We start from the raw sequence: 50,945 nt of genomic DNA, 5'->3' as shown, positions 1-50,945 counted from the left end.
CGAATAATTAAGATTTAAAATAATAAATTATTTATTATCCTGAAAAGGAAATGTGCACAATAAAACCTAGGTAAAAAGAGAGATGGGGACGCCTATCTCTCTTTTTTTTATATCTAAATAACTTCTCCTACAATATATACAACAATAAAATATAGATTGCATATATAAATATGGAGAAAAATCTATTTTTATAGATTCAGCATAATTTTACCTATTGAATTTATATGCTATATGATGTACTATACATAAATATAACTTATATAGTATATTTAATTAAATATAAAAAAAGATTACTAATAACTTTATATATTCTGAATTTTAGGCAATTATATAAACAAATAGTTAGTAAAGTTACATATTAAATATATAATATTTTTATTAAAGAAAATTAAAGATATTAAAAATTTACAGGAGTAAAAAATGAATAAAAACTCTTGTCAAAGCTAACAAAATAATGTATACTATAGAAGTTGCAATATGGTAACAGCGATGAGGTAAGAGGTTGCCGGGCTTCCGGGGGAATTCTTAACCGAGCATGCTCAATCACGAATTGGGCGACGGGGTCTGTAGTGCTGTTGTGTTTCTTAAAATAAGAAACGCCAGGAGCAGTTTACAGAACTTCCGCTGTTGCGCGTAAGAAGTAATAGCGTGCGATGAAAAGGAGGGAATGAAATGTCAAAACAAAAAATCAGAATCAGATTAAAAGCGTTTGATCACACAATACTAGATCAATCAGCAGAGAAGATTGTTGAGACTGCTAAAAACACAGGAGCTAAAGTAGCCGGTCCAGTACCACTACCAACTGAGAAAGATGTAATAACTGTTCTAAGAGCTCCACACAAATACAAAGATTCAAGAGAGCAGTTCGAAATCAGAACTCATAAAAGACTAATCGATATATTAAGTCCATCACCAAAAACTGTTGATGCATTAATGAGATTAGACTTACCAGCAGGTGTAGATATCGAAATAAAATTATAATCGTACATAGTACATGAAATTGAACTATGATGTACGGGTAATAGAAAAACTATTACTAACTATTATGATCACAATGTGGTCCGCTAATAAGTAGGAGGTGTATTTAAATGAAAAAAGCTATAATGGGTAAAAAATTAGGAATGACTCAAATATTTGATGAAAATAGAAGAGTAGTACCTGTAACAGTTGTAGAAGCTGGTCCATGTGTAGTAATCCAAAAGAAAACAGTAGAAAATGATGGATATGAAGCCATAAAAGTTGGATTTGGAGATATAAGAGAAAAGTTAGTGAATAAACCTAAGAAAGGTGAATTCGCAAAAGCTGGTGTTGTTGTAAGAAGACACATAAAAGAATTTAGATTAGAGGATACAAGTGCTTACGAAGTAGGTTCTGAAATAAAAGCAGAAATCTTCGCAGCCGGAGATAAAATTGACGTATCTGGAATATCTAAAGGAAAAGGATTCGCTGGCGTTATAAAAAGATGGAACTTCCACAGAGGACCAATGAGCCACGGTTCTAAATTCCATAGAGCAGTAGGTTCAATGGGAGCATCATCAGACCCATCAAGAACATTTAAGAATAAAAAAATGCCTGGTCATATGGGAAATGTTAATACTACAGTGTTAAATCTAGAAGTAGTAAGAGTAATACCTGAAAAGAATATTATTCTTATTAAAGGCGGAATACCAGGACCAAACAAAGGTTTAGTAGTAATAAGAAACGCTGTTAAAGCATAAGGAAAGGAGGATGCAGAATGCCTACAGTAAAAGTGTATAACACTGAGAAAAAAGAAGTTGGAGAAATTCAATTAAATGATAGCATTTTCGGAGTAGAAGTTAGTGTTGAAGCAATGCACCAAGTTGTATTAGCTCAATTAGCTAATAAAAGACAAGGAACTCAAAGTGCTAAGACAAGAGCTGAAGTAAGAGGCGGAGGAATTAAGCCTTGGAGACAAAAAGGAACAGGAAGAGCAAGACAAGGTTCTATAAGAGCTCCACAATGGATTCACGGGGGTATCGTATTTGCACCAAAACCACGTGATTACAGAGTTTCCGTTCCAAAGAGTATGAGAAGAGTAGCTATGAAATCAGCTTTAACTTCAAAAGTACAAGATAATGAAATGATAGTATTAGAAAGCTTGGCTTTCGATGCACCAAAAACTAAAGATATGGTAAAAGTTCTTAATGCTTTTGAAACTAAAAAAACATTAATAGTTGTAGCTGAGTCTAATGAGAATGTTTATAAATCAGCAAGAAACATTCCTGGAGTAGCTGTAGTGCCTGTAAACAACATAAATGTTTACGACATATTAAAGTATGAAAACTTAATGATTACTAGAGACGCTGTATCAAAAATTGAGGAGGTGTATGCATAATGAAAATGACTAGTTATGATATAATAAGAAAACCTGTTATAACTGAAAAAAGTATGGCTGCTATGGCAGAAAGAAAATACACTTTCATCGTTGACATACACGCAAACAAAGTTCAAATAAAAAAAGCTGTTGAAGAAGTTTTCGGAGTAAAAGTTGAAGATGTTAAAACTCTAAGAAATTTAGGTAAAACTAAAAGAGTTGGAGTTCACATTGGAAAAAGAGCTGACTTCAAAAAAGCAGTTATTAAATTAGCAGCTGACAGCAAAACAATTGAATTCTTTGAAGGAATGCAATAATATAACGCATTTATTGGCTAGAGCCAGATAAGCGAAAAGGGAGGGAAACCTAATGGCAGTTAAAAAATTTAACCCTACCACTCCTTCAAGAAGAAATATGACTATGGCTTCATTTGAGGAAATAACAACAGATGTACCTGAAAAGTCACTTCTTGTAAGTAAGAAAAAAACTGGTGGTAGAAATGCTCAAGGTAAAATTACTGTTCGTCACCACGGTGGTGGAGCGAAACAAAAATATAGATTAATAGATTTTAAAAGAACTAAAGATGGTATACCAGCTAAAGTTGCAACTATCGAGTACGATCCTAATAGATCAGCTTACATCGCATTAGTTGTATATGCAGATGGTGAAAAGAGATACATAATAGCTCCAGTTGGATTAAAGGTTGGAGATGTTGTAGTATCTGGATCAGATGCAGACATTAAAGTTGGAAATACACTTCCAATAACTAACATACCAGTAGGTACAATAATTCATAACATTGAATTACAAGTAGGAAAAGGTGCTCAACTTGTTAGATCAGCAGGTTCTTCAGCTCAATTAATGGCTAAAGAAGGAGCTTACGCTCAAGTAAGACTACCAAGCGGAGAAGTTAGATATGTAAGAGTAAACTGTAGAGCTACAATAGGAACAGTTTCAAACTTAACTCACGAAATTGTTAATATAGGTAAAGCAGGAAGAAAGAGACATATGGGTATCAGACCAACAGTAAGAGGATCTGTAATGAACCCTAATGACCACCCACACGGAGGTGGAGAAGGTAAATCTCCAGTAGGTCATGCTAGTCCACGTACTCCATGGGGTAAACCAGCTCTTGGATACAAAACTAGAAAAACTAAGAAATACTCTGACAAATTTATTGTTAAGAAAAGAAATAGTAAATAGTTAGAAGAGAAATAAATTCTCTTCTGATTATAACTACTTTACATGAAGGGAGGCCACTAATAGTGAGTAGATCAATTAAAAAAGGACCTTTTGTAAAAGAGTCTCTTCTAAATAAAATAGAAGAAATGAACAAAGCTGGCGAGAAGAAAGTTATAAAGACTTGGTCAAGAAGCTCTACAATTTTTCCTCAAATGATAGGACACACAATTGCTGTACATGATGGAAGAAAACATGTTCCAGTATATGTCCAAGAAGACATGGTAGGACATAAACTTGGAGAGTTCGCTTTGACTAGAACTTTTAAAGGTCATATCGCGAAGGAAAAATCAAGTAGAATGAGATAGTACGGGAAGGAGGAAATTACCAATGGAAGCTAAAGCTATAGCTAAATATGTAAGAATGTCTCCTATGAAAGTTGGGATTGTTCTTGACCTTATAAGAGATAAGAATGTAAATGAAGCTTTCGCTATATTACAATATACTCCAAAAGATGCAGCTGTTGTTGTTAATAAATTATTAAAATCAGCTGTTGCGAATGCAGAAAACAATTTTAATTTAGACAGAAATAGATTATATGTTGCAGAGGCTCATACAGGTGCAGGTCCAACATTAAAGAGATTTAGACCACACGCTCAAGGTAGAGCATTCAGAATTTTAAAAAGAACTAGCCATATAACTATAGTAGTTAAAGAAAGAGCATAAGAAGGAGGGATATAGAGTGGGTCAAAAAGTACATCCACACGGCCTAAGAGTTGGTGTTATCAAGGATTGGGACGCTAAATGGTATGCAGACAAGAAAAATTTTGCAGATAACTTAGTTGAAGATAATGCTATCAGAGAATATATAAAGAAAAGATTATTCACTGCTGGAATATCTAAAATTGAGATAGAAAGAGCAGCTAAAAGAGTTAAAATAAATATACATACCGCAAAACCTGGAATGGTTATAGGAAAAGGCGGTCAAAGTATAGAAGAGCTTAAAGTTGCATTAAAAGAAGTTGTTAAAGATAAATTTGTTTTAATTAACATAGTAGAAGTTAAAACACCAGAAAACAATGCACAATTAATGGCTGAAAACATAGCAGCTCAATTAGAAAAGAGAATATCTTTTAGAAGAGCTATGAAACAAACGATTCAAAGAGCTATGAGAACAGGTGTTAAAGGAGTTAAGACTGCATGTTCAGGAAGATTAGGCGGAGCTGAAATCGCAAGAACAGAGCAGTATCATGAGGGAACAATCCCACTACAAACTTTAAGAGCTGATATCGACTATGGATTTACAGAAGCTAATACAATCTATGGTAAAATTGGTGTAAAAGTTTGGGTGTATAAAGGTGAGGTTCTTCCAACTAAGAAAGTTCAGAAGGAAGAAAGTAACTCATAATAACGTGTAAGGAAGGAGGAATTTGACATGTTAATGCCTAAAAGAGTTAAACATCGTAAGGTACAACGTGGTAGAATGAGAGGTAAAGCTACAAGAGGTAACTTCATTGCTTATGGAGATTATGCTTTACAAGCAACAGAGTGCGGTTGGATTACAAGCAACCAAATCGAATCTGCCAGAATAGCTATAAATAGATACGTTAAAAGAGGAGGAAAGGTTTGGATAAAAATCTTCCCTGATAAGCCAGTAACTGAAAAACCAGCTGAAACACGTATGGGATCTGGTAAAGGTTCACCAGAGTACTGGGTAGCAGTAATTAAACCAGGTAGAGTATTATTTGAAATATCTGGAGTATCTGAAGAAGCTGCTAGAGAAGCTATGAGACTTGCGTCTCACAAATTACCAGTAACAACCAAATTTGTTACTAGAAGAGATTTTGAGGAAATGGGTGGTGAAATCAATGAAGGCTAATGAATTGAAAGAGTTGAGACAAAGTACTCCTCAAGATTTAAATGTAAAACTATCTGATCTTAAATCAGAATTATTTAACCTTAGATTTCAGTTAGCTACAGGACAGTTAGAAAACCCAATGAGAATTAAACAGGTTAAGAAGTCTATAGCCCAAATTAAAACCATCCTTAGAGAAGAAGAATTAAGGGCTTGTGAGCAGTAATACTGAAAGGAGGTTCATCTTGTGGAAAGAGGAAATAGAAAAAGTAGAATCGGAAGAGTAGTTTCTGACAAAATGGATAAGACAATTGTTGTTGCTGTTGAAACTAAAGTTAGACATCCATTATATGGAAAAACAGTTAATAGAACAACTAAATTTAAGGCTCATGATGAAAATAATGAAGCAAAAGTTAACGATAGAGTATTAATAATGGAAACAAGACCATTATCTAAGGATAAGAGATGGAGACTTGTTGAAATCATGGAAAGAGCTAAATAGTTAACTGAAGGGAGGGTATTTACATGATACAACAACAAACATTATTAAAAGTAGCGGATAACTCTGGTGCTAAAGAAATAATGTGTATTAGAGTACTCGGTGGTTCCAAAAGAAAATGGGGAAACATCGGAGACGTAATTGTTGCTAGCGTTAAAAGTGCAACACCAGGTGGAGTTGTTAAAAAAGGTGACGTAGTAAAAGCAGTTATTGTTAGATCAGTTAAAGGTTTGAGAAGAGCAGACGGGACTTATATCAGATTTGATGAGAACGCAGCTGTTATTATAAAAGACGATAAGAATCCAAAAGGAACTCGTATCTTCGGACCTGTTGCTAGGGAGCTAAGAGATAAAGAATATAATAAAATATTGTCACTAGCACCTGAAGTACTATAGGATAGGGGGTAGCAAAGATGAAAGTTCATGTTAGAAAGAAAGACACTGTTATGGTTATCTCTGGAAAAGATAAAGGTAAAACTGGAGAAGTTTTAGCTGTTTATCCTAAGACTGGAAAAGTTGTAGTTGCTGGCGTTAACGTAGTAACTAAACATCAAAAACCAAACAGACAAAATATGCAAGGTGGAATAGTTAACTTTGAAGCAGCTATTAACAGCTCAAAGGTTATGCTATATTGCGATAAATGTAAGAGCGTAACTAGAATAAGCAATAAAGTACTTGATGATGGTACAAAAGTTAGAGTTTGCAAAAAGTGCGGAGAAACATTTTAATTCGCGAAAGGAGGTTTAACAAATGGTTACAAGACTACAAGAGAAATACAATAGTGAAGTAATACCAGCTATGATGGATAAGTTCGGATACAAAAATATAATGCAAGTACCTAGACTTGAAAAAATAGTTATAAATATGGGAGTTGGCGAAGCTAAAGATAACTCTAAAGTTTTAGATGCTGCTGTAAGTGATATGCAATTAATCACTGGACAAAAAGCTGTATTAACTAGAGCAAAGAAATCAGTTGCCAACTTTAAAATAAGAGATAACATGGCAATTGGATGTAAAGTTACATTAAGAAAAGATAAGATGTTCCAATTTGCGGACAAATTAATGAATATAGCATTACCAAGAGTTAGAGACTTCAGAGGCGTTCCTACTAAGTCATTTGATGGAAGAGGAAATTATGCTTTAGGAATAAAAGAACAATTAATATTCCCTGAAATAGAATATGATAAAATTGATAAAGTAAGAGGAATGGATATAATATTTGTAACTACTGCAAAGACAGACGAGGAAGCAAGAGAATTATTAAGATTCCTTGGAATGCCATTTGCTCAATAAAAGGAGGGAATGACTTGGCACGTAAAGCTTTAATAGAAAAGTGGAAAAAAGAACCAAAATATTCAACTAGAGAATACTCTAGATGCAGATTATGTGGAAGACCACATTCTGTCTTAAAAAAATTTGGTATTTGCCGTATATGTTTCAGAGAACTTGCTTATAAAGGACAAATTCCTGGATGCAAAAAGGCAAGCTGGTAATATACAGATCATAGCGAAAGGAGGCACAATTAATGAATATGACTGATCCGATAGCAGATTTGCTAACACGTGTAAGAAATGCAAATATTGTTAGACATGAAATAGTAGAAGTTCCTTCTTCAACAATAAAGAAAGGCATAGCAAATATTATGCTTCAAGAAGGATATATTAAAAATATAGAAGAATATCAAGATGGAACTGTTTCAATGTTAAGACTTAGCATGAAATATGGCCAAAATAAAGAGAGAGTTATAACAGGACTTAAGAGAATATCTAAACCAGGACTAAGAGTTTATAGTGGTAAGGATGATATCCCTAAAGTTTTAAATGGATTAGGAGTTGCAATAATATCAACTTCTAAAGGATTAGTTTCTGATAGAGAAGCTAGAAAATTAGGATTAGGCGGAGAAGTTATCTGCTACATCTGGTAGTTTATGAACAAGGAGGTGCGATTATGTCAAGAGTAGGAAGACTTCCAATAGCTATACCAGCTGGTGTATCTGTTACAGTAACGCCAGACAACGTTGTTACAGTTAAAGGACCTAAAGGGGAATTAACTAGAACAATGGTGAAGAATATAAACATAGCTATAGAGGATAATCAAGTGGTCGTTACAAGACCAAGCGATATAAAAGAACATAGAGCTCTACACGGATTAACTAGAGCATTATTAAATAATATGGTAATTGGAGTAACTAATGGTTTCGCTAAGACATTACAATTAGTTGGTGTTGGATATAGAGCAACAGCAAAAGGTAAGGGATTAACTTTAAACCTAGGATTCTCACACCCAGTTGAAATAGCTGCTGTAGATGGAATTACATTTGAATTAACAGATGCTAATACTATAGTAGTAAAAGGAATCGACAAGGAATTAGTTGGTAAAGTTGCAGCTGATATAAGAACTTGGAGAAAACCTGAGCCTTACAAAGGAAAGGGTATTAAGTACTCTGATGAAGTTATCAGACGTAAGGAAGGTAAGACTGGTAAATAATAGCTATTAGAAAGGAGAGAATTTCATGTTCAATAAAGCTGATAGAAAGCTATCAAGAGAAAGACGTCATTTAAGAGTACGTAAGAAAATTCATGGAACAGCTGAAAGACCAAGACTTGCAGTGTTCAGAAGTGAAAAGAACATATACGCTCAAATTATAGATGATGTTGCTGGAAGAACATTAGTTGCTGCATCTAGTTTAGATAAAGACTTTTCTCTAAAAGTTGGTAGCAATAAGGAAGCTGCTAAACTAGTTGGTGAAGTAGTAGCTAAAAAAGCAATAGAAGCAGGAATTACTGAAGTTGTATTCGATAGAGGTGGATATGTATACCACGGAAGAGTACAAATGCTTGCAGAAGGTGCAAGAGAAGCAGGACTTAAATTCTAAAAAAAGGAGGTACACACATGAAAATAGATCCTAGCACACTTGATCTTAAAGAGAAAGTTGTACACATAAACAGAGTTGCTAAGGTTGTTAAAGGTGGTAGAAACTTCAGATTCAGCGCACTAGTAGTTGTTGGTGATGAGAACGGACACGTTGGTGTTGGAATGGGAAAATCTATCGAAATACCAGAAGCAATTAGAAAAGGTATCGAAGATGCTAAAAAGAACATCGTTAAAGTTGAATTAGATGGAACTACAGTTCCTCATACTATAGATGGTAAATTTGGAACTGGTACAGTTCACATAATGCCAGCTTCAGAAGGAACAGGTGTTATCGCTGGAGGTCCAGCAAGAGCAGTACTTGAGCTTGCAGGATTAAAAGACGTTAGAGCTAAATCATTAGGTTCAAATAACCCAAGAAATATGGTTAGCGCAACTATAGATGGATTATCAAAATTAAGAACAGCAGAGCAAGTTGCAAAACTTAGAGGCAAAACTGTTGAAGAAATTCTAGGATAGGAGGGGAAAACCTTGGCTAAAGTTAAATTAACATTAGTAAAGAGTTTAATTGGTAGAAAGAAAGATCATATTGCTACTGTAGAGGCTCTTGGATTAAGAAAAATAGGTAAAACTGTTGAGCACGAGGAGACTCCTCAGATCAGAGGTATGATTAATAAAGTAAGTTACCTACTAAAAGTAGAAGAAGCTTAAACTAAGGAGGTGTAAATATGAGACTTCATGAGTTAAGACCTGCAGAAGGTGCAAAAAAATCTCCTAAGAGAATCGGTAGAGGTACTGGTTCAGGTTGGGGTAAAACTGCTGGAAAAGGTCAAAAAGGACAAAACTCAAGATCTGGTGGCGGTGTAAGACCAGGATTTGAGGGAGGTCAAATGCCTTTATATAGAAGACTACCTAAGAGAGGATTTACAAATATATTTGCTAAAGAATATACTTGTATAAACGTAGATAGACTAAACATATTTGAGGATGGAACTGTAGTTACTCCAGAGTTACTTCGTGAATCTGGAATGGCTAAGAGAGTAAACGATGGGATAAAGATTCTTGGAAATGGTAACATTGAAAAGAAATTAACTGTTAAAGCTAATAAGATTTCCAAAGCTGCAGCAGAGAAGATTGAAGCGGCAGGAGGAAAAGTTGAGGTGATATAGATGTTATCAACCCTACGAAACGCTTGGAGAGTTCCTGAGCTAAGAAGAAGAATACTATTTACATTAATGATAGTAGTAATTTTTAGAATGGGTGTGTTTATCCCAGTACCAGGAGTGGATGCTAGTAAGATTGCAACTTTAGTTAGTAGTAATTCTGGTTCCCTTCTAAGTTTCTATGACATGATTGCAGGAGGGGCTTTTAGTAAGTTTAGTATATTTGCTTTAGGTGTTACTCCGTATATCAATGCATCGATTATAATTCAATTACTTACAATTGCAATTCCTTATTTAGAACAACTTTCTAAAGAAGGTCAAGAAGGAAGAAAAAAAATACAGAACTATACTAAATATGCAGCTCTAGTATTTGCTGTTATTCAAGCATATGCAGCATATGCCTTAATTAAAAGCTCAGGAGCTATATTGATAGAAGGTTCAATGGGCCTTTTACTAATAATACTAACAATGACAACAGGTACAGCCTTGTTAGTATGGATAGGTGAACAAATTTCAGTATATGGAATTGGAAGTGGTGTTTCTGTTATTATATTTGTAAATATAATATCTTCACTACCACAAACAGCTTATCAAATAGCAGGGCTTCTTAAAACAGGAGAAGTTAGTCCGGTAGAGGTTGTAATATTCGTAGCAGTAGCTTTAGCTTTATTAATTACAGTAATTGTTATAAATTTAGCAGAACGAAGAATTCCAGTGCAATATGCCGGTAAAGCAATAGGAAGAAAAGTTATAAAAGGTCAATCATCACATATTCCAATAGGATTAAATTCTTCTGGAGTTATGGCGATAATCTTTGGTATGTCAGTAATGCAATTTCCAGCGGTTATAGCACAAATATGGCCTGAATCTTCCTTTGCGGTATTTGTTAATAAGAGTTCTTGGAGTATATTTCAGCAAGATACTATGAAATATGTAGTAGCATACTTTTTATTAGTACTATTCTTTGCTTGGTTCTATACTATAATTACTTTCAAACCAGATGAGATGGCAGAGAATATGAATAAATCATCAGGATTTATTCCAGGTATAAGACCAGGTGAAAAAACTGAAATTTACTTAGAGAAGATTTTGACAAGAATATCCCTTTTAGGTGGAACATTTGCTGGAATTATAGCTATAGTGCCTATATTAGCAGCTATATTCAGTAATTTTAAGGGAGTTTCATTTGGTGGAACTAGTTTACTAATTTTAGTTGGTGTATCTCTAGATACTATGAAACAATTAGAATCTCAGCTAGTAATGAGACATTATGAAGGGTTCCTTAAATAAAAATTTTAATTTGGAGTTGATACTAGTGAGAGTTATTTTATTAGGTCCTCCTGGAGCCGGAAAAGGAACTCAGGCAAAGTCAATCTGTAATAAATACTCTATACCACACATATCTACTGGAGATATTTTTAGATATAATATCTCTCAAGCAACGCCTTTAGGGATTGAAGCTAAAAAATATATAGATAAAGGTCATCTAGTACCAGATGAATTAACTATCGATTTAATTAAAGATAGATTAAAGCAGGATGACTGCAAAAATGGATTTTTACTAGATGGTTATCCAAGGACTGTAAATCAAGCAGAGGCTTTAGAAGTTTTACTTAAAGAAATGAGTTTAAAACTAGACACTGCCTTATTGATTGAAGTTCCTAAGGGTTTTATTATAGATAGAATGACAGGAAGACGTGTATGTACTACTTGTGGAGCTAGTTATCACGTAAAATATAATCCTACTAAAAACGATGGAAAATGCGACGTTTGCGGTAGCGTTGTAATACAAAGAGCAGATGATAATGAAGCGACAGTAAGTGAAAGACTTGAAATATATGATGCACAAACACAACCGTTAATAGAATACTATAGAGAGAAAAATCTATTAGCAGAGGTTGATGGAACGCAAGCTATTAATGATGTTTTTAAGAATATCTGTGGTATCTTAGGAGCGATAAATAGTGATGAATATTAAGAGTGATACAGAACTAGAATATATGAGGAGTGCTGGTAAGGTTGTTGCCGATACCCTAGCAATGATTCAAAAGGTAATAAAACCAGGAATAACCACTGCAGAAATTGATAAACTTGCTGAAGAGTTTATATTAGCACAAGGAGCTATACCTTCTTTTAAAGGATATGGAGGATTCCCAGGATCAATATGTGCATCAGTAAATGATGTAGTAATACATGGTATCCCGAATAATACCGTATTAGTTGAAGGAGATATAATCAGTGTTGATTGTGGAGCAATACTTAATGGCTATCATGGTGATGCTGCACGAACTTTTCCAGTAGGAAATATTTCTAAGGAAGCACAACATCTAATAGATGTCACTAAAGAATCTTTCTTTAAGGGCATTGAAAAAGCAGTAGTGGGGAACAGACTTACCGATATTTCAGCAGCTATTCAAAAGCATGCTGAGAGTTTTGGATATTCTGTGGTTAGGGATTTTGTTGGACACGGCATAGGAACTGCTATGCATGAAGACCCACAAGTTCCTAATTACGGCACTGCTGGTAAAGGTCCTAAGTTAGTACACGGTGTAGTGCTTGCAATTGAACCTATGATAAACATGGGAAATTACAAAGTTAAAATTAAGCCAGATGGTTGGACTGTAGTGACTAGTGATGGAAAGTTATCTGCCCATTATGAAAATACTATAGCAATAACTAATGAAGGTGTAGAAATACTAACTTTGAGCTAATGAGGTGACTAATGTGGATGATGACAGCCTTTTAGGTAAGGTAGTACATTCAAAATCAGGAAGAGATAAAGGAAAATACTTTATCATTATTGGTATAATAGACGATGAGTATGTCTATATTTCAGATGGAGACCTTAGAAAAATTGATAGGCCAAAGAAAAAGAAAATTAAACATTTATCTTTTACAAATGTTTTGGCTGAAGATATTAGAAGTGCTATCTTATCTGATGGAAAGATCAGTAATTCTAAAATAAGAAAATTTTTGCAGGTTGAGGATATAATAGAGGAGGTTTGATTACCCTTATGTCAAAAGATGATATAATTGAAATGCAAGGTGTCGTTTTAGAAACTCTACCTAATGCAACTTTCCAAGTTGAATTAGAGAGTGGGCACAAGATACTTGCTCATATTTCTGGAAAGTTAAGAATGAACTTTATAAGAATTTTACCAGGCGATAAGGTTACAGTAGAACTTTCTCCATATGATTTGACTCGTGGGAGAATAACTTGGAGAGATAAGTAATAAGGAGGGTTAGCTATGAAGGTAAGACCATCAGTTAAACCTATATGTGAAAAATGTAAAGTTATAAAAAGAAAAGGAAGAGTAATGGTTATCTGTGAAAATCCTAAACATAAACAAAAACAAGGTTAATAAAAATAAATAAGTAGTGATACTTAGGAGGTGTAGATTGTAGATGGCAAGAATTGCAGGTATTGACCTACCAAAAGAAAAAAGAGTTGAGATAGGTCTAACTTATATATTTGGTATAGGACTACCAAAATCTCATGAAATACTTGAAGCTACAGGAGTGAATCCTGATACTAGAATCAAGGATTTAACTGAAGATGAAGTAAATACATTAAGAGATTATGTAAATAAGAGCTTAATGGTTGAAGGTGATCTTAGAAGAAAAGTTGCCTTAGATATAAAGAGACTTAAAGAAATCGGATGTTATAGAGGAATAAGACATAGAAAAGGTCTTACAGTTAGAGGTCAAAAGACTAAGACTAATGCAAGAACAAGAAAAGGTCCTAAGAAGACTATAGCAGGCAAGAAGAAATAGTAAGGAGGGAATATAATGGCTCAAAAGAAAGTTAGAAGTAGAAGAAAAAAAGAAAGAAAAAATGTTGAGCACGGTGCTGCACACATAAAATCTACTTTCAATAATTCCATCGTTACACTTACTGATGCAGCTGGAAACGCATTGTCATGGGCAAGTGCTGGTGGATTAGGATTTAGAGGTTCAAGAAAAAGTACTCCATTTGCAGCTCAAATGGCAGCTGAAACAGCAGCTAAAGCAGCGATGGAACATGGTTTAAAAAGCATAGAAGTTTATGTTAAAGGTCCAGGAGCAGGTAGAGAAGCGGCTATAAGATCACTTCAAGCTGCAGGATTAGAAGTTACTTTAATCAAAGATGTAACTCCAATTCCACACAATGGATGTAGACCACCAAAAAGAAGAAGAGTTTAATTAACAGGAGGTGTAATGAATGGCAAGATACACAGGCGCTACATGCAGACTTTGTAGAAGAGAGGGCCTTAAGCTTAACCTTAAAGGTGACAGATGCTTCACTGAGAAGTGCGCTTTTACTAGAAGAGGTTATGCACCAGGTCAACACGGTCAAAGCAGAAAGAAAATGTCAAACTATGGAACTCAATTAAGAGAAAAGCAAAAAGCTAAGAGAATATATGGAGTTCTAGAAGGACAATTTAGAAAGTACTATGAGAAAGCTGAAAAGCAAAGAGGAATTACAGGTGAAAACCTATTAAAATTCCTAGAATTAAGATTAGATAACGTTGTTTATAGATTAGGATACGGAAGCTCAAGAGTTGAAGCTAGACAATTAGTAAACCACGGACATTTCTTAGTAAATGGTAAAAAAGTAGATATTGCATCTTACTCTGTTAAAGCTGGAGATGTTATATCAGTTAGAGAAAAAAGCAGATCTTCTGAAAAATTCAAAGTTTTTGCTGAAAATCCAAAAACTCTACCAACTTGGTTAGAAGGAAATATTGAATCATTTGAAGGTAAGGTTGCTTCAATACCAGCAAGAGAAGACATAGACGTTCCTGTTAATGAAACATTAATCGTTGAGTTATACAGTAAATAGTCAATAATGTAATCAGTTGCCCTCGATATAAAAAAACCACTAAATTTAAAAGGAGGGTTATAAATGTTAGAAATTGAAAAGCCAAAAATAGAATGTGTTGAAACCGCTGAAAATGGTACATATGGCAAATTTGTTGTTGAACCATTAGAAAGAGGTTATGGAATAACTTTAGGTAATGCATTAAGAAGAATTCTTCTTTCTTCACTACCTGGAGTTGCTGCTAATTCGATTAAAATTGATGGTGTTTTACACGAATTCTCAACTATACATGGAGTTAAAGAAGATGTTTCTGAGTTAATTCTAAATATAAAGGAATTAGCACTTAAGATGTCTGGTGAGGGCCCAAGAACAATATATATTGATGCTGAAGGTCCTGGTGAAGTTACAGGAGCAGATATTAAAGTGGACGGAGATGTTGAAGTAGTTAATAAGGATCTTCATATTGCTACCCTAGATGATGGTGGAAAGTTATTTATGGAGATAAATATTAATAGTGGTAGAGGTTATGTTTCTCAAAATAAGAACAAAACTGATGATAAGCCAATATCAACTATACCTGTTGATTCAATATATACTCCAGTTAAAAGAGTTAACTTTACAGTTGAGAATACAAGAGTAGGACAGATCACAGATTATGATAAATTAACTATAGAAATTTGGACAAATGGAACTATTAGACCTGATGAAGCTATTGGTTTATCAGCTAAAATTCTTATTGAACACTTTAAACTATTTATGACATTAACTGATCATGCAGATAATGTTGAAATAATGATAGAAAAAGAAGAAGACAAGAAAGAAAAAGTTCTAGAAATGACTATAGAAGAACTAGATTTATCTGTTAGAAGCTTTAACTGCTTAAAGAGAGCTGGTATTAATACTGTTCAAGAGTTAACAGAAAAATCAATGGATGATATGATGAAGGTAAGAAACCTAGGAAAGAAATCTCTTGAAGAGGTTGAGCAAAAACTTGAAGGCTTAGGATTGGGATTCAAACCTAGCGAGGAGTAAGGAGGTATAGAGATGGCACAGCAACGTAAGTTAGGACGTCCAACTGATCAAAGAATGGCAATGCTTAGAAATCTTACGACTAGTTTCTTAAAGCACGGTAGAATTGAAACAACTGAAGCTAGAGCAAAAGAAACTAAAAGATTAGCTGAGAAAATGATAACTTTAGCTAAAAGAGGAGATCTTCATGCTAGAAGACAAGTGCTTGCATTTGTTACAGAAGAGGATGTTGTTAAGAATTTATTTGATAACGTAGCTCCAAAGTACGCTGAGAGAAATGGTGGATACACTAGAATAATGAAAATGGGACCTAGAAGAGGCGACGGAGCAGAGGTTGTTGTATTAGAATTAGTATAATAATTCAAGGGGATTAAGTAAGGCTAACTTAGTCCCCGTTTTGTTATAAAATTGAGTATTAGATAGTAACTCTCTAATGGAGGGATAATTGATGGAAACTAATATAAATTCTAGAGATAATCAAATTGAAAAGCTTAATGAAATTAATAAAATAGATAATTTAAATTCATCCAGTGAAAAAGTACCGGAAGTTATTAGTGAAAACTTGAGATACACTTATCCTCCGGATAGTGAAGGTAATATAAAATTGGCTATAGATGGTGTTAATATTACCATTAATAAGGGTGAGTTTGTAGTTGTATTAGGTCATAATGGATCAGGAAAATCTACTTTTGCAAAACATATAAATGCACTCTTAATTCCAACAGAGGGCAAAATTAGTGTGTCTGGATATGATACTAGCAAAGAAGAAAACATATGGAATGTAAGAAGCAAAGCGGGGATGGTTTTTCAAAACCCTGATAACCAAATTGTTGCAACTATAGTAGAAGAGGATGTAGCTTTTGGACCAGAAAATTTAGGCGTAGAGCCTAAGGAGATAAGAAGAAGAGTAGACGAGTCACTTAAGAGAGTAAACATGTATGATTATAAAAAACATGGACCACATCTTCTATCTGGGGGTCAAAAGCAACGTGTAGCTATTGCTGGTATATTAGCTATGATGCCTGAATGCATAGTATTAGATGAGCCAACAGCCATGCTTGATCCATCTGGAAGAAAAGAAGTTATAAATACGATAATGGATTTAAATAAAAACAATGGGATTACAATAGTATACATAACACACTTTATGGAAGAAGCTGTTGCAGCAGATAAGATATATGTTATGGATTCAGGAAAAGTTATAGTAGAAGGAAAGCCAAGAGAAGTATTTCAAAATGTAGAAATTATGAAAAACTTAGGTTTGGATGTACCACAAATGACAGAATTGGCTTATGAATTAAATAAATCAGGTGTTAATATAAAATCGGATATATTAACTATAGATGAGATGGTGAGAGAATTATGTCAATTAAAATAGAAAATTTAACTCATATATATATGGCTAAAACTCCCTTTGAAAAGGTTGCCCTTAGTAATGTTAATGTGAATATAAATGATGGCGAATTTGTAGCCCTCATTGGACATACAGGTTCAGGTAAATCTACTTTGATACAACACATGAATGGGTTATTAAAACCTAACCAAGGAAAGATATTTGTTGATGGTGTAGATATTACTGCTAGTGGAGTTAAGCTTACAGACATAAGAAAAAAAGTTGGATTAGTATTCCAATATGCAGAGTATCAACTTTTTGAGGAAACAATAGAAAAGGACATAATGTTTGGACCTAAGAATTTAGGGCTTAATGATGAGGAAGCTTTAGCAAGAACTAAAAGAGCCATGGACATGGTAGGTTTAGACTATGAAACTTACAGAAATAAATCTCCATTTGACCTAAGTGGAGGACAAAAAAGAAGAGTAGCAATAGCTGGAGTTGTAGCTATGGAACCAAGGGTTTTAATATTAGATGAACCAACAGCTGGATTAGATCCTAAGGGGAGAGATGAAATTCTAGGAGAGCTATATAAGCTTCATAAATCCTATAACATGACTATCATTCTTGTATCTCATAGCATGGAGGATGTGGCAAAGGTTGCAGACCGTATATTGGTAATGGATGAAGGAAAATGTGTATTAGATGGTACACCACAAGAAATATTCAAAGAAGTAGATACATTAGAAAATGTAGGTCTTGCAGTTCCACAGGTAACATATCTTATGCGAGAATTGAGAAGGGTTGGATTTGAATTACCTGATGATATTTTCACATTAGAACAAGCTAAAAAAGAGTTACTTAAGATACTAGCAAAAAACTAGGCTCTTTTATAAAGTTGTGGAGGAGTAAATATGATTAAAGATATTACCATAGGCCAATATATACCTGGAGAGTCATTTGTCCATAAATTAGATGCTAGGGTAAAAATACTATTTTCCTTACTCTTTATAATAGACTTATTTTTAATAAAAGAGTTCTCAGGATATATTGTTATTTTTATATTTACAATGATGGCTATAATTGTATCTAAGATTCAATTTAGATATATATATAAGGGATTAAAGCCTATATTTATATTAATGATAATAACGGCACTATTTAATGTGTTTTTAACTAGAGGTAACGTATTATTATGGCAATGGGGATTTGTTAAAATATATAAAGAAGGTATAGTAACAGCTATATTTATGATATTAAGACTTACTTTTCTTATTATAGGAACATCTCTATTAACATTAACTACATCACCAATAGAACTTACTGATGGAATAGAAAAATTACTAGGACCATTTAAGAAAATTGGTGTACCAGCTCATGAACTTGCCATGATGATGACTATAGCACTACGATTTATACCTACTTTAATGGATGAGACTGATAAAATAATGAAGGCTCAAAAGGCAAGAGGTGCAGATTTTGAAAGTGGAAGTATAGTTAATAGAGCTAAAAGCCTTATACCACTACTTGTACCGCTATTTATTAGCTCCTTTAGAAGAGCTGATGAATTAGCAATGGCAATGGAAGCTAGATGCTATAGAGGTGGAGAAGGCCGAACTAGAATGAAGATACTGAAAGTAACTTCGAGAGATTATGTAGGAATGATTGTTATGTCTGCATTAACTATAATAGTTATATATATGAGATTTTAGATGTAGTAGAATAAAGGGATATATATATGAAAAACATTAAGTTAATACTAGAATATGATGGAACTAATTATATGGGGTGGCAAAAACAGCCTAAGGGAGAAACCATTCAAGGAACAGTTGAAAATGCAATCTCTAAGATCACTGGGGAAAAAGTTGAAGTGATTGGTTGTAGCAGAACCGATAGTAAAGTACATGCTAAAGGATATGTGTGTAATTTTAAGACTAGTAGTAATATTCCTGTAGAAAAGTTTAGAGAAGCATTAAATCATGTATTACCAGAAGATATATCTGTAATTAAGTCCTCACAAGTTCATGATGATTTTCATGCTAGATATGATTCAAAAGGGAAGATGTATTGCTATACAATACTAAATACAGAAGTAAGAATGCCCATATGTAGAAATTTTTCATATCACTATAAAAAGAGTTTAGATATAGAGAAAATGAAGGATGCTGCAAAATTTTTTATAGGAACTCATGATTTTGAAGCTTTTAGGAATATTGGAAGTTCAGTTAAAACGACTACAAGAACTATTAGTAAAGTTGATATAGTTAAGAACGAACACTATATCAAAGTATATATAGCTGCTGATGGATTTTTATATAATATGGCAAGAATTATGATAGGAACGCTTATAGATGCAGGAAATGGAAAAATAAAAGCAGAAGATATACCTAAAATAATATTAAGTAGAGATCGAAAAAAAGCAGGCAAAACATGTTCACCCCAAGGTTTATGTTTAATTGAAGTTTATTATTAATAATAGTAAAAATCATTGACACACCCGGGAAATTGTATTATAATGAATTTTGTTCGTATAATAAATATTTGTGTGTAAGATCCATTAGCCCCGGATCTTTATCCATAGAATTATAATTGTTAAAAATCAGGGAGGTAGTAAGATGAAATCATACTTAGCTAAACCAAGTGAAATACAAAGAAAATGGTATGTAGTAGACGTTGAAGGAATGACTTTAGGTAGAGCTGCAAGTCAAATAGCTTCTATATTAAGAGGTAAAAATAAACCAGAATTTACTCCAAATGTAGATACTGGAGATCACGTAATAGTTGTAAATGCAGAGAAAATTGTTTTAACAGGAAAGAAATTAGATCAAAAAATGTTAAGACATCACTCATTATACCCAGGCGGATTAAAAGAGATCCCTTACAGAGAAGCATTAGCTAAGAAACCAGAATTTGTATTTGAAGAAGCTGTAAGAAGAATGCTTCCAAAAGGAGTTCTTGGAAGACAAATGGCTAAGAAGCTAACAGTTTACAGAGGACCAGAGCACAAAAATCATGCTCAAAAACCAGAAGTATTAGAATTAAAATACTAATATAGTATTGTAAGGAGGAATAAATAATGGCAAAAGTTCAACATTTTGGAACAGGTAGAAGAAAGAAATCAGTTGCTAGAGTAAGACTTGTACCTGGTGAAGGTAAAGTTGTAATAAATAAAAGAGATATGGATAACTACTTTGGATTAGATACATTAAAATTCATAGTTAACCAACCATTAGTATTAACAGGAACTAAAGACAAATTTGACGTTTTAGTTAATGTACACGGTGGTGGATACACAGGTCAAGCTGGAGCTATCAGACACGGAATATCAAGAGCTTTATTAAAAGCTGATGAGAGCTTAAGACCAGAACTTAAGAAAGCTGGATTCTTAACAAGAGACCCAAGAATGAAAGAAAGAAAGAAATACGGTCTTAAAAAAGCAAGAAGAGCTTCTCAATTCTCAAAAAGATAGTATTTGTACATACAACTGTATGTTATATAAAAATAAGGAGTATATATGTAAATATATACTCCTTATTTTTATTTTGTGTAAATTTTTAGGTAAACTCATTTTATATATAATCATTAGTGAAGTTTAAATTATAACATTACTTAATATATTTATAAAAAGTTATGTTAAATTCGTGTTAAATATGTAAATAAGTATTAACATGTTTTTGATTATAGTGTATTATTAATATGGAATTTTAATGGACAAAGAAAAAGTACATATTGTGGAATGAGATTTATTGTAGGAGGTAAATTGATGTATAATATCATATTTTTGATTATTAACCTTTTAGGAGGATTAGGACTTTTTCTATATGGGATGAAGCTTATGGGGGATGGTCTTGAAAATGCAGCAGGAGATAAACTGAAGGGTATTTTTGACAGAATAACATCTAATCCAGTGAAAGGTGTGCTAACAGGTACCATTGTCACTGCTATTATTCAAAGTAGTAGTGCTACTACAGTAATGGTTGTTGGATTTGTTAATGCAGGACTTATGAATTTATTTCAAGCAACATCTGTTATAATGGGAGCTAATATTGGTACTACAATAACAGCCCAATTAATAACATTTAAATTTGATGCTTTTGCACCTGTATTTTTAGCTATTGGTGCAGTTATGATACTTTTTTGCAACAAAAGAAAAGTAAAAGAATTGGGTCAAATTATCCTTGGATTTGGTATATTATTTTTAGGATTAAAACTTATGTCAAGTGCAATGTCACCGCTTAAGGACTCAGTATTCTTTACAAATTTAATACTAAAATTAGAAGGACATACTATATTAGGTCTTTTAATAGGAATGATGATGACAGCTGTCCTTCAAAGTTCATCAGCTTCTACTGGTATACTAGTAGCATTAGCATCTACAGGAAGTTTACCATTAACAGTAGCAATACCAATATTATTAGGTAATAACATTGGTACATGTGTAACAGCATTAATATCTAGCATAGGAACTTCAATAACAGCAAAAAAAGCAGCAGTTATTCACTTGTTATTTAACCTTATAGGAGCTGTTATATTCTTAATTATCCCAGTTACATTCTTAGCTAATATAGTTTTATCAATAAGTCCAGATGTAGGTGCTGAAGCTATACCAAGACAGATAGCAAATGCACATACCTTATTTAATGTGGTAAATACCTTACTATTACTTCCTTTAATTAAATATCTTGTTTCCTTTGTTAATAAGATAATTCCTGGTGAAGATGAAAAAGATGTACCGGGTGTTAAATATATAGACGAAAGATTGCTAGAGACTCCAGCAATAGCTTTTGGTCAAACAACTAATGAAATAGTAAGAATGGGTGAGAAGGCAAAGGAAAATTTAAAAGTAGCTATGAATTCTTTTTTACAGGGAGATGAAGAGCTAATAAAGGTAGCATACAATAATGAAAAGATAATTAATCTATTAGAACATGATATAACAAGATATCTAGTTAAGTTATCTAACTCAGATTTAGGTGATGAACAGAGAGCAGAACTAGCTGCATATTTCCATGTGGTAAATGATATTGAGCGTATAGGAGATCATGCAGAGAATATCGCAGACCTTGCTAGTGAAAGAATCACTAAAAGATTGACTTTTTCTCCAGATGCTATGAATGAAATAAAAGGTATGTTTGACTATACTATAAGTGCAGTAGAAATGAGTATAGATTGTTTTAAAAGTTATAATAGAGAAAAAGCAGCAGGTATAAGGGGAATAGAAGAAAGAATAGACTCGCTAGAAAAAGAATTAAGAGCATCACACATAAAGAGATTAAACAATGGGGTATGTAATGCTGTAGTGGGAACAATTTTCTTGGATTTGATAAGCAATCTAGAGAGAATAGGTGATCACTCAATAAATATAGCTGAAATAATATATGAAAATTAAATTAATAGTTTTTTATAGCTTTTATGTTAAAAACCTTTTGGATAATGTGAATCCAAAAGGTTTTTATTATATAGGTAAAAGAATAATAGTATGAATTTATGAATAAGTATAATTACAGAGTAATAAAAAAAAGGTGGGAGGAACCATTAAGAATACTAAATTAATATCAATACTTACAGTAATTATTTTAGGATTCATATGCATGTCTGTAATTAATGTAAACAATGTGGTTACAACTTATAAAAATGCTGAATCAGAACAAGAAAAAAATAAAATAATACTAATTGATCCAGGACACGGAGGAATAGATGGAGGTGCTTCGTCTAAAGATGGAACTACAGAAAAGGATATAAACCTAAACATTGGACTTCTATTAGGGGCAAATTTAAAAAGTCAAGGATATAAGGTTGAATTTACAAGAACAGAGGATATAGGACTTTATACTGAAGGAAAATCAGTAAAAGAGAAAAAATATGAGGACTTAAATAAAAGAGTAAGTTTGAAGGAAGAAACAAAGTGTGACATATTTGTTAGTATACATCTAAATACATTTCCAGAATCATATTGTAAGGGTGCTCAAGTATGGTACTCAAATTATGAAGGAAGCGAAAGGTTAGCAAATATCATGCAAGGTACATTAAAGGATAAATTGGACCAGTCCAATAAGAGAAAAGCAAAGGCTGCAGGCACTCAATATAAAGTATTGAGAGGAAATGATACTATGGCAGGAGTTATTGTAGAGTGCGGATTCCTAAGTAATCCTGAAGAATATCAAAAGTTAAAGGATGAAGAATATCAAAAGAAAATTGCAGATGCGTTAGCTGAATCTATAAGCATTTACTTGAAAGAAGGAGCAAATTAAAGATAAGAGCCTACTTTTTCTATAAAAGGTGGGCTCTTTATAGAATATACAAAAATGTGAAATTGCAAATGATTAGTCCATATGATATTATGATTAAGGATTGGATTAAGCCATTGGTCCAAAGGGTCAGGAGATGAGATTTTGAACATTACAATTGATAAAAAAAATGGGATACCTCTCTATATCCAAGTAAAAAAACAAATAATGCATCTTATAAAAGATGGAACTTTGAGAGTTGGAAGTAAAATGCCGACAGAAAGAGAATTGTCTCAAGAGTTAGTTGTTAGTAGAAATACCATTAGCGCTGCCTATAATGAACTAGAAGCTAAGGGCGTATTAAAATCTATTCGAGGAAAAGGGACTTTCGTAGCAGAAGAAGTAGTATCATGGCAAAGTTATGATAGTAGAAGGAAAATTAATAAATTTGTGGATTTAGCTCTAGAAGAAGCTTTAGAATGCGGTATAGATCCAGATGATTTTTTGGACATAGTAACAAATAGGGTTAGTGAGAAAAAGGATGTTATGAATAAAGTTACTTCAGCATTTGTAGAATGTAATATTGAGCAAGCGAGAATGTTTAGTAAAGAAATAACATCAATAACAAGTATGAATACGATACCATTTACTTTAACAGACTTAGAAAAAATGAGTGACGACACAAAGGACAAGCTTTCGACTTGTGAAGTAATTATATCACCATTTAACCATGTAAATGATGTAGATGGATTTTTAAAAGGCATGAACAAGGAAATACTGGGAGTAGCAGTAAACCCTAATCTAGAATCCATTGTAAGAATCGCTAGACATCCTTCAGAAACAAAGTTTACTTTTATTTGTTTATCTGAAGAGTTTATATTTAAAATTAAGTCTGCACTTGATAATGCAGGTCTTTCAGATTTATCAGTTGAGTATTTTAGTATAACTGAAGAAGCTAAATTAAAACACATAATTGATAAATCGGAGGTACTAATAGTAACTCCAGGTAGATATAAGGATGTTTGTAAGCTCAATCATGAAAATAAAGAGCTTATAGAGTTTTCTTATAACTTAGACTCTACATCAGTGAAGGCACTTAAGTCAAAAATTGTAGAATTAAAGTATCAAAAAAATTAATTCAGGAGGAATTAAAAATGGAAAAGAAGACATTAGTTCTTGGTGTTATTGGAGCAGATTGTCATGCTGTAGGTAACAAAATCATGGATTATGCATTAACAGAAGCAGGGTTTGAAGTCATCAATATTGGGGTGCTATCACCACAAGAAGACTTTATAAATGCTGCAGTGGAAACAAATGCTGATGCAATAATTGTTTCTTCTCTTTATGGACATGGAGAGATTGACTGTAGAGGCTTAAGAGAAAAGTGTGATGAATCAGGATTAAAAGATATCCTTATCTATGTTGGTGGTAACATAGTTGTAGGTAAACAAGATTGGGATGATGTTTATTCAAGATTTAAAGCAATGGGCTTTAATAGAGTTTATCCACCAGGAACAAGTATAGACACTACTATACATGACTTAAAAGAAGATTTAGGAATAGAATAGACAGAAGCACATAAACTAACTAACTAAAGTAGATTTTACTTGGAGTTTTAATAGAGAGCTGGAGTGATTTAAATGAATGCATATTTACTTTTAGACTTTGGTAGTACTTATACCAAATTGACTGCAGTAGATATAGATAATGAAGAAATATTAGCTACAGCAAAGGACATAACAACTATCGAAGATGATATAATGATAGGATTTAATAAAGCTTATGATAAGCTAATGAATAAGCTAGAAGGTGAAGAAGTAAATTTTGTTGAAAAACTTGCTTGTTCATCTGCAGCTGGAGGCTTAAAGATGGTTGCAATTGGACTTGTGCCAGATCTTACAGCAGAAGCTGCTAAGAGAGCTGCTTTAGGAGCAGGAGCTCGAGTTATAAAAGTATATAGTTATGAATTAACTAAGGACGAAGTATTAGAGATAAAAAATTCTGATGTAGATATAATTCTTTTAGCCGGTGGTACTAATGGAGGAAATAAACAATGTATTCTACATAACGCAAAGATACTAGTAGATTTAGATGTTAATCTTCCTATAGTTGTTGCTGGAAACAAAAGTGCTAATGATGAAATAAAAGAATTATTTCAAAAAGCTGGATTCTATTTCAGCATAACAGAAAATGTTATGCCTCAATTAAATGCTTTAAATGTGGAACCAGCAAGAGAAGAAATAAGAAAAGTATTTATGGATAGGATAACTGATGCAAAAGGACTATCCAACGCAGAAAATTATATAAATGGTATACTAATGCCTACACCAGCAGCTGTACTTAAAGCAGCTAGAGTGTTGGGAGAAGGCACCGACGAAGAAGAAGGTATTGGAGACTTAATCATTGTTGATATAGGTGGAGCTACTACTGATGTACACTCTATAGGATATGGAGAGCCAACAAAGGGTGGAGTAAATATGAAGGGGTTAGAGGAACCTTTTGCAAAAAGAACTGTAGAAGGTGACTTAGGTATGAGATATTCAGCTGTGTCTCTTTGGGAAGCAGCAGGTAGTAGAAAGCTTAGATCGTATTTAAATGATAAAGATAGAAAAATACAAATTGAAGAAAGATGTAAATATAGGAATAGCAATATTAAAATGGTACCTGAAACAGATGAAGACATAAAATTTGATGAAGCTATGGCAAAGGCAGCTACAGAACTTTCTATGGAAAGACACTGCGGCACTGTTGAATGCATATATACTCCAATGGGAGCTGTATATAATCAATTAGGAAAAGATCTTATGGATGTAAAATATATGATTGGCACAGGTGGCGTTTTAGTTCATAGTGAACATCCAGGTGAAATATTGAAAGCAGGAACCTTTGATAAAGAAAATGCTACTTCTTTAAGACCTAGAAATCCAAAAACTTTAATAGACAAAACTTATATATTATCATCAATGGGTCTGTTAGCTCAGGATTATCCTGACAAAGCAATAAGAATAATGAAAAAATATTTAGTGGAAGTGTAAATCACTAGGAGGTAAATTAAAGTGGAACTAAAAAACAAAAAGTGGACCGAGGAAGAGTTTTTTAAGACAAGAGAAGAGGTTTTAGCACAATGGCCAACAGGTAAAGAAGTAGATTTACAGGAGGCTATAGACTACAACAAAAAAATTCCAGCACACAAGAACTTTGCTAAAAAATTAATGGAAGCAAAGGAAGCGGGCATAACATTAGCTCAACCTAGGGCCGGTGTAGCTTTATTAGATAGCCACATAGAATTACTAAACTACTTAGACAAAGAAGGTGGAGCGGATCTTCTACCATCAACAATAGATAGTTACACAAGACAAAATAGATATGAAGAATGTGAAGTTGGGATACAAGAAAGTATAAAAGCTAGAAGATCACTTTTAAATGGATTTCCAGGGGTTAACCACGGGGTTAAAGGATGTAGACAAGTATTTGAATCTGTTAACTTACCATTAGAATCAAGACACGGTACTCCAGATGGTAGATTACTTGCAGAAATTACTCATGCATCAGGTTGGACATCAAATGAAGGTGGCGGTATATCATATAACATACCATATGCTAAAAGTGTTACTCTAGAAAAAACTATTCTTGATTGGCAATATTGTGATAGATTAGTAGGTTTCTATGAAGAGCAAGGTATATCTATTAATAGAGAGCCATTTGGTCCATTAACAGGAACTTTAGTACCACCAAGTACATCTAATGCAGTTGCAATAGTAGAAGCATTACTTGCAGCAGAACAAGGTGTTAAGAATATTACTGTTGGATATGGTCAGTGTGGTAACTTAATACAAGACGTAGCAGCAATTAGAGCTCTTGAAGAGCAGTGTAGCGATTACTTAAGAGCGTATGGTTATGGTGATGTTTACCTAACAACAGTGTTCCATCAATGGATGGGAGGCTTCCCAGCTGATGAAGCTAAGGCTTTTGGTGTTATATCTACTGGAGCAGCAGCTGCAGCATTAGCAGGAGCTACAAAAGTTATAGTTAAAACTCCACATGAAGCTATAGGTATACCAACAAAAGAAGCAAATGCTCAAGGTATAAGAGCAACTAAAATGACTTTAAACTTATTAAAAGGTCAACAAATGCACTTATCTGATGAACTTAGAACTGAAATTGCTATAATTAAAGCTGAAACAAGATGCATGGTAGATAAGTTATACGAAGTAGGAAATGGTGACTTAGCGAAAGGTGCTGTTAAAGGCTTTGATATGGGAGTTATAGATATTCCATTTGCACCAAGTAAATATAATGCTGGTAAAATGATGCCTGCAAGAGATAATAATGGAGCAGTAAGATATCTTAAATTTGGAAATGTTCCATTTACAGCAGAGCTTAAAGCTTTCAATATGAAAAAGCTAGACGAAAGAGGAAAATACGAAAATCGTCCAGTTGGATTCCAAATGACAATAGATGATATATTTGCTGTGGGAAAAGGAAAGCTTGTTGGAAGACCAGAAAAATAACATTTATAATTTATAAGCTAACAATAAACTAATATAAAATTCTTAAATTATAGAAAGCAAGGTGTATTTAAATGAAAATTGTTGATGTAGTATGTTCTGCAGGAAGAACTGGATTTTATTTTGATGACCAAAGAGCAATAAAAGCTGGAGCTGGTCATGATGGATTTACTTATATTGGAGAGCCAGTAACTGAAGGATTTACATCTATAAGACAAGCAGGAGAATCTATATCTGTAATGTTAATACTTGAAGATGGTCAAGTAGCACACGGTGATTGTGCAGCTGTTCAATATTCAGGAGCAGGTGGACGTGATCCATTATTCTTAGCTAAAGATTTCATACCAGTTATAGAAAAGGAAATAGCACCAAAACTTATAGGTAGAGAATTAACTAACTTTAAATGTTTAGCTGAAGAATTTGATAAAATGTTGGTAAATGGAAAAAGACTTCATACAGCTATAAGATATGGAGTAACTCAAGCTATTCTTGATGGTGTAGCAAAAGCTAAAAAAGTTACTATGGCTGAAGTTGTAAGAGATGAATATAATACTGGAGTAGAAATTAATAGAATTCCTATATTTACTCAATCAGGAGATGACAGATACAACAACGCTGATAAGATGATTATCAAGGGAGCAGATGTTTTACCTCATGCTTTAATAAACAATGTAGAAGAGAAATTAGGCTTAAAGGGCGAAAAACTTCTTGAATATGTTAAATGGTTAAGTGATAGAGTTTTAAAATTAAGAACTAGTGAAGACTATAACCCAATATTCCATATAGATGTTTATGGAACTATAGGAGTTGCATTTGATTGTGATACAAAAGCAATGGCAGACTACATAGCAACATTGGAAGAGGCTGCTAAACCATTTAAATTAAGAATAGAAGGACCAATGGATGTAGAGCATAGAGAAAGACAAATGGAAGCATTAAAAGAGTTAACAGATGAACTTGATAATAGAAATATCAGTGTAGAATTAGTTGCAGATGAATGGTGTAATACTTATGAAGACGTAGCATTCTTTGCAGATAACAACTCAGGACATATGCTTCAAATAAAAACTCCAGATCTTGGAGGAGTAAATAATACAATAGAAGCTATATTGTATTGTAAGAAGAAAAAGGTTGGAGCTTACTGTGGAGGAACATGTAACGAAACAAATAGATCAGCAGAAGTTTGCACTAACATTGCTATGGCTTGTGGAGCAGACCAATGCTTAGCTAAGCCAGGTATGGGTGTTGATGAAGGTTACATGATAGTGAACAATGAAATGAATAGGGTTGTTGCCTTAGTAAATAGAAGAAATAAATAATACATTAGGTATATAGTAAAAAGGCGGTTTAATTAAAACTGCCTTTTTACTTATAATAATTATAAAAATGAGATATATTATTCATGGGATTTAAATTAAACTGTATTAGTGAATTAATATTGAAATAATATATTTAATCAATGAGTTTAGGAGGATTATATATGAGAGAAATTAAAGTTTCACAGATAATAGAAGCTATAAGAAAATTATGTATAGATGCAAATTACTATCTAGGTAGTGATATCAAAAACAGACTTATAAAATCTCATGAGGAAGAAGAATGGGATATTGCAAAGGGAATATTAAACAAAATATTAATCAATGCTGATATAGCTAAAAACGAAGATATGCCTATGTGTCAAGATACTGGTGTGGCATGTGTATTTATAGAAATAGGTCAAGAGGTTCAGGTAGTTGGAGGAGGCCTAGAAGATGCAATAAATGAAGGTGTTAGACAAGGATATAAGGATGGATACTTAAGAAAATCTGTAGTTAAGGATCCTTTAGATAGAGTAAATACAAAGGATAATACTCCAGCTATGATCTACTATAATATAGTTCCAGGAGATAAGCTAAAAATCACTGTAGCACCTAAAGGATTTGGTTCTGAAAATATGAGTCAAATAAAAATGTTAAAACCTTCTGATGGACTTCAAGGTGTTAAAGATTTTATAATAAAAGTAGTTAAGGAAGCAGGTCCAAATCCATGTCCACCAATAATTGTTGGAGTAGGAATTGGAGGAACCTTTGATAAGGCAGCAACAATTGCTAAAAAAGCACTTATAAGATCCATAGATGTAAGAAATGAAAATCCATTCTACGCAGAGTTAGAAGAGGAACTAGTAACTATGATAAATGAACTAGGTATAGGGCCTCAAGGATTTGGTGGTAAAACAACAGCATTAGCTGTAAATATAGAAACATATCCAACTCATATTGCAGGCCTTCCAGTAGCTGTAAATATTAATTGTCATGCTACAAGACATGCAGAAATAGAGCTATAATTAGGGGGTAAGGTTTATGGAAAAGAGAATAACTACACCACTAACAGAAGAAAAGGTAAAAGATTTAAAAGCTGGAGACAGTGTTTTATTAAGTGGAGTTATATACACAGGTAGGGATGCTGCTCATAAGAGGCTTGCAGAACTTTTAGAAAAAGGAGAAGAACTTCCTATAGATGTAAAGGATGCTGTTATATATTATGTAGGGCCAACTCCAGCAAAAGAAGGAATGGCCATAGGTTCAGCAGGACCAACTACTAGTTATAGAATGGATGCATATACACCAGCACTTTTAGACCATGGTTTAAGAGGAATGATTGGTAAAGGATTAAGAAATACTGAAGTAATAGAATCTATGAAAAAGAATAAAGCAGTATACTTTGGAGCTATAGGTGGAGCTGCAGCCCTTATTGGTAAATGCGTAAAGAAAGCAGAAATAGTGACTTATGAAGATTTAGGAGCTGAAGCTATAAGAAGACTTGAAGTAGAGGATTTACCTATAGTTGTAGTAATAGATTCAGAAGGAAATAATTTATATGAAGTAGGTAGAGAAGCTTACTTAAGTAGTAAAAAATAAGTTTTATAGGTAGAGGTGATTTAGATGGAAATTAATAAAATTTCAAAGGCTGGAACCCTAGAATCCAATGATATATACGTTATAATCATGCCTAATGAAGAGGGCGGAATAGCTATAGAACTTGAGAGTATGGTTATGAAACAATTTGGAGCTGAAATAGAAAGAGCTATTAGAGAAACTTTAGATACTTTACAAGTAAAAAATGTCATTGTTAAAGCTCAAGATAAAGGGGCTCTTGATTATACAATAAGAGCTAGAATTGAAACTGCAGTAAAAAGAGCGCAGTAGGGGGTATAAATATGAAATTAAGAAGAACTATGCTTTTTATGCCTGGAAATAATCCAGGAATGTTACAAGATGCTGCAATCTTAGGTTCAGATTCTATAATTCTTGATTTAGAGGATGCAGTAAGTCTTACAGAAAAAGATAGTGCTAGAATTCTTGTTAGAGAAGCAATTAAAAATGTTGATTATAGTGGAGTAGAGGTGGTAGTTAGAATAAATCCACTTACTACAGAATTTTCAAGTGAGGATATAGAAGTTATTGGAAGAGTTAAGCCAGATGCACTAATGGTTCCAAAGGCAACGGAAGATGAACTTATAGAGATTAGTAGTAGACTTGAAAAAATAGAAAAAGAAGAAGGCTTTGAAGACAAAGCTATAAGGTTAATACCAATAGTGGAAAGTGCTTATGGTGTTGAAAATGTATATACCATTATAAAATCATCAGACAGAATAGTAGCAGTTCTTTTAGGTGGAGAAGATTTAACTTCTGATATGGGAATTAAGAGAACTAAAGAAGGCAGTGAGATATTTTATGCTAGAAACAGGGTAGCTGTAGCTTGCAAGGCTATGAGAGTAGGGGCTATTGATACTCCATTTACAGATACTAATGACTTTGAAGGATTAGAAAAGGATACTCTACTTGCAAAATCCCTTGGAATGACTGGCAAAGCATCAATTAATCCAAGACAAATTGATACAATACACCAAGTATATGCTCCAACTAAAGCGGAGATAATCCATGCTCAAAGGGTATTAGATGCTATGGAAGAAGCTGAAAGAGAAGGTAAGGGAGTATTTTCTCTAGATGGTAAAATGGTAGATGCACCAGTTATAAATAGAGCAAAAACCACTGTAGAATTAAGTAAAAAACTAGGCCTTATTTAATGAGGGGATTGAGGTGATAATAATATGAAGAATGTATTAGGAAGAGAAATTCCGGAGTATATAGATGGATACGGAAATGTAAAGATTTTTGAAGGTGCTTTTAAAAATATGAATCCTTTAAAAAAGGTGTCAGCAAAGATTAAACCTGTAGTTCCTGGAGATGCAAAGTTAGTAAATTCTTTAGAAGAAGTTTTAGATAAAGTGGAAATTAGGGATGGAATGTGTATATCTTTTCACCATCACTTAAGAAATGGGGATTATATTCTTAACATGGTTGTAGAATCCATGGCTAAAAGAGGAATAAAGAATTTAACTGTGGCAGCAAGTTCTATATTTCCAACTCATAAGCCGCTAGTTGCTTATATTGAAGATGGTACTGTATCTAAAATATATGCAAATTATATATCAGGACCTGTAGCAGATGCTATATCACAGGGAAAATTAAAATATCCAGCTATAATGCATACCCATGGTGGAAGATCAAGAGCTATTGAAAGTGGAGATTTACATATCGATATAGCCTTTTTAGCAGCACCTTCTAGTGATATGTATGGTAATATAAATGGACTTACTGGCAAGTCTGCTTGTGGTGCTTTAGGATATGCAGTTTCTGATTCAGAATATGCAGACACTGTAATAGCTATTACAGACAACTTAGTGCCATATCCAAACTTCCCAATGGAAATAAACCAAGTTTATGTAGATTATGTAGTTAAGGTAGATTCTATAGGAAATCCGGCAGGAATAGTATCAGGAACTACACAAATTACAAAGGATCCTATAGGCCTTAAAATTGCAAAGAATGCTTTAGATACTATGATAGCTTCAGGACTAGTTAAAGAAGGTATGTCATTTCAAACAGGAGCTGGAGGAATATCTCTAGCTGTAGCTGCAGAGCTTAGAGAATATATGAATAAGAATGAAATCAAAGGTAGTTTTGCATCTGGTGGAATAACTGGCTATATTGTAGATATGTTTGAAGAAGGATTATTCCAAAGTTTACTAGATGTACAATGTTTTGATTTAAAGGCAGTAGAGTCTTGTGATAAAAATGAAAAACATATAACTATGTCAGCTTCTATGTATGGAAATGCTCATAACAAAGGAGCTGTAGTAAATAACTTAGATATAGTAATACTTGGAGCAACAGAAATAGATACAAACTTTAATGTAAATGTTACTACTGCTTCAGATGGAACTATAATGGGGGGTTCTGGTGGTCATGCAGACACCGCAGCAGGCTCTAAACTTACTATAATAGTAACAAAACTAACTAAGGCAAGGTTACCAATAATAAAGGATAAGTTGACTACTATAACTACTCCAGGTGAAACTATTGATGTAATAGTAACTGAAAGAGGAATAGCTGTTAACCCTAAGAGGGTTGATTTAATTGAAAAATTAAAAGAAGCAAACCTTAATGTGGTAACTATAGAGGAATTAAAGGAAATAGCTGAAAAAATAACAGGTACTCCTAAAGCAATAGAATTATCTAAGGATATAGTTGCAGTTGTAGAATATAGGGATGGAACTGTTATAGATGTAGTTAGAAAAACATTATAAATAAAATAACACCTGTCTAAGATATTTTATTCTTAGATAGGTGTTATTTTTTGTGTTAAATATTGGTTAGGAAGTTTAAATTTTCTTAATATATGTACAAAATTATTTGGCAATAAGTTAAATTTATATTGTTAAATAAAATAAGAAAGAGTGATGAAATAATGTGGCCTAAAGAAAAATTAAAATTCAATAGAATATTTAAGAAAAAGTTTAACATCAAGACCAGATTAATTTTAGCTTTATCAGTATTAAGCATTAGTACAATAATATTTGGAGTATATTCTATATTTCAAATGATGAAATTACATAATAGTATAGAAGGTATATCAAGTATATATGGTGGTAAAATTCAAAAGTCAGATGAACTTAGTTATCATGTTTTAAATTTTAGAACTAAAGAATATGGATATATAATGGAGACATTTTCAGAAGAAAAAAATAGAATAGAACAAGAAATGAAAGAATCAAAAGGAAATATACAATTAATTTTAGAGGATTATTTTAATTATTGTGATAGCAATAGTGAAAAAAAGGATATTGAAAATATACAAGAAAAACTTAAAGTTTACTTAGAGGTTAACAATGAAGTTATAGAAATAAATAAAAAAAATAAAGAAATGAGAAATGTTTTAACTTTAATTAAGGGAAAATCTAAAAATCAATTTGATGAATTGATAAGCTCTATTGATGAACTTAAACAAAAGAATTTAATTTATTTAGACAGTATAAATAAAGAAGCTAATGAACGTTATAAAAGAGTATTAATTACATTTATAGGCGTAACTTTTGGAATAATTTTATTTACTATTGTAGTGTGTATATATTTAACAATTTCAATTGTATATCCATTAAATAGATTAAAGGGGAAGATAAATGAATTAGTAAATAAAGGTGGTGATTTAACTCAAGATATAATTGTTGAGTCAGGAGATGAAATAGGAAAATTATCACAAGCTATCAATGTGTTTATGAATAATATAAGAAAGATAATAGTGGAAGTTAATAATTCCTCAGATAATGTTTTAAGCTCTTCTAGGGATACAGCTAGGTATATAAAAGAGCTTCATATGAATGCAGAAAGAACAACGAATACTGTAGATGAAATTTCCATGGCCATTGAGGAAGCGGCAGTAAACTCTAATGAGGTTAGTGGTTTATCTTTAGGAGTAGAGAGTTTTATAAATGATATAACCCATAAGGCTAAAGAAGGAGAGAAAATTGCAATAGATATTAGATGGAGGGCTAATGAATTAAAAGACAATGTGGAGGTATCTAACAAGAAGGCACTTCAAATATTAGAAGAAACAAAGAAAAATCTCATAGAAGCTTTGGAAAAATCTAAATCCGTCAGTGAGATAGAAAATTTATCAGGATCAATATTAGATATTGCAAATCAAACAAATTTACTAGCTTTAAATGCATCTATAGAAGCAGCTAGAGCGGGTGAGTACGGTAAAGGCTTTACTGTGGTTGCAAATGAAGTTAGAAATTTAGCGGAACATTCAAGAGTTACCGTAGAAAATATGCAACAGGTAATTAAAAATGTTAAGGAATCTGTAGATACTCTATCTATAAGCTCCAATAAGATTTTAAAATTTATAGATGATATAATAGTTAAAGACTATAAAAAAATGTACATCATAGGGGAACAATATAATAGAGATTCTATAATTATAAATGAGTTAACAGAAAGATTTAGTCACATGGCAAAAGAATTAAAGGCTGTTGTATCTACTATAACAAGTTCCATGGTAAATATAAGTGAAACAGTAAATAAAGGATCAACAGGTATAGTTGAAGTTGTAGAAAAGACCAGTTGTTTATACATCAATATTGGAGAGATAGAAAATCAGATGTTGCGAAATGAAGAAAGTGCTAGGGGATTAAAAGTGATTATATCTAAATTTACAATATAAGTTATATAATAAAGTTTTCATTATAAATTATTAATGAAGACTTTTTTTATATTGCAATTAGAATTTATATTACAATACAAAATGGGGAATAAAGATTTTATTTACAGTGCTACTATGATAACATATAAGGAGAAAGTAAATTATTTACTTAGGAGGTTTTTCAATGTCTAAGTTAAAAGATCCTTTTAAGAATGTATGAAAAAGAGAATATAATGGAGGCAAGTATGCCTATAATACCACATTAATAGCAGGAATTATAATAATAAGTATGTTATTTATTATATTAATTTGTCTGTCCTAATATTATAATAAAATTTTTAGTCAACTTATTAATAAAGTAAACTTTATTAAATTAATATCGTATTATTTATATAAAGAGAGGGAAGAAGATGAAAGAATCGCAAGGAAGAGCTCCTGTAGAAGATGCCATTCTTGTAAGCAATGTATTAAAGGGAGACGTAGATAGTTTTCAAGTTATAGTCGAGAAATATCAGCTTAATATACTTAGATTTATTTATGGAATGATAAAACAGAAGGAAGCAAGTGAGGATATTACTCAAGAGGTATTTATAACTGTATATAATAAATTAGATATGTATAATAATAAATATAGTTTTATAAATTGGGTTTTGCAGATTGCAAAAAATAAAACCATAGATTATATGAGGAAATATAGAAAGGTTTATGAAAGTGATATTGATGAAGCATATAATATATCATCTTCTGAGATGGGACCGGAAGAATCTTTAGAATATTTAGAAGTAAAAGAAAATGTAAATAAATATATAAAAACTCTAGATCAAGTTGATAAGCAAATATTAAATTTAAGGTATTCTCAGAATTTAACTTTTAGAGATATAGGTGAAACTCTAGATATTACAGAAACTACTGTGAAAAGGAGATACTATAAAGTAAGAGATGGATTCAAAGTCTTTTGCAAGTAAGGTTAGGAGGAGTCACAATGAAATGTAGTCAGTTCAAAGATAAGTTAACAGAATATATTGAAGAAAATTTGTCAGCCGAAGCAGATGAAGAAATGAGGAGTCACCTTTTAACCTGCCAAAGTTGTAAAGATGATTATGACAAAGAAGTTTTAGAATATAAAACTTTTAAAGAGGCCTTTTCTTATGAAAACATTAACTTTAAAAACTCTACAGAAAAAATAATGGAGAGTATAGATAAAAATAAATATACAAGGGGGAGAAGAGGAATGAAAAGAAAATACAAAGGAGCATTAGCTATTGCAGCTGCATTTTTATTAGGGGTTATAGTTACTCCTGTAGCTATGAAATTAATGGATGGTAAAGAAATATTTTCAGCAGCCTCATCAGGAAAGGAAGAGAATTCTACTAAGCAAGAAAATATAGTTAAATCTGAAATTGCAGAAGAAAACAACAGTAACGAACCTATAGAAAGCGTTCCAGAGACATCATCAAATGAAGAAAAGACTAGTGATGATATAAAGAAATCAGTAAATGTGAATATTGTTGACTTATATAGTAAAGCGGAAGTGACTATGTCTAAGGAGTTAACTTTTAATACACCATTTATAGCTACAGAAGATGGTAAATATGAAGCTAGTATAGAAGGTAAAGGAGAAAAGGCTATAGAAGAGGGAATAGGTATACTTTATGTAAAAGATACGTCTACAAATAAGATGTATGAGTATACTGCAATAGAGAAAAAAAGTCAGCAATCACCACTATCAATAAGTTGGTATGATGACACTCATCTTATGATAGTTCATGGTTTAGGATATGGAACATTAGTTAATGGTGAACGTATTATAATCGTAGATGTAACCACAGGTGAACAAATGCTTATAGCTACGGCTAAGGATAAAGAGCGGTTTGTATCTATAACAAGAAAAGATGATAGCTTAATATTAAAATATGTTCTTTATTTAGATGACATGATGAATGATAAAGAAGACAAATCTAAAACTTTTGACAATTATATTCTTGGAGATGTAATAGAAATAGAATAAGATAGTGTATTGCAACTAAAGGTTGCAATACCTTTTTTCTTATTCATAGTTATTGATAATAAAACTAGTAACATGATAAAATTAGTTGTAAAAAGATATATAGGAATAGATACTATAAAATATATAATAAGTTATAAAATAAAATATAAGTGGTGAAGTGATGGTTAATATAAATAAGACTTATAAAAAGGCAATGGATTTTTATTGTGATGGAAGATTAGATAAAGCATTAAATTATTGTGATAGGGTATTAAACAAAGATAGAAGTCATTCTCCTACATTGAATTTAAAGGGACTAATATATTATATTCGTGGACAATTAGAAGAAGCAAAGACTCTTTGGAAGTTAAGCTATAAATTAAATGGAGATATGGTATCTAAAAAGTATTTAGATGATTCTAGACATGATGAAGGGGATATATATATATTTAGTCAAGGTGTACATCTATTTAATGAATTTAAGGTAAAAGATGCTTTAAGGTGTTTTCTAAAGTGTGAAAGTTCCCATTTTAACAGTATAAATCTTTGGAAATACATAGCTAAGTGCCATATGCAATTAGGGCAGCATAATAAAGCTGTTAAATATATAGAGGATATTTTAACTATTGATAAACATAATCCAGAAGCTTTAAGCTTAAAAAAGCAGTTAATAGAATTAAATTTTATACCCAAAGAGACTGGGGTAAAATTTAAGAAGTTTATGGTGGTATTAGGAACAAGTATAGTTGCAGTGTGTATTGTATTATTAATAGGCATTGGAATATTTAAAGGATACAACAAAACTCATCAATGGTTACAAATCAAACAAGAAAAAAAGAATGAAGCAATTAATAAGGATAAAACAAATTTAGACAATTTCCAAGGAAATAGTGAAAAAATAGAGGGGAATTCTCATAAAGAATCAGAAAGTGATGAAATTAAAAAAGAAATACAAAAAAATGAGAGTTCTAATATTGAAAATGAAAGTTTTAATGTAAGTACATTAAAATCCTACGTAAAAGCGAAAGACTATGAAAACATTATTAAATACATAGAAAAATATGATATAGAAGGTTTAAGTATAAATGATAGGAACATAGCTCAAAATGCAGTAACTTTAATAAAGGAAAAAGGAGTATTGTCCTTATATGAAAACGGAGTTAGTTATATTGCAGATAAGAAATATGATAATGCGATAAAGAACTTCACCTTAGTTTATAAATATAGTGAGGGTATGTATCTAAATGAACATATACTATTTATGATGGCCAGTTCCTATGAAGGTTTAGAAGATATAGAAAATGCAAATAAGTATTATGAGATATATGTAGACAAGTATGAAAAAAATGGTTCATATATAGAACAATGTCTTTACTCTCTAGCAATAAATAATGAGGGAATAGATAAAGAAAAGTCAAAAAAATATGCTAAAATTCTTACTAATAGATTTAGCAAATCAGAATATAACAATAGTAGGATAAAGGCTATATTAAAATAGAACCTATTTATAGTTCTACCATAAATAGAGAGAATGGGCTACTTTATAGCTCCATTCTCTCTATTTTTATTTTAAAGTTATTAGACTTCTATTCTAGTAGGATTAACTCTATTAAGGGTATCTATGTGATATGGAGATACGATGATGATGTTACAGAAAAGTAAAAGAATCAAAATGAATTTTTTCATATAATTCATCTCCTTTTTCAGTAATTGCTATTTAGGTTATTATACTCCTTAGTAAAATTTTTATACATTTTTTCTATTTTATCATAGGCTTCATTACTTGAAGCATAAAGTGAGTCCATAAAATCTTCTCTTACATCCTTACTATCTCTACGAACTTTTTCAGTTAAAATAGCATACTTAATTTCATATAAGTAGTCATTATATGAAGATACAACTTCCGTAAAATCTTTATATAGTGATGAAAAATCATCAGGTATAGACATTTGAGATAAAATGTTTTGTACTGAAGCTAATTTTTTAGAAGTATCATCTATATTAGAAATTAAAAGTTCATAGGTCATATTGCCACTACGACATTTTAAGACATCTTCATAGAAGTTATATTTTAAGCTATCTAGTGATATAACTAGCTCTCTTAAAGTATGAATAAATTTAGTAATATCTGATGATTTTAAATCAGATATTTTCTTTAAATTATTAGAAGATATACAATAGTCTATAGTTGAATCAATTACTGAATACATAGGAACACCTAAATCATAATTATAATCTTTTTTTAGCTTGATTAAGTCATAATAGTTTTCTGTAGCATCTCTGAAGGCTTTTAAATTATTAACTGCTAGCTGAATATCACTTCCATTAGGATTTTTCAGCATTGCTTCAAGTTGCTCTATAATGAGAATATTTTCATTTAGGCCCTTAGATAAATTTTCATAATTTTCTGGTGAGATTACTTCTTTAGCAGAAGGGTTTGAATTTAAATCTATAGATATATCTATCAAGTCAGCTTTCATTTTGGTTAAAACACTAAGAGCTTTTTCAACATCTATATTATTATCTATTAGGATTTTACAGCTATTATTAACCTTCCATATAGATTTCATAGTGTTAGAAATATATCTTTCTTCTTTGTTAAAAGAAAACTTACTAAAAAAACCATAACTCATAAAAAACAAAATTATACCTATAATAAAGAAGCATAAATATTTCATTACTATGTTGTCTATTTTAATTTTTTTTCCACTCACTTACAGCATCCCCCTTTGTATTTGTAAAAAATATATTATAATTCTTTATATTAAAGTTAAAACTAAAATATTCGTAGTTATTAACATTTATTTAATTAAAATATTTTTGGTCTAAAAATTAAAATTTATATTACAAATAGAAGTATTGGTGTATAATTAAAATAGTATTATCGTTAGGTGGTGACTATATGGAAAGCTTTAATGCACTCATAAATATTTTTAAGGGAATGACTATATTTTCTCTAATTGACATTATTGTAGTTTCTTTTATATTTTATAAAGGTTATACATTAATAAAAGAGACAAGAGCAGAACAATTATTAAAAGGAATTGTACTTATATTTTTATTAATACCAGTAAGTGATGTTTTAAACTTAACAACCCTAAATTGGATATTAGAGAATACTTTAACAATTAGTGTTATTTCTATTATAATTATATTTCAGCCTGAAATTAGAAAGGCTTTAGAACATATTGGAAGAACTTCTTTTGTAGATAAAATAATTTATGAAGATGAAGAAGTTATGAAGAGTGTGGTTAATGAAATAGTAGATGCTGTGGAAGTATTGGCTGAGGATAGAGTTGGAGCACTTATAATAATAGAACAAAAGACTGGTCTTGGAGATATTATAAACACGGGAACTAAAATAAACGGTGATGTATCTTCAGCACTTCTTCAAAATATTTTTGTTGTAAATACTCCACTTCACGATGGTGCCACTATCATAAGGAATGATAAGGTTGTAGCATCAGGTTGCTTTTTACCCCTTACAAATGATGATAAGTTAAATAAACAGTTAGGCACAAGGCACAGGGCTGGAATAGGAGTTACAGAGGTAGCAGACTGTATAACTATTATAGTTTCAGAAGAAACAGGGGTAATTTCTTTAGCTATAAATGGAAGATTACTTAGAAATTACGATAAAGATAAGCTGAGAAATGTACTACTTAAAATAATGAAGAGTAGACAAAATAGAAAAGAATCATTTAAAGAGAGGGTAAAGCTATGGATAAGCAAAAAAGACAAGACATCATAATAAGAATTTGTTGTGTAATAGCAGCACTAGTATTGTGGATGTATATTCGTAGTAGCGAAGACCCTGTCACTACTAGTGTAATAAAATATGTACCGGTAAAGATACTAAATGAAGATACTCTTGCAGATAGAGATTTAGTACTAATACCAAATCAAGATTTTTATATAAATTTAACAGTAAAGGCTCCGGCATCTACAATTAAAGATTTAGATAAAAAAGAGTTCACTCTAGTAGCAGACCTTCAAGGGTATGCACTAACCCCGGGAGAAAATAAAGTTCAAGTTAAAGTAAAAGAAGCAATTCCTGGAGTTTCTGTTGTAAACTCTGATGGTCTTCTAATGAAAGTAGATGTGGATACTTTAGCAGATAAATATGTAAATGTAACATCTGGAATTGTAGGTGAAGTAGCGAAAGGATATTATAATGATGATTCTGTAATATCACCTAATTCTGTAAAAATTTCAGGGCCACAAAGATATTTAGATCAAGTGGTAGGAGCAGTAGCTCAAGTAGATATAACTAATGCAAGCACTGATATAGATAAAAACTGTAAGGTTACTTTAGTAGATTCAGACGAAAGAGAAGTTACTGGACTATCTATATATCCAGAATATGTGCAGGTGAAAATCCAGGTGAAAAAAGGAAAATATTTGGGGATAAATATACAGACTGCTGGAACGGCAGTACCAGGAGTAACTATAGTAAGTACGGAAGCAGCACCAAAGAGTATAGAGGTAGCTGGTGTAAGTGAAATAATAGATAACATAAAAAGCATTAATACAGAACCTATAAATATTAGTAATATAACTGAAAGCACTACGGTAGATGCAAATCTAATAATGCCGGAAGGTGTACACAGTGTAAATAATGAGAAAACTGTAAAAGTTAAAATTACAGTTAAGAAAATTAGTGAAAAGACTTTAAGTATACCAATAAACTATACTAATTTGGGAGAAAAACTTACACTAGAAAACTCAACTCCAACATTAAAGTTAGTTATTACAGGAGAAGAGAGTGAACTAAGTAAAATCAGTGAAGATAAACTTAAGGCTACAGTAGATTTGAAAAGTTTAACAGAAGGCTCCCATGAAGTTAAGATACAATTAGCAGGAGTACCAAATACAGTACAAGTTAAGAGCCAAACACCTGAAAATATAACTATAACCATAAAAGCCAAAACAGAGGAGACAGGTAATAATGACGGTTAAGATAAATAATTTAGTTTTAGGAATAAATGAAGATAGTTTAGCCACCTTAAAATCAAAGGTGGCTAATAAACTTAGAATAAAAGAAAGTGATTTTAAATCCTTTAAAATTACTAAGGAATCTATAGATGCTAGAAAAAAATCAGAAATAAAAATAAATTATGCTGTAGAAATTGAATGTGATAATGAAGCTAAAGTAATAGCTAGAGTAAATAGTAATGATGTTAAATTAGGTGGAGATAATTATAAAGCAGATTTTGAAATTGGAACAAAGAAGCTAGAGAGTAGACCTATAGTAGTAGGAATGGGACCAGCAGGGCTATTTGCTGGACTTCTTTTAGCTGAAAAGGGATATCACCCTCTTATAATTGAGAGAGGTGAAGATGTAGACAGTAGAACTAGAACTATAGATGGCTTTTGGAATAATAGGATACTTAATACAGAAAGTAATGTTCAATTTGGAGAAGGTGGAGCCGGTACTTTTTCAGATGGAAAGCTAACAACTAGAATTAAAGATCATAGATGTGGATATGTTCTAGAAAAACTTGTTTTAGCAGGTGCACCAGAAGAAATTACATATATGGGGAAGCCTCATATCGGAACGGATATATTAAAAAATGTAGTGAAAAATATAAGAGAAAAAATTAAGGAATATGGTGGAGAAGTAAGATTTTCATCTAAACTTGAAGATATATCAATAAGAAATGGTAAAATTTCTGAGATAGTAGTAGAAGGTGAACATATACCTTGTGATAATCTTATACTTGCTACAGGTCATAGTGCTAGAGATACTTATGAAATACTATTTTCAAAAGGTGTTTCTATATCACCAAAACCCTTTGCCGTTGGTTTTAGAGTTGAACATTTACAGCATATGATAGATGAAAATCAATATGGTAAATATGCAACTCATCCAAAACTAAGGGCTGCGGATTATAAACTAACCTATACTAGTAATAAACTATCTAGATCTGTATACAGTTTTTGTATGTGTCCAGGTGGTCAGGTAGTGGCTTCAGCATCAGAAGAAAATACTGTAGTAGTAAATGGTATGAGCAATTATAAGCGAGATGGGATAAATGCTAATTCTGCTTTAGTAGTATCAGTAGACCCTAGTGATTTTGAAGGAAATACCCCATTAGGGGGAATTGCTTTTCAAAGACGTTATGAAGCTTTAGCTTATGAAGTTGGAGGAAGAAATTATAACGCCCCTGTTCAGCTTGTAAAAGATTTTTTAAATGACAAAGTATCAAAGAATTTTGGAAGGGTGAAACCAACATATACTCCAGGAACTGAATTTGTAGATTTAAAAAGCTGTGCACCAAATTTTGTTGTAGATGCTATAAAAGAAGCATTACCTGTATTTGATAGGAAAATACCAGGATATGCAGGAGAAGATGCAATATTAACAGGTATGGAAACAAGGACTTCTGCCCCTGTAAAAATAAATAGAAATGAAAATTATGAAAGTGTTAATGTTAGAGGATTGTATCCAACGGGTGAAGGTGCTGGATATGCAGGAGGAATTGTATCAGCAGCAGTAGATGGACTTAGAGTGGCAGAACAGATTATCACAGAATATTCACCAAAATAAAACAAAGAGAAACTTGATATTTATATTATCCATTGATAATATAATATTTAAGAAGATTATTTTATCCATTCTTCTTTTCTTTTACGGGGATATGAGTTTGCAGCAAGAAGTGAAGATAGGAATTAGGATAAACAGATTTCTTAGAGCTTTTGCTCATTAGAGATTGTTATCCTTTAGGATAAATTTTGCTAAGATTTAGAAATATATAAATTTTATATACTTCTAAATCTAATGCAAAAAAATTAAAGCTAATATAAATATTTATGTGGAGGTATAGTGATGAGGGAAGATAAGCAAGTATTAGTGATTAATCCAGGATCGACATCTACGAAAATAGCTGTATTTTTGGGGGAGGAATGTATAGCCTCAGCTAGTTTATCTCACAGTGCAGAGGAAGTGAAAAAGTATTCTCATATATGTCAACAAAAGGACATGAGAACGGAAGTCATATATAATTGGCTTAATGAAAACGATTATTCACTTGAAAAGTTTCATGCTGTAGTAGGTAGAGGTGGACTTTTAAGACCTATGCCAGGAGGAACTTATAAGATAACTTACAAGATGTTAGACGACCTTATTGTTGGGTTTCAAGGACAGCATGCTTCAAATTTAGGTGGAGTTATTGCCTTTGAAATTGCAGAGAAGGCAGGAATACCATCTTATATAGTAGATCCTGTTGCTGTTGATGAAGTTGACGAAGTAACAAGAATATCAGGCATGGAAGATATATCTAGGCGTTCTCTTGTGCATGCTTTAAACATTAAAGCTGTAGTAAGAAAAGTATGTGCTGATAAAAACTTAGATTTTGAGAAAAGTAATTTCGTAGTAGCACATATAGGTGGAGGAATAACTGTATCACCAGTAAGAGGTGGCAGAATAATTGATTGCAACAATGCAAATGAAGATGGACCTTTCTCACCAGAAAGAACAGGAGGTCTTCCAGTAGGAGATTTAGTGAAGCTTGCCTTTAGCAATAAGTATACAATGCAAGAATTAAAAAACAAAATTACAAGAGAAGGTGGATTAGTAGCTTATCTTGGAACTAATGACGGAAGAGAAGTTGATAGACGTATCGATGAAGGCGATAAAAAGGCAGAATTAATATTAAGAGCTATGGCATATCAACTTAGTAAAGAAATAGGTGGAATGGCTACTGCACTATGTGGTAACATTGATGCTATAATTTTAACTGGTGGAATAGCTTATAATAAAAGAGTTACTAACTGGATTACTGAAGATGTAAAATTTATTGCACCTGTAGAAATTGTACCAGGTGAAAATGAAATGTTAGCCCTTGCAGAAGGAGCATTAAGGGTATTAAATGGTGAAGAAACACCAAAGATATATGACGATGAAGTTAAATTTGATTAACATTTGGGGGGAATCATAATGATTAAAACATTTGATGAGGTAATTTCTAAGGTTAAATCTCAATCAATGAAGAAAGTAGCAGTAGCAGTAGCGCAAGATGAACCAGTGCTTGAAGCTATAAGAGATGCTAAAAAAAATGGCATTGCAGATGCTATCTTAGTTGGAGATAAGGAAGAAATAGTAAAAATTGCAGAAACAATAGGAATGAACATAGATGAGTATGAAATTATAGATGAGAAAGATGTAAACAAGGCATCTATAGAAACTGTTAAACTTGTATCTTCAGGTAGAGCAGATATGATGATGAAGGGCTTAGTTGATACAGCTACTTTCTTAAGAGCAGTACTTAATAAAGAAGTAGGACTTAGAACAGGAAAACAGATGTCACACATTGCAATATTCGAAGTTCCTGGCTATGATAGATTATTATTCGTAACAGATGCAGCTTTTAATATGTATCCAGAACTTAAAGAAAAGATAGATATTATAAAAAATGCAGTTCAAGTAGCTCATGCTCTTGAAAATAACATGCCAAAGGTAGCGCCAATTTGTGCAGTTGAGGTTGTAAACCCTAGTATGCCAGCTACACTTGATGCTGCAAACCTTTCCAAAATGAATGAGAGAGGTCAAATTAAGGGTTGTATAATTGATGGACCATTGGCTCTTGACAATGCACTTTCAAAAGAAGCTGCAGCACATAAAAAAATATCAGGTCCAGTAGCGGGAGAAGCTGATATATTATTAATGGCCAATATAGAAGCAGGAAATGCTGTTTATAAATGCTTAACATATACTACAGAATCTAAGAATGGTGGATTATTAATGGGAGCAGCAGCACCAGTTATAGTAACATCAAGGGCAGATTCACCAGAGACAAAAATGAATTCTATTGCCCTTGCATCATTAGTAGCAGGAAGATAATAAGGAGGAAGAAAATGGGACATAAACAATTGATAATAAATCCAGGTTCAACATCAACAAAGATAGGTGTATATGATGATGAAAATCCTATATTAGTTGAAACTTTAAGACATTCAGCAGAAGAAATAGGTAAATACAAAGAAATATATGACCAATTAGAATTTAGAAAAGAAGTAATATTACAAGTACTAAAAGAAAAAGGCTTCGATATAAAAGAATTATCAGGAGTAGTAGGTAGAGGTGGACTCTTAAAACCTATCGAAGGTGGAACTTATAGTGTAAATGATGCTATGATTAAGGATTTAAAACAAGGAGTTTTAGGACAACATGCCTCTAACCTAGGTGGAATAATAGCCCATGAAATAGCAACAGAAATAAATGTACCATCTTTTATAGTAGATCCAGTTGTGGTTGATGAGTTAGAAGATGTGGCTAGAATATCTGGTATGCCAGAAATTGATAGAAAGAGTATATTCCATGCCTTAAATCAAAAGGCTGTAGCAAAGAGATATGCTAAAGAAACAAATACTTCTTACGAGGAGCTAAACCTTATAGTAGCTCATATGGGTGGAGGAATATCAGTAGGAGCTCATAAACAAGGAAGAGTTGTAGATGTAAACAATGCACTAGATGGAGAAGGACCATTCTCACCTGAAAGAAGTGGAGGACTTCCAGTAGGAGATTTAATTAAACTTTGCTTTAGTGGAAAATACACCATGGATGAAATAAAGAAAAAGATAAATGGTAAAGGTGGAATAGTAGGTTATCTACAAACTAATGATGCTAAACTTGTGGGAGACAGAGTAGCAGAAGGAGATAAGGAAGCTAAATTAATATTTGATGCTATGGCATATCAAGTAGCTAAAGAGATAGGAAGATGTGCTACAGTATTACAAGGAAAAGTTGATGCAATATTACTAACTGGTGGAATTGCATACGGAAAATATATAGTAGAATACATTAAAGAAAGAGTAGAATTTATATCACAAGTAGTTGTTTATCCAGGTGAAGATGAATTACTTGCCTTAGCAGAAGGTGGACTAAGAGTATTAACAGGTCAAGAAGCTGCTAAGGAATATAAATAGGGTGAAGATATGAGTAGAATAAGGGTTTTTACAGGTCACTTTGGAAGTGGAAAGACAGAAATAGCAATAAATTATGCAATTAAGTTAGCTAAAGAAGGGAAAAAAGTAGCCCTTGTAGATTTAGATATAGTAAATCCATATTTTTGTATTAGAGATCTTACACAGGAACTTAAGGAAAAATATAATATAAAGGTTATTTCTTCAAATCCTGAGTATGTTAATGCTGAACTTATGGTGGTACCAGCAGAAGTTAGAAGTGTATTTAACGATAAAAGTTATGAGGTAATTTTTGATATTGGAGGAGATGACTCAGGAGCAATAGCTCTTGGTCAATATAACAAACATTTTAAAGAAGAACCTTATGATATGTACTTTGTGATAAATGGTAATAGACCATTTACATCTAATGACAAAGATACTATAGAGTTTCTTAGAGATATAGAAAGAGCTTCAAGATTAAAAGTAACTCATCTAGTATCTAATACAAACTTATCATATGAAACTACAAAGGAACATATAATTAAAGGGGATATGGAAATAGCAGAGATTTCTAAAGAATTAGATATTCCTCATGCATATACTGTGTGTTCTGAAGAACTTGTAGATGAAGTGGAAGGTAAAGTTTCAGGAAAGATATTTCCAATTCACATATATATGTTGCCACCATGGAGAAAAGATTCAATTTAGCACTAATTATCAAGTGCTAAGTTGACATCTTGTACTAAAAAGTGATAAATTATATATATGTAAACGTATTTATTCTATTATCCTTAGGTATATGGGACAATAAAATGTAAACGTATTACAGCTTAAATGTAGGTCTTAAACAATATATAGTAAATAAAACATTCTAAACTTTCTATATAAGGAGGTAAGTATTATGGCAAAGGTAACTTTTAGGGAAGAAAGATGTAAGGGATGTGGACAATGTATAATTGCATGTCCAAAACAAATCATAACTTATTCTGAGGAACTAAATGTAAAAGGATATCATCCAGCTACAGTTACAGAAGAAAATATGCCTAAGTGCATTGGTTGTGCATCATGTGGAAAAATGTGTCCAGATCTTGTAATTACAGTGGAGAAATAATAGGGGGGAAAGATTCATGTCAGAAAAAGTTTTAATGAAGGGTAATGAAGCCATAGGTGAAGCAGCTATCCAAGCTGGTTGTCAATGTTTCTTCGGATACCCTATAACACCACAAACAGAAATATCAGCATATCTTTCAAGAAAAATGCCTAAAATAGGTAGAGTTTTTCTACAAGCTGAAAGTGAAATAGCTGCAATAAATATGGTATATGGAGCAGCAGGAACTGGAGTAAGATGTATGACATCTTCAAGTTCACCTGGAATAAGCTTAAAAGCAGAAGGAATATCTTATATAGCAGGTGCAGAACTTCCTTGTGTTATCATTAATATAGTTAGAGGTGGTCCAGGCCTTGGTGGAATTCAACCAGCTCAATCAGACTACTTCCAAGCTACTAAAGGTGGTTCTCATGGAGATTTCAATATGCCAGTATATGCACCATGTTCAATTCAAGAAATGGTAGATTTAGTACAAGATGCTTTCGATGTAGCTGATATGTACAGAACTCCAGTTATGGTTATGGGAGATGGAATGCTTGGACAAATGATGGAGCCAGTAGAGTTTAAAGAAAGAAGTGAAAAAAACCTTCCAGAAAAAACTTGGGCTGCTAATGGATTAAACGGAAGAGCTAACCATAATGTAATAAACTCCTTATACTTAAAACCTGAAGGCCTTGAAGCTCATAACCTGAAATTACAAGCAAAATATAAAGCTATAAAAGAAAATGAAACTAAATATGAATTATACAATTGTGAAAATGAAGTAGATTTAATAATGGTTGCATACGGAACAACTTCAAGAATATGCAAGACTGTTATAAAATTAGCTGAAAAAGAAGGAATAAAATTAGGTTTAATAAGACCAATAACATTATGGCCTTTCCCAGTAGAAGCTTTTGAAAAAACTGTGGACAAAACTAAACATGGTTATGCATCAATAGAGCTTAGCTGTGGTCAAATGGTAGAAGATGTTAGACTTTCTGTTGAAGGAAGAAAACCAGTATTCTTCTTTGGAAGATCAGGTGGAATGGTTCCAAGCCCTAATGAAGTCCTTGAAAATGTTAAAAAATTCATAGGAGGTGCTAAATAATGGCAATAGTATTTCAACCAACAAAAGCATTATTAGACGTGCCTACCCATTACTGCCCAGGATGTACCCATGGAATAATCCACAGACTAGTAGGGGAAGTACTTGAAGAATTAAATGTTATAGATAAAACAATAGGTGTAGCTCCAGTTGGATGTTCAGTTCTGGCATATGACTACTTTGCATGTGATATGTTTGAAGCTGCACATGGAAGAGCACCAGCAGTAGCTACAGGAATAAAAAGATCTAATCCTGATAAAGTTGTATTCACATATCAAGGAGATGGAGACTTAGCAGCTATAGGAACAGCAGAAATCGTACATGCAGCTACAAGAGGAGAGAACATAGTTACAATCTTCGTAAATAACTGTATTTATGGTATGACAGGAGGACAAATGGCTCCAACAACATTACCAGGACAAGTTACAGAAACTTCTCCATATGGAAGAGATGTTAAACTTCAAGGTCATCCAATAAGAGTTTCTGAAATGATATCTACATTAGATGGTGCTTGCTATGTAGAAAGAGTATCAGTAGATAATGTACCACATGTAAATAAAGCTAAAGCTGCTATTAAGAAAGCTTTCCAAAATGCCATTGCTGGAAAAGGTTTCTCAATGGTTGAGGTTCTATCAATATGCCCAACTAACTGGGGATTATCAACACAAGAGTCACTTGGATGGTTAAGAGATAACATGATGCCATTCTACACTCTAGGTGTTAAAAAAGATACAACAACTGAGGAGGGGAAATAATATGGCATCACAAGAAATAATATTTGCTGGATTTGGTGGACAAGGAATATTATCAATGGGTAAATTCTTAGCTTATGCTGGAATGGATGTTAATATGAATGTTTCATGGTTACCTTCTTATGGACCAGAAATGCGTGGAGGTACTGCAAACTGTTCTGTTATTGTTTCAGATGAAGCTGTTGGTTCTCCAATAGTAACTAACCCTACATCACTAGTTGTTATGAATAGACCTTCCCTTGATAAGTTTGAAAAAGAAATTTTACCAGGTGGACTATTAATATTAGATAGTGACTTAATTGAGAGACCAGTTGAAAGAGAAGATATTGAAGTTATAAAAATACCAGCTCAAACAGAAGCTGATAACCTTGGAAGTAAACAAATTGCAAACATGGTGCTTCTAGGAGCATTAGTTGCAAAAACACAAATAGTTTCTATGGAAACTTTACTTCAATCTCTAAGAGATCACGGAAAAGAAAAATTCTTTGAAATCAATAGAAAAGCTTTAGAAATTGGAGCATCATACGTAGTAAAATAAGCTTATTATCTAAAAGTGGCTTTCGCAAAATTAGCTAATCTAAAAGAAATGTTGAGCATGCCCATATATTATTAACGCTCAGCCGTTTCGGAATATTGATTTACTAAAGCATTTATTCAAGGTAAAATCTACAATACAACAACTCGTATACACTCAAACAGGTTGTATTGCTTACGATTTTACCATTCATAAATGCTAAGTAGTCAATGTTTTGGAGGTTCTTCTAACAAGTTAGAAGAACTAA

General features: G+C 32.4%; 66 protein-coding genes. 65 read left to right on the top strand and 1 reads right to left on the bottom strand.

The annotated features are described in order from the left end of the window. Nucleotides 1-672: 672 nt before the first annotated feature. The 54 genes from rpsJ to B3B03_RS05885 all read left to right on the top strand — a co-directional run bounded on the left by rpsJ (nucleotide 673) and on the right by B3B03_RS05885 (nucleotide 38,808). Nucleotides 673-981, top strand: coding sequence for a 30S ribosomal protein S10 (gene rpsJ, locus B3B03_RS06150; protein WP_035133283.1), 309 nt, complete (start codon nucleotides 673-675; stop codon nucleotides 979-981). A 107-nt stretch (nucleotides 982-1,088) separates the two neighbouring features. Further along, complete coding sequence (gene rplC, locus B3B03_RS06145; RefSeq protein ID WP_346876707.1) at nucleotides 1,089-1,718, top strand: 50S ribosomal protein L3; 630 nt, start codon at nucleotides 1,089-1,091, stop codon at nucleotides 1,716-1,718. Nucleotides 1,719-1,735: 17 nt separating this feature from the next. Beyond that, a complete protein-coding gene (gene rplD / locus B3B03_RS06140; protein WP_035133287.1) occupies nucleotides 1,736-2,356 on the top strand; it encodes a 50S ribosomal protein L4 in 621 nt (206 codons plus the stop codon). After that, nucleotides 2,356-2,652 (top strand): 50S ribosomal protein L23, encoded by a 297-nt coding sequence (gene rplW, locus B3B03_RS06135; protein ID WP_150845873.1) that lies wholly within the window; start codon nucleotides 2,356-2,358, stop codon nucleotides 2,650-2,652. The genes rplD and rplW overlap by 1 nt, the downstream gene beginning before the upstream one ends. A gap of 52 nt (nucleotides 2,653-2,704) precedes the next feature. Then, the gene (gene rplB / locus B3B03_RS06130) at nucleotides 2,705-3,538 is read left to right on the top strand and encodes a 50S ribosomal protein L2 (RefSeq protein WP_035133291.1); all 834 of its coding nucleotides are present in this window, start codon (nucleotides 2,705-2,707) and stop codon (nucleotides 3,536-3,538) included. A 62-nt stretch (nucleotides 3,539-3,600) separates the two neighbouring features. Beyond that, the gene (gene rpsS / locus B3B03_RS06125) at nucleotides 3,601-3,882 is read left to right on the top strand and encodes a 30S ribosomal protein S19 (RefSeq protein ID WP_035133294.1); all 282 of its coding nucleotides are present in this window, start codon (nucleotides 3,601-3,603) and stop codon (nucleotides 3,880-3,882) included. A gap of 22 nt (nucleotides 3,883-3,904) precedes the next feature. Then, on the top strand, nucleotides 3,905-4,240 hold the full coding sequence (rplV, locus tag B3B03_RS06120) for a 50S ribosomal protein L22 (protein WP_035133296.1): 336 nt from the start codon (nucleotides 3,905-3,907) through the stop codon (nucleotides 4,238-4,240). 16 nt (nucleotides 4,241-4,256) lie between these two features. After that, entirely contained in the window at nucleotides 4,257-4,922 is a 666-nt protein-coding gene (gene rpsC / locus B3B03_RS06115; protein WP_150845876.1) for a 30S ribosomal protein S3, read from the top strand. A gap of 27 nt (nucleotides 4,923-4,949) precedes the next feature. After that, nucleotides 4,950-5,393 carry a 50S ribosomal protein L16 gene (gene rplP / locus B3B03_RS06110; protein WP_035133300.1) on the top strand — a complete coding sequence of 148 codons (444 nt, stop codon included), beginning with the start codon at nucleotides 4,950-4,952 and terminating at the stop codon, nucleotides 5,391-5,393. Further along, the gene (gene rpmC, locus B3B03_RS06105; protein ID WP_035133305.1) at nucleotides 5,383-5,595 is read left to right on the top strand and encodes a 50S ribosomal protein L29; all 213 of its coding nucleotides are present in this window, start codon (nucleotides 5,383-5,385) and stop codon (nucleotides 5,593-5,595) included. The genes rplP and rpmC overlap by 11 nt, the downstream gene beginning before the upstream one ends. Nucleotides 5,596-5,616: 21 nt before the next feature. Beyond that, nucleotides 5,617-5,871: a 30S ribosomal protein S17 gene (gene rpsQ / locus B3B03_RS06100; RefSeq protein WP_035133308.1), complete on the top strand. Its 255-nt coding sequence runs from the start codon at nucleotides 5,617-5,619 to the stop codon at nucleotides 5,869-5,871. A 23-nt stretch (nucleotides 5,872-5,894) separates the two neighbouring features. Beyond that, nucleotides 5,895-6,263, top strand: coding sequence for a 50S ribosomal protein L14 (rplN, locus tag B3B03_RS06095; RefSeq protein WP_035133311.1), 369 nt, complete (start codon nucleotides 5,895-5,897; stop codon nucleotides 6,261-6,263). A 17-nt stretch (nucleotides 6,264-6,280) separates the two neighbouring features. Continuing rightward, on the top strand, nucleotides 6,281-6,595 hold the full coding sequence (gene rplX / locus B3B03_RS06090; protein ID WP_035133314.1) for a 50S ribosomal protein L24: 315 nt from the start codon (nucleotides 6,281-6,283) through the stop codon (nucleotides 6,593-6,595). A 22-nt stretch (nucleotides 6,596-6,617) separates the two neighbouring features. After that, a complete protein-coding gene (gene rplE / locus B3B03_RS06085) occupies nucleotides 6,618-7,160 on the top strand; it encodes a 50S ribosomal protein L5 (RefSeq protein WP_035133316.1) in 543 nt (180 codons plus the stop codon). Between the two features lie 14 nt (nucleotides 7,161-7,174). After that, nucleotides 7,175-7,360 carry a type Z 30S ribosomal protein S14 gene (locus B3B03_RS06080; RefSeq protein WP_035133318.1) on the top strand — a complete coding sequence of 62 codons (186 nt, stop codon included), beginning with the start codon at nucleotides 7,175-7,177 and terminating at the stop codon, nucleotides 7,358-7,360. 32 nt (nucleotides 7,361-7,392) lie between these two features. Continuing rightward, nucleotides 7,393-7,791, top strand: a complete 399-nt coding sequence (rpsH, locus tag B3B03_RS06075) for a 30S ribosomal protein S8 (protein WP_035133320.1) — start codon at nucleotides 7,393-7,395, stop codon at nucleotides 7,789-7,791. A gap of 23 nt (nucleotides 7,792-7,814) precedes the next feature. Continuing rightward, nucleotides 7,815-8,354, top strand: coding sequence for a 50S ribosomal protein L6 (gene rplF, locus B3B03_RS06070; RefSeq protein WP_035133322.1), 540 nt, complete (start codon nucleotides 7,815-7,817; stop codon nucleotides 8,352-8,354). 25 nt (nucleotides 8,355-8,379) lie between these two features. Continuing rightward, entirely contained in the window at nucleotides 8,380-8,742 is a 363-nt protein-coding gene (rplR, locus tag B3B03_RS06065; RefSeq protein WP_150845878.1) for a 50S ribosomal protein L18, read from the top strand. A gap of 17 nt (nucleotides 8,743-8,759) precedes the next feature. Next, complete coding sequence (rpsE, locus tag B3B03_RS06060; RefSeq protein ID WP_035133326.1) at nucleotides 8,760-9,257, top strand: 30S ribosomal protein S5; 498 nt, start codon at nucleotides 8,760-8,762, stop codon at nucleotides 9,255-9,257. 12 nt (nucleotides 9,258-9,269) lie between these two features. Further along, on the top strand, nucleotides 9,270-9,449 hold the full coding sequence (rpmD, locus tag B3B03_RS06055) for a 50S ribosomal protein L30 (RefSeq protein ID WP_035133328.1): 180 nt from the start codon (nucleotides 9,270-9,272) through the stop codon (nucleotides 9,447-9,449). A gap of 17 nt (nucleotides 9,450-9,466) precedes the next feature. Continuing rightward, complete coding sequence (rplO, locus tag B3B03_RS06050) at nucleotides 9,467-9,907, top strand: 50S ribosomal protein L15 (RefSeq protein WP_035133331.1); 441 nt, start codon at nucleotides 9,467-9,469, stop codon at nucleotides 9,905-9,907. Next, the gene (gene secY / locus B3B03_RS06045) at nucleotides 9,908-11,191 is read left to right on the top strand and encodes a preprotein translocase subunit SecY (RefSeq protein ID WP_346847801.1); all 1,284 of its coding nucleotides are present in this window, start codon (nucleotides 9,908-9,910) and stop codon (nucleotides 11,189-11,191) included. Between the two features lie 25 nt (nucleotides 11,192-11,216). Continuing rightward, nucleotides 11,217-11,879, top strand: a complete 663-nt coding sequence (locus B3B03_RS06040) for an adenylate kinase (protein WP_035133451.1) — start codon at nucleotides 11,217-11,219, stop codon at nucleotides 11,877-11,879. Beyond that, nucleotides 11,866-12,612, top strand: coding sequence for a type I methionyl aminopeptidase (map, locus tag B3B03_RS06035; protein ID WP_346847799.1), 747 nt, complete (start codon nucleotides 11,866-11,868; stop codon nucleotides 12,610-12,612). The genes B3B03_RS06040 and map overlap by 14 nt, the downstream gene beginning before the upstream one ends. 13 nt (nucleotides 12,613-12,625) lie before the next feature. Then, nucleotides 12,626-12,907 (top strand): KOW domain-containing RNA-binding protein, encoded by a 282-nt coding sequence (locus tag B3B03_RS06030; RefSeq protein WP_346847798.1) that lies wholly within the window; start codon nucleotides 12,626-12,628, stop codon nucleotides 12,905-12,907. An 8-nt stretch (nucleotides 12,908-12,915) separates the two neighbouring features. Continuing rightward, nucleotides 12,916-13,134, top strand: a complete 219-nt coding sequence (infA, locus tag B3B03_RS06025; protein ID WP_035133338.1) for a translation initiation factor IF-1 — start codon at nucleotides 12,916-12,918, stop codon at nucleotides 13,132-13,134. A 15-nt stretch (nucleotides 13,135-13,149) separates the two neighbouring features. Beyond that, nucleotides 13,150-13,263 carry a 50S ribosomal protein L36 gene (rpmJ, locus tag B3B03_RS06020; RefSeq protein WP_003373491.1) on the top strand — a complete coding sequence of 38 codons (114 nt, stop codon included), beginning with the start codon at nucleotides 13,150-13,152 and terminating at the stop codon, nucleotides 13,261-13,263. A gap of 43 nt (nucleotides 13,264-13,306) precedes the next feature. After that, nucleotides 13,307-13,675 carry a 30S ribosomal protein S13 gene (gene rpsM, locus B3B03_RS06015; RefSeq protein ID WP_150845881.1) on the top strand — a complete coding sequence of 123 codons (369 nt, stop codon included), beginning with the start codon at nucleotides 13,307-13,309 and terminating at the stop codon, nucleotides 13,673-13,675. Nucleotides 13,676-13,690: 15 nt separating this feature from the next. Then, nucleotides 13,691-14,083 (top strand): 30S ribosomal protein S11, encoded by a 393-nt coding sequence (gene rpsK / locus B3B03_RS06010; RefSeq protein WP_035133342.1) that lies wholly within the window; start codon nucleotides 13,691-13,693, stop codon nucleotides 14,081-14,083. Between the two features lie 19 nt (nucleotides 14,084-14,102). Continuing rightward, nucleotides 14,103-14,723, top strand: a complete 621-nt coding sequence (gene rpsD, locus B3B03_RS06005; protein WP_150845882.1) for a 30S ribosomal protein S4 — start codon at nucleotides 14,103-14,105, stop codon at nucleotides 14,721-14,723. 63 nt (nucleotides 14,724-14,786) lie between these two features. Then, a complete protein-coding gene (locus tag B3B03_RS06000) occupies nucleotides 14,787-15,734 on the top strand; it encodes a DNA-directed RNA polymerase subunit alpha (protein ID WP_035133346.1) in 948 nt (315 codons plus the stop codon). Nucleotides 15,735-15,746: 12 nt separating this feature from the next. Further along, nucleotides 15,747-16,088 carry a 50S ribosomal protein L17 gene (gene rplQ / locus B3B03_RS05995; protein ID WP_035133348.1) on the top strand — a complete coding sequence of 114 codons (342 nt, stop codon included), beginning with the start codon at nucleotides 15,747-15,749 and terminating at the stop codon, nucleotides 16,086-16,088. Between the two features lie 91 nt (nucleotides 16,089-16,179). Then, complete coding sequence (locus B3B03_RS05990) at nucleotides 16,180-17,109, top strand: energy-coupling factor transporter ATPase (RefSeq protein ID WP_084178155.1); 930 nt, start codon at nucleotides 16,180-16,182, stop codon at nucleotides 17,107-17,109. Then, nucleotides 17,094-17,948 (top strand): energy-coupling factor transporter ATPase, encoded by an 855-nt coding sequence (locus tag B3B03_RS05985; RefSeq protein ID WP_346847797.1) that lies wholly within the window; start codon nucleotides 17,094-17,096, stop codon nucleotides 17,946-17,948. Before B3B03_RS05990 ends, B3B03_RS05985 begins: the two co-directional genes overlap by 16 nt. Nucleotides 17,949-17,978: 30 nt before the next feature. Next, nucleotides 17,979-18,776, top strand: a complete 798-nt coding sequence (locus B3B03_RS05980; protein WP_346847796.1) for an energy-coupling factor transporter transmembrane component T — start codon at nucleotides 17,979-17,981, stop codon at nucleotides 18,774-18,776. A 26-nt stretch (nucleotides 18,777-18,802) separates the two neighbouring features. Beyond that, nucleotides 18,803-19,537, top strand: coding sequence for a tRNA pseudouridine(38-40) synthase TruA (gene truA, locus B3B03_RS05975; RefSeq protein ID WP_035133355.1), 735 nt, complete (start codon nucleotides 18,803-18,805; stop codon nucleotides 19,535-19,537). Nucleotides 19,538-19,679: 142 nt separating this feature from the next. Next, a complete protein-coding gene (gene rplM / locus B3B03_RS05970; protein WP_035133357.1) occupies nucleotides 19,680-20,114 on the top strand; it encodes a 50S ribosomal protein L13 in 435 nt (144 codons plus the stop codon). A gap of 26 nt (nucleotides 20,115-20,140) precedes the next feature. Then, entirely contained in the window at nucleotides 20,141-20,533 is a 393-nt protein-coding gene (gene rpsI, locus B3B03_RS05965; RefSeq protein WP_035133359.1) for a 30S ribosomal protein S9, read from the top strand. Nucleotides 20,534-20,827: 294 nt separating this feature from the next. Continuing rightward, complete coding sequence (locus B3B03_RS05960) at nucleotides 20,828-22,453, top strand: Na/Pi cotransporter family protein (protein ID WP_346847795.1); 1,626 nt, start codon at nucleotides 20,828-20,830, stop codon at nucleotides 22,451-22,453. Nucleotides 22,454-22,655: 202 nt separating this feature from the next. Then, nucleotides 22,656-23,315, top strand: a complete 660-nt coding sequence (cwlD, locus tag B3B03_RS05955) for an N-acetylmuramoyl-L-alanine amidase CwlD (RefSeq protein ID WP_346847794.1) — start codon at nucleotides 22,656-22,658, stop codon at nucleotides 23,313-23,315. A 141-nt stretch (nucleotides 23,316-23,456) separates the two neighbouring features. Continuing rightward, the gene (locus B3B03_RS05950) at nucleotides 23,457-24,428 is read left to right on the top strand and encodes a winged helix-turn-helix domain-containing protein (protein ID WP_346847793.1); all 972 of its coding nucleotides are present in this window, start codon (nucleotides 23,457-23,459) and stop codon (nucleotides 24,426-24,428) included. Between the two features lie 17 nt (nucleotides 24,429-24,445). Next, a complete protein-coding gene (gene glmS, locus B3B03_RS05945; protein WP_150845891.1) occupies nucleotides 24,446-24,859 on the top strand; it encodes a methylaspartate mutase subunit S in 414 nt (137 codons plus the stop codon). 72 nt (nucleotides 24,860-24,931) lie between these two features. Further along, nucleotides 24,932-26,326, top strand: coding sequence for a methylaspartate mutase accessory protein GlmL (gene glmL / locus B3B03_RS05940; protein ID WP_346876706.1), 1,395 nt, complete (start codon nucleotides 24,932-24,934; stop codon nucleotides 26,324-26,326). Nucleotides 26,327-26,347: 21 nt separating this feature from the next. Continuing rightward, nucleotides 26,348-27,802, top strand: a complete 1,455-nt coding sequence (locus B3B03_RS05935) for a methylaspartate mutase subunit E (protein WP_035133368.1) — start codon at nucleotides 26,348-26,350, stop codon at nucleotides 27,800-27,802. A gap of 71 nt (nucleotides 27,803-27,873) precedes the next feature. Next, entirely contained in the window at nucleotides 27,874-29,118 is a 1,245-nt protein-coding gene (locus B3B03_RS05930) for a methylaspartate ammonia-lyase (RefSeq protein ID WP_346876705.1), read from the top strand. 161 nt (nucleotides 29,119-29,279) lie between these two features. Beyond that, nucleotides 29,280-30,122 (top strand): fumarate hydratase, encoded by an 843-nt coding sequence (locus tag B3B03_RS05925; protein ID WP_346876704.1) that lies wholly within the window; start codon nucleotides 29,280-29,282, stop codon nucleotides 30,120-30,122. A gap of 16 nt (nucleotides 30,123-30,138) precedes the next feature. Next, the gene (locus B3B03_RS05920; protein WP_346847790.1) at nucleotides 30,139-30,696 is read left to right on the top strand and encodes a Fe-S-containing hydro-lyase; all 558 of its coding nucleotides are present in this window, start codon (nucleotides 30,139-30,141) and stop codon (nucleotides 30,694-30,696) included. A 24-nt stretch (nucleotides 30,697-30,720) separates the two neighbouring features. After that, nucleotides 30,721-30,984 (top strand): citrate lyase acyl carrier protein, encoded by a 264-nt coding sequence (gene citD, locus B3B03_RS05915; protein WP_035133374.1) that lies wholly within the window; start codon nucleotides 30,721-30,723, stop codon nucleotides 30,982-30,984. An 11-nt stretch (nucleotides 30,985-30,995) separates the two neighbouring features. Next, entirely contained in the window at nucleotides 30,996-31,865 is an 870-nt protein-coding gene (locus tag B3B03_RS05910) for an HpcH/HpaI aldolase/citrate lyase family protein (RefSeq protein WP_346876703.1), read from the top strand. Nucleotides 31,866-31,889: 24 nt separating this feature from the next. After that, the gene (citF, locus tag B3B03_RS05905; protein ID WP_346876702.1) at nucleotides 31,890-33,428 is read left to right on the top strand and encodes a citrate lyase subunit alpha; all 1,539 of its coding nucleotides are present in this window, start codon (nucleotides 31,890-31,892) and stop codon (nucleotides 33,426-33,428) included. A gap of 128 nt (nucleotides 33,429-33,556) precedes the next feature. Beyond that, nucleotides 33,557-35,344 (top strand): methyl-accepting chemotaxis protein, encoded by a 1,788-nt coding sequence (locus B3B03_RS05900; protein WP_346876701.1) that lies wholly within the window; start codon nucleotides 33,557-33,559, stop codon nucleotides 35,342-35,344. A 389-nt stretch (nucleotides 35,345-35,733) separates the two neighbouring features. After that, nucleotides 35,734-36,288, top strand: coding sequence for a sigma-70 family RNA polymerase sigma factor (locus B3B03_RS05895; RefSeq protein WP_346876700.1), 555 nt, complete (start codon nucleotides 35,734-35,736; stop codon nucleotides 36,286-36,288). A gap of 17 nt (nucleotides 36,289-36,305) precedes the next feature. Next, complete coding sequence (locus B3B03_RS05890) at nucleotides 36,306-37,331, top strand: DUF4652 domain-containing protein (RefSeq protein ID WP_346847785.1); 1,026 nt, start codon at nucleotides 36,306-36,308, stop codon at nucleotides 37,329-37,331. A gap of 160 nt (nucleotides 37,332-37,491) precedes the next feature. Then, the gene (locus tag B3B03_RS05885) at nucleotides 37,492-38,808 is read left to right on the top strand and encodes a tetratricopeptide repeat protein (RefSeq protein ID WP_346876699.1); all 1,317 of its coding nucleotides are present in this window, start codon (nucleotides 37,492-37,494) and stop codon (nucleotides 38,806-38,808) included. A gap of 205 nt (nucleotides 38,809-39,013) precedes the next feature. On the opposite strand, the gene B3B03_RS05880 is transcribed toward B3B03_RS05885, so the two are convergent. Then, nucleotides 39,014-40,024, bottom strand: a complete 1,011-nt coding sequence (locus tag B3B03_RS05880) for a hypothetical protein (protein WP_346876698.1) — start codon at nucleotides 40,022-40,024, stop codon at nucleotides 39,014-39,016. 188 nt (nucleotides 40,025-40,212) lie between these two features. On the opposite strand from B3B03_RS05880, the gene cdaA reads away from it, so the two are divergent. The 11 genes from cdaA to B3B03_RS05825 all read left to right on the top strand — a co-directional run bounded on the left by cdaA (nucleotide 40,213) and on the right by B3B03_RS05825 (nucleotide 50,701). Beyond that, nucleotides 40,213-41,061: a diadenylate cyclase CdaA gene (cdaA, locus tag B3B03_RS05875; RefSeq protein ID WP_035133386.1), complete on the top strand. Its 849-nt coding sequence runs from the start codon at nucleotides 40,213-40,215 to the stop codon at nucleotides 41,059-41,061. Further along, nucleotides 41,031-42,269 carry a CdaR family protein gene (locus tag B3B03_RS05870; protein WP_346847782.1) on the top strand — a complete coding sequence of 413 codons (1,239 nt, stop codon included), beginning with the start codon at nucleotides 41,031-41,033 and terminating at the stop codon, nucleotides 42,267-42,269. Before cdaA ends, B3B03_RS05870 begins: the two co-directional genes overlap by 31 nt. Beyond that, on the top strand, nucleotides 42,259-43,860 hold the full coding sequence (locus tag B3B03_RS05865) for an NAD(P)/FAD-dependent oxidoreductase (RefSeq protein ID WP_346876697.1): 1,602 nt from the start codon (nucleotides 42,259-42,261) through the stop codon (nucleotides 43,858-43,860). Before B3B03_RS05870 ends, B3B03_RS05865 begins: the two co-directional genes overlap by 11 nt. 279 nt (nucleotides 43,861-44,139) lie before the next feature. Further along, nucleotides 44,140-45,231 carry a butyrate kinase gene (gene buk, locus B3B03_RS05860; RefSeq protein WP_346847780.1) on the top strand — a complete coding sequence of 364 codons (1,092 nt, stop codon included), beginning with the start codon at nucleotides 44,140-44,142 and terminating at the stop codon, nucleotides 45,229-45,231. An 18-nt stretch (nucleotides 45,232-45,249) separates the two neighbouring features. Beyond that, complete coding sequence (ptb, locus tag B3B03_RS05855) at nucleotides 45,250-46,152, top strand: phosphate butyryltransferase (RefSeq protein ID WP_346876696.1); 903 nt, start codon at nucleotides 45,250-45,252, stop codon at nucleotides 46,150-46,152. Nucleotides 46,153-46,166: 14 nt separating this feature from the next. Then, complete coding sequence (gene buk, locus B3B03_RS05850) at nucleotides 46,167-47,237, top strand: butyrate kinase (RefSeq protein ID WP_346876695.1); 1,071 nt, start codon at nucleotides 46,167-46,169, stop codon at nucleotides 47,235-47,237. 9 nt (nucleotides 47,238-47,246) lie between these two features. Beyond that, nucleotides 47,247-47,924, top strand: coding sequence for an ATP-binding protein (locus B3B03_RS05845; protein ID WP_346847777.1), 678 nt, complete (start codon nucleotides 47,247-47,249; stop codon nucleotides 47,922-47,924). Between the two features lie 193 nt (nucleotides 47,925-48,117). Next, nucleotides 48,118-48,327, top strand: coding sequence for a 4Fe-4S binding protein (locus B3B03_RS05840; RefSeq protein WP_035133400.1), 210 nt, complete (start codon nucleotides 48,118-48,120; stop codon nucleotides 48,325-48,327). 16 nt (nucleotides 48,328-48,343) lie between these two features. Continuing rightward, nucleotides 48,344-49,414 (top strand): 3-methyl-2-oxobutanoate dehydrogenase subunit VorB, encoded by a 1,071-nt coding sequence (locus tag B3B03_RS05835; RefSeq protein ID WP_035133402.1) that lies wholly within the window; start codon nucleotides 48,344-48,346, stop codon nucleotides 49,412-49,414. Then, nucleotides 49,414-50,166 (top strand): thiamine pyrophosphate-dependent enzyme, encoded by a 753-nt coding sequence (locus B3B03_RS05830; RefSeq protein ID WP_035133404.1) that lies wholly within the window; start codon nucleotides 49,414-49,416, stop codon nucleotides 50,164-50,166. Before B3B03_RS05835 ends, B3B03_RS05830 begins: the two co-directional genes overlap by 1 nt. 1 nt (nucleotide 50,167) lies before the next feature. Further along, a complete protein-coding gene (locus tag B3B03_RS05825) occupies nucleotides 50,168-50,701 on the top strand; it encodes a 2-oxoacid:acceptor oxidoreductase family protein (RefSeq protein ID WP_346847776.1) in 534 nt (177 codons plus the stop codon). Nucleotides 50,702-50,945 lie beyond the last annotated feature (244 nt).

Origin of the sequence: Clostridium sp. UBA5712 (assembly GCF_002419845.1) — a bacterium.
In the GTDB taxonomy this organism is placed as follows: domain Bacteria; phylum Bacillota; class Clostridia; order Clostridiales; family Clostridiaceae; genus Clostridium_J; species Clostridium_J sulfidigenes.
The sequence above is the reverse complement of the archived record's forward strand: the minus strand, read 5'-3'. Positions and strand labels throughout refer to the sequence as shown.

Bases quoted from the DNA above. Each gene is read 5' to 3' on its own strand.
- B3B03_RS05920 (WP_346847790.1), top strand. From the start codon at position 30,139: ATGGAAAAGAGAATAACTACACCACTAACAGAAGAAAAGGTAAAAGAT.
- citD (WP_035133374.1), top strand. From the start codon at position 30,721: ATGGAAATTAATAAAATTTCAAAGGCTGGAACCCTAGAATCCAATGAT.
- B3B03_RS05840 (WP_035133400.1), top strand. From the start codon at position 48,118: ATGGCAAAGGTAACTTTTAGGGAAGAAAGATGTAAGGGATGTGGACAA.
- ptb (WP_346876696.1), top strand. From the start codon at position 45,250: ATGATTAAAACATTTGATGAGGTAATTTCTAAGGTTAAATCTCAATCA.
- citF (WP_346876702.1), top strand. From the start codon at position 31,890: ATGAAGAATGTATTAGGAAGAGAAATTCCGGAGTATATAGATGGATAC.
- rplV (WP_035133296.1), top strand. From the start codon at position 3,905: ATGGAAGCTAAAGCTATAGCTAAATATGTAAGAATGTCTCCTATGAAA.
- rpsI (WP_035133359.1), top strand. From the start codon at position 20,141: ATGGCAAAAGTTCAACATTTTGGAACAGGTAGAAGAAAGAAATCAGTT.
- B3B03_RS05910 (WP_346876703.1), top strand. From the start codon at position 30,996: ATGAAATTAAGAAGAACTATGCTTTTTATGCCTGGAAATAATCCAGGA.
- rplM (WP_035133357.1), top strand. From the start codon at position 19,680: ATGAAATCATACTTAGCTAAACCAAGTGAAATACAAAGAAAATGGTAT.
- rplX (WP_035133314.1), top strand. From the start codon at position 6,281: ATGAAAGTTCATGTTAGAAAGAAAGACACTGTTATGGTTATCTCTGGA.
- cwlD (WP_346847794.1), top strand. From the start codon at position 22,656: ATGTCTGTAATTAATGTAAACAATGTGGTTACAACTTATAAAAATGCT.
- rpsJ (WP_035133283.1), top strand. From the start codon at position 673: ATGTCAAAACAAAAAATCAGAATCAGATTAAAAGCGTTTGATCACACA.
- glmL (WP_346876706.1), top strand. From the start codon at position 24,932: ATGAATGCATATTTACTTTTAGACTTTGGTAGTACTTATACCAAATTG.
- B3B03_RS05870 (WP_346847782.1), top strand. From the start codon at position 41,031: ATGGATAAGCAAAAAAGACAAGACATCATAATAAGAATTTGTTGTGTA.
- rpsD (WP_150845882.1), top strand. From the start codon at position 14,103: ATGGCAAGATACACAGGCGCTACATGCAGACTTTGTAGAAGAGAGGGC.
- B3B03_RS05890 (WP_346847785.1), top strand. From the start codon at position 36,306: ATGAAATGTAGTCAGTTCAAAGATAAGTTAACAGAATATATTGAAGAA.
- rplF (WP_035133322.1), top strand. From the start codon at position 7,815: ATGTCAAGAGTAGGAAGACTTCCAATAGCTATACCAGCTGGTGTATCT.
- cdaA (WP_035133386.1), top strand. From the start codon at position 40,213: ATGGAAAGCTTTAATGCACTCATAAATATTTTTAAGGGAATGACTATA.
- rpsH (WP_035133320.1), top strand. From the start codon at position 7,393: ATGAATATGACTGATCCGATAGCAGATTTGCTAACACGTGTAAGAAAT.
- rplB (WP_035133291.1), top strand. From the start codon at position 2,705: ATGGCAGTTAAAAAATTTAACCCTACCACTCCTTCAAGAAGAAATATG.
- B3B03_RS06000 (WP_035133346.1), top strand. From the start codon at position 14,787: ATGTTAGAAATTGAAAAGCCAAAAATAGAATGTGTTGAAACCGCTGAA.
- rplC (WP_346876707.1), top strand. From the start codon at position 1,089: ATGAAAAAAGCTATAATGGGTAAAAAATTAGGAATGACTCAAATATTT.
- B3B03_RS05925 (WP_346876704.1), top strand. From the start codon at position 29,280: ATGAGAGAAATTAAAGTTTCACAGATAATAGAAGCTATAAGAAAATTA.
- rpmJ (WP_003373491.1), top strand. From the start codon at position 13,150: ATGAAGGTAAGACCATCAGTTAAACCTATATGTGAAAAATGTAAAGTT.
- rplD (WP_035133287.1), top strand. From the start codon at position 1,736: ATGCCTACAGTAAAAGTGTATAACACTGAGAAAAAAGAAGTTGGAGAA.
- B3B03_RS05825 (WP_346847776.1), top strand. From the start codon at position 50,168: ATGGCATCACAAGAAATAATATTTGCTGGATTTGGTGGACAAGGAATA.
- B3B03_RS05865 (WP_346876697.1), top strand. From the start codon at position 42,259: ATGACGGTTAAGATAAATAATTTAGTTTTAGGAATAAATGAAGATAGT.
- buk (WP_346876695.1), top strand. From the start codon at position 46,167: ATGGGACATAAACAATTGATAATAAATCCAGGTTCAACATCAACAAAG.
- secY (WP_346847801.1), top strand. From the start codon at position 9,908: ATGTTATCAACCCTACGAAACGCTTGGAGAGTTCCTGAGCTAAGAAGA.
- B3B03_RS05830 (WP_035133404.1), top strand. From the start codon at position 49,414: ATGGCAATAGTATTTCAACCAACAAAAGCATTATTAGACGTGCCTACC.
- rpsK (WP_035133342.1), top strand. From the start codon at position 13,691: ATGGCTCAAAAGAAAGTTAGAAGTAGAAGAAAAAAAGAAAGAAAAAAT.
- infA (WP_035133338.1), top strand. From the start codon at position 12,916: ATGTCAAAAGATGATATAATTGAAATGCAAGGTGTCGTTTTAGAAACT.
- rplP (WP_035133300.1), top strand. From the start codon at position 4,950: ATGTTAATGCCTAAAAGAGTTAAACATCGTAAGGTACAACGTGGTAGA.
- rplW (WP_150845873.1), top strand. From the start codon at position 2,356: ATGAAAATGACTAGTTATGATATAATAAGAAAACCTGTTATAACTGAA.
- rplQ (WP_035133348.1), top strand. From the start codon at position 15,747: ATGGCACAGCAACGTAAGTTAGGACGTCCAACTGATCAAAGAATGGCA.
- rplR (WP_150845878.1), top strand. From the start codon at position 8,380: ATGTTCAATAAAGCTGATAGAAAGCTATCAAGAGAAAGACGTCATTTA.
- rpsM (WP_150845881.1), top strand. From the start codon at position 13,307: ATGGCAAGAATTGCAGGTATTGACCTACCAAAAGAAAAAAGAGTTGAG.
- B3B03_RS05835 (WP_035133402.1), top strand. From the start codon at position 48,344: ATGTCAGAAAAAGTTTTAATGAAGGGTAATGAAGCCATAGGTGAAGCA.
- B3B03_RS05985 (WP_346847797.1), top strand. From the start codon at position 17,094: ATGTCAATTAAAATAGAAAATTTAACTCATATATATATGGCTAAAACT.
- rpmC (WP_035133305.1), top strand. From the start codon at position 5,383: ATGAAGGCTAATGAATTGAAAGAGTTGAGACAAAGTACTCCTCAAGAT.
- buk (WP_346847780.1), top strand. From the start codon at position 44,140: ATGAGGGAAGATAAGCAAGTATTAGTGATTAATCCAGGATCGACATCT.
- glmS (WP_150845891.1), top strand. From the start codon at position 24,446: ATGGAAAAGAAGACATTAGTTCTTGGTGTTATTGGAGCAGATTGTCAT.
- rplN (WP_035133311.1), top strand. From the start codon at position 5,895: ATGATACAACAACAAACATTATTAAAAGTAGCGGATAACTCTGGTGCT.
- B3B03_RS05960 (WP_346847795.1), top strand. From the start codon at position 20,828: ATGTATAATATCATATTTTTGATTATTAACCTTTTAGGAGGATTAGGA.
- B3B03_RS05845 (WP_346847777.1), top strand. From the start codon at position 47,247: ATGAGTAGAATAAGGGTTTTTACAGGTCACTTTGGAAGTGGAAAGACA.
- B3B03_RS05885 (WP_346876699.1), top strand. From the start codon at position 37,492: ATGGTTAATATAAATAAGACTTATAAAAAGGCAATGGATTTTTATTGT.
- B3B03_RS05895 (WP_346876700.1), top strand. From the start codon at position 35,734: ATGAAAGAATCGCAAGGAAGAGCTCCTGTAGAAGATGCCATTCTTGTA.
- B3B03_RS05980 (WP_346847796.1), top strand. From the start codon at position 17,979: ATGATTAAAGATATTACCATAGGCCAATATATACCTGGAGAGTCATTT.
- rplE (WP_035133316.1), top strand. From the start codon at position 6,618: ATGGTTACAAGACTACAAGAGAAATACAATAGTGAAGTAATACCAGCT.
- rpsE (WP_035133326.1), top strand. From the start codon at position 8,760: ATGAAAATAGATCCTAGCACACTTGATCTTAAAGAGAAAGTTGTACAC.
- B3B03_RS05930 (WP_346876705.1), top strand. From the start codon at position 27,874: ATGAAAATTGTTGATGTAGTATGTTCTGCAGGAAGAACTGGATTTTAT.
- B3B03_RS05990 (WP_084178155.1), top strand. From the start codon at position 16,180: ATGGAAACTAATATAAATTCTAGAGATAATCAAATTGAAAAGCTTAAT.
- truA (WP_035133355.1), top strand. From the start codon at position 18,803: ATGAAAAACATTAAGTTAATACTAGAATATGATGGAACTAATTATATG.
- rplO (WP_035133331.1), top strand. From the start codon at position 9,467: ATGAGACTTCATGAGTTAAGACCTGCAGAAGGTGCAAAAAAATCTCCT.